This is a genomic window from Mesorhizobium sp. M0678 (assembly GCF_040320505.1).
Classification (GTDB): Bacteria; Pseudomonadota; Alphaproteobacteria; order Rhizobiales; family Rhizobiaceae; genus Mesorhizobium.
Map to the genome: position 1 here is coordinate 53,880 of NZ_JAMYPT010000009.1, position 54,776 is coordinate 108,655.

At 63.1% G+C, this 54,776-nt stretch carries 56 protein-coding genes (2 of these 56 cut by a window edge); 29 read left to right on the top strand and 27 right to left on the bottom strand.

What is annotated here, in order from left to right; genetic code table 11:
* From NKI29_RS17780 to NKI29_RS17805, 6 genes are all read left to right on the top strand, one after another.
* Positions 1–217, top strand: the 3' portion of a protein-coding gene (locus NKI29_RS17780) for an ABC transporter ATP-binding protein (RefSeq protein WP_352458208.1). The gene continues 545 nt to the left of window position 1, outside the view; only the last 217 of its 762 coding nucleotides appear in the window; its start codon lies beyond the left edge, outside the window; it ends in the stop codon at positions 215–217.
* 161 nt (positions 218–378) lie between these two features.
* Positions 379–1,014 (top strand): BA14K family protein, encoded by a 636-nt coding sequence (locus NKI29_RS17785; protein WP_352569134.1) that lies wholly within the window; start codon positions 379–381, stop codon positions 1,012–1,014.
* Positions 1,015–1,142: 128 nt separating this feature from the next.
* The gene (locus tag NKI29_RS17790) at positions 1,143–1,472 is read left to right on the top strand and encodes a DUF2934 domain-containing protein (protein WP_352569133.1); all 330 of its coding nucleotides are present in this window, start codon (positions 1,143–1,145) and stop codon (positions 1,470–1,472) included.
* A gap of 3 nt (positions 1,473–1,475) precedes the next feature.
* The gene (locus tag NKI29_RS17795; protein ID WP_023677295.1) at positions 1,476–1,625 is read left to right on the top strand and encodes a hypothetical protein; all 150 of its coding nucleotides are present in this window, start codon (positions 1,476–1,478) and stop codon (positions 1,623–1,625) included.
* Between the two features lie 214 nt (positions 1,626–1,839).
* Positions 1,840–2,100, top strand: coding sequence for a hypothetical protein (locus NKI29_RS17800; RefSeq protein ID WP_352569131.1), 261 nt, complete (start codon positions 1,840–1,842; stop codon positions 2,098–2,100).
* A 3-nt stretch (positions 2,101–2,103) separates the two neighbouring features.
* Positions 2,104–2,364 carry a hypothetical protein gene (locus NKI29_RS17805; RefSeq protein ID WP_023677293.1) on the top strand — a complete coding sequence of 87 codons (261 nt, stop codon included), beginning with the start codon at positions 2,104–2,106 and terminating at the stop codon, positions 2,362–2,364.
* Here NKI29_RS17805 and NKI29_RS17810 read toward each other — a convergent pair.
* From NKI29_RS17810 to NKI29_RS17840, 7 genes are all read right to left on the bottom strand, one after another.
* Positions 2,361–3,065 carry an SOS response-associated peptidase gene (locus NKI29_RS17810; protein WP_352569130.1) on the bottom strand — a complete coding sequence of 235 codons (705 nt, stop codon included), beginning with the start codon at positions 3,063–3,065 and terminating at the stop codon, positions 2,361–2,363. The two genes, NKI29_RS17805 and NKI29_RS17810, sit on opposite strands and share 4 nt — an antisense overlap.
* A gap of 113 nt (positions 3,066–3,178) precedes the next feature.
* Complete coding sequence (locus NKI29_RS17815) at positions 3,179–3,394, bottom strand: hypothetical protein (protein WP_023677289.1); 216 nt, start codon at positions 3,392–3,394, stop codon at positions 3,179–3,181.
* A 1,085-nt stretch (positions 3,395–4,479) separates the two neighbouring features.
* The gene (locus tag NKI29_RS17820) at positions 4,480–6,264 is read right to left on the bottom strand and encodes an ABC transporter ATP-binding protein (RefSeq protein ID WP_352569129.1); all 1,785 of its coding nucleotides are present in this window, start codon (positions 6,262–6,264) and stop codon (positions 4,480–4,482) included.
* Positions 6,265–6,273: 9 nt separating this feature from the next.
* The gene (locus tag NKI29_RS17825) at positions 6,274–7,302 is read right to left on the bottom strand and encodes a glycosyltransferase family 2 protein (RefSeq protein WP_502896709.1); all 1,029 of its coding nucleotides are present in this window, start codon (positions 7,300–7,302) and stop codon (positions 6,274–6,276) included.
* A gap of 6 nt (positions 7,303–7,308) precedes the next feature.
* Positions 7,309–8,412, bottom strand: a complete 1,104-nt coding sequence (locus NKI29_RS17830; protein WP_352569128.1) for a glycosyltransferase family 2 protein — start codon at positions 8,410–8,412, stop codon at positions 7,309–7,311.
* Between the two features lie 2 nt (positions 8,413–8,414).
* A complete protein-coding gene (locus NKI29_RS17835; RefSeq protein WP_352569127.1) occupies positions 8,415–9,611 on the bottom strand; it encodes an acyltransferase family protein in 1,197 nt (398 codons plus the stop codon).
* A 433-nt stretch (positions 9,612–10,044) separates the two neighbouring features.
* Positions 10,045–11,451, bottom strand: coding sequence for a DHA2 family efflux MFS transporter permease subunit (locus NKI29_RS17840; protein WP_352569126.1), 1,407 nt, complete (start codon positions 11,449–11,451; stop codon positions 10,045–10,047).
* 203 nt (positions 11,452–11,654) lie between these two features.
* Between NKI29_RS17840 and NKI29_RS17845 the strand changes: the two genes are divergently transcribed.
* Entirely contained in the window at positions 11,655–12,557 is a 903-nt protein-coding gene (locus tag NKI29_RS17845) for a sigma-70 family RNA polymerase sigma factor (protein ID WP_352569125.1), read from the top strand.
* A gap of 93 nt (positions 12,558–12,650) precedes the next feature.
* Here NKI29_RS17845 and NKI29_RS17850 read toward each other — a convergent pair whose 3' ends face one another.
* Complete coding sequence (locus NKI29_RS17850) at positions 12,651–13,853, bottom strand: MFS transporter (RefSeq protein ID WP_352569124.1); 1,203 nt, start codon at positions 13,851–13,853, stop codon at positions 12,651–12,653.
* 216 nt (positions 13,854–14,069) lie between these two features.
* Between NKI29_RS17850 and NKI29_RS17855 the strand changes: the two genes are divergently transcribed.
* On the top strand, positions 14,070–14,498 hold the full coding sequence (locus NKI29_RS17855) for a VOC family protein (protein WP_023677279.1): 429 nt from the start codon (positions 14,070–14,072) through the stop codon (positions 14,496–14,498).
* A gap of 80 nt (positions 14,499–14,578) precedes the next feature.
* On the opposite strand, the gene NKI29_RS17860 is transcribed toward NKI29_RS17855, so the two are convergent.
* On the bottom strand, positions 14,579–15,472 hold the full coding sequence (locus NKI29_RS17860; RefSeq protein WP_352569123.1) for a LysR family transcriptional regulator: 894 nt from the start codon (positions 15,470–15,472) through the stop codon (positions 14,579–14,581).
* 97 nt (positions 15,473–15,569) lie between these two features.
* Between NKI29_RS17860 and NKI29_RS17865 the strand changes: the two genes are divergently transcribed.
* Together NKI29_RS17865 and NKI29_RS17870 are read left to right on the top strand one after the other, a co-directional pair.
* On the top strand, positions 15,570–16,319 hold the full coding sequence (locus NKI29_RS17865; RefSeq protein ID WP_352569121.1) for an SDR family NAD(P)-dependent oxidoreductase: 750 nt from the start codon (positions 15,570–15,572) through the stop codon (positions 16,317–16,319).
* A gap of 152 nt (positions 16,320–16,471) precedes the next feature.
* The gene (locus NKI29_RS17870; protein ID WP_352569120.1) at positions 16,472–16,855 is read left to right on the top strand and encodes a YybH family protein; all 384 of its coding nucleotides are present in this window, start codon (positions 16,472–16,474) and stop codon (positions 16,853–16,855) included.
* A gap of 106 nt (positions 16,856–16,961) precedes the next feature.
* Here NKI29_RS17870 and NKI29_RS17875 read toward each other — a convergent pair whose 3' ends face one another.
* Positions 16,962–17,423 carry an Lrp/AsnC family transcriptional regulator gene (locus NKI29_RS17875; protein WP_352569119.1) on the bottom strand — a complete coding sequence of 154 codons (462 nt, stop codon included), beginning with the start codon at positions 17,421–17,423 and terminating at the stop codon, positions 16,962–16,964.
* 158 nt (positions 17,424–17,581) lie between these two features.
* Here NKI29_RS17875 and NKI29_RS17880 point away from each other — a divergent pair, with 158 nt between their 5' ends.
* Complete coding sequence (locus NKI29_RS17880) at positions 17,582–18,589, top strand: ornithine cyclodeaminase family protein (RefSeq protein WP_352569118.1); 1,008 nt, start codon at positions 17,582–17,584, stop codon at positions 18,587–18,589.
* A gap of 80 nt (positions 18,590–18,669) precedes the next feature.
* On the opposite strand, the gene NKI29_RS17885 is transcribed toward NKI29_RS17880, so the two are convergent.
* Together NKI29_RS17885 and NKI29_RS17890 are read right to left on the bottom strand one after the other, a co-directional pair.
* Positions 18,670–19,602 (bottom strand): dimethylarginine dimethylaminohydrolase family protein, encoded by a 933-nt coding sequence (locus NKI29_RS17885; RefSeq protein ID WP_352455436.1) that lies wholly within the window; start codon positions 19,600–19,602, stop codon positions 18,670–18,672.
* Between the two features lie 33 nt (positions 19,603–19,635).
* The gene (locus NKI29_RS17890; protein WP_352796924.1) at positions 19,636–21,225 is read right to left on the bottom strand and encodes a zinc-binding metallopeptidase family protein; all 1,590 of its coding nucleotides are present in this window, start codon (positions 21,223–21,225) and stop codon (positions 19,636–19,638) included.
* Between the two features lie 75 nt (positions 21,226–21,300).
* On the opposite strand from NKI29_RS17890, the gene NKI29_RS17895 reads away from it, so the two are divergent.
* From NKI29_RS17895 to NKI29_RS17920, 6 genes are all read left to right on the top strand, one after another.
* A complete protein-coding gene (locus NKI29_RS17895) occupies positions 21,301–22,188 on the top strand; it encodes a LysR substrate-binding domain-containing protein (protein WP_023677271.1) in 888 nt (295 codons plus the stop codon).
* 252 nt (positions 22,189–22,440) lie between these two features.
* The gene (locus NKI29_RS17900; protein ID WP_352796812.1) at positions 22,441–23,535 is read left to right on the top strand and encodes an ABC transporter ATP-binding protein; all 1,095 of its coding nucleotides are present in this window, start codon (positions 22,441–22,443) and stop codon (positions 23,533–23,535) included.
* A 65-nt stretch (positions 23,536–23,600) separates the two neighbouring features.
* Positions 23,601–24,716, top strand: a complete 1,116-nt coding sequence (locus tag NKI29_RS17905) for an ABC transporter substrate-binding protein (protein ID WP_352569116.1) — start codon at positions 23,601–23,603, stop codon at positions 24,714–24,716.
* Positions 24,717–24,733: 17 nt separating this feature from the next.
* Positions 24,734–25,567 carry an ABC transporter permease gene (locus tag NKI29_RS17910; RefSeq protein WP_031194462.1) on the top strand — a complete coding sequence of 278 codons (834 nt, stop codon included), beginning with the start codon at positions 24,734–24,736 and terminating at the stop codon, positions 25,565–25,567.
* Positions 25,568–25,571: 4 nt separating this feature from the next.
* Positions 25,572–26,378, top strand: a complete 807-nt coding sequence (locus tag NKI29_RS17915; protein ID WP_352569115.1) for an ABC transporter permease — start codon at positions 25,572–25,574, stop codon at positions 26,376–26,378.
* Positions 26,379–26,467: 89 nt separating this feature from the next.
* Complete coding sequence (locus tag NKI29_RS17920; protein ID WP_031211945.1) at positions 26,468–26,755, top strand: DUF982 domain-containing protein; 288 nt, start codon at positions 26,468–26,470, stop codon at positions 26,753–26,755.
* Positions 26,756–26,797: 42 nt separating this feature from the next.
* Here NKI29_RS17920 and NKI29_RS17925 read toward each other — a convergent pair whose 3' ends face one another.
* The 4 genes from NKI29_RS17925 to NKI29_RS17940 all read right to left on the bottom strand — a co-directional run bounded on the left by NKI29_RS17925 (position 26,798) and on the right by NKI29_RS17940 (position 30,420).
* A complete protein-coding gene (locus NKI29_RS17925) occupies positions 26,798–27,106 on the bottom strand; it encodes a HigA family addiction module antitoxin (protein ID WP_023677265.1) in 309 nt (102 codons plus the stop codon).
* A gap of 25 nt (positions 27,107–27,131) precedes the next feature.
* Positions 27,132–27,410, bottom strand: coding sequence for a type II toxin-antitoxin system RelE/ParE family toxin (locus NKI29_RS17930; RefSeq protein WP_023677264.1), 279 nt, complete (start codon positions 27,408–27,410; stop codon positions 27,132–27,134).
* Between the two features lie 152 nt (positions 27,411–27,562).
* Positions 27,563–28,621 carry a glycosyltransferase family 2 protein gene (locus tag NKI29_RS17935; RefSeq protein WP_352796814.1) on the bottom strand — a complete coding sequence of 353 codons (1,059 nt, stop codon included), beginning with the start codon at positions 28,619–28,621 and terminating at the stop codon, positions 27,563–27,565.
* A gap of 467 nt (positions 28,622–29,088) precedes the next feature.
* Positions 29,089–30,420, bottom strand: coding sequence for a dicarboxylate/amino acid:cation symporter (locus tag NKI29_RS17940; protein ID WP_352796816.1), 1,332 nt, complete (start codon positions 30,418–30,420; stop codon positions 29,089–29,091).
* A gap of 238 nt (positions 30,421–30,658) precedes the next feature.
* On the opposite strand from NKI29_RS17940, the gene NKI29_RS17945 reads away from it, so the two are divergent.
* Both NKI29_RS17945 and NKI29_RS17950 read left to right on the top strand, forming a co-directional pair.
* Entirely contained in the window at positions 30,659–32,518 is a 1,860-nt protein-coding gene (locus tag NKI29_RS17945; protein WP_352796818.1) for a sensor histidine kinase, read from the top strand.
* Between the two features lie 6 nt (positions 32,519–32,524).
* Positions 32,525–33,880: a sigma-54-dependent transcriptional regulator gene (locus NKI29_RS17950; protein ID WP_352784376.1), complete on the top strand. Its 1,356-nt coding sequence runs from the start codon at positions 32,525–32,527 to the stop codon at positions 33,878–33,880.
* A gap of 30 nt (positions 33,881–33,910) precedes the next feature.
* On the opposite strand, the gene NKI29_RS17955 is transcribed toward NKI29_RS17950, so the two are convergent.
* Positions 33,911–34,654, bottom strand: coding sequence for a 2OG-Fe(II) oxygenase (locus tag NKI29_RS17955; RefSeq protein WP_352796821.1), 744 nt, complete (start codon positions 34,652–34,654; stop codon positions 33,911–33,913).
* 235 nt (positions 34,655–34,889) lie between these two features.
* Here NKI29_RS17955 and NKI29_RS17960 point away from each other — a divergent pair, with 235 nt between their 5' ends.
* From NKI29_RS17960 to NKI29_RS17995, 8 genes are all read left to right on the top strand, one after another.
* Complete coding sequence (locus NKI29_RS17960; RefSeq protein WP_352784370.1) at positions 34,890–36,881, top strand: tetratricopeptide repeat protein; 1,992 nt, start codon at positions 34,890–34,892, stop codon at positions 36,879–36,881.
* 208 nt (positions 36,882–37,089) lie between these two features.
* Positions 37,090–37,941, top strand: coding sequence for an acyltransferase family protein (locus NKI29_RS17965; protein ID WP_352796824.1), 852 nt, complete (start codon positions 37,090–37,092; stop codon positions 37,939–37,941).
* Positions 37,942–38,325: 384 nt separating this feature from the next.
* Positions 38,326–38,829, top strand: coding sequence for an Lrp/AsnC family transcriptional regulator (locus tag NKI29_RS17970; protein WP_023677254.1), 504 nt, complete (start codon positions 38,326–38,328; stop codon positions 38,827–38,829).
* On the top strand, positions 38,826–39,989 hold the full coding sequence (locus tag NKI29_RS17975; RefSeq protein WP_352796829.1) for a saccharopine dehydrogenase family protein: 1,164 nt from the start codon (positions 38,826–38,828) through the stop codon (positions 39,987–39,989). The genes NKI29_RS17970 and NKI29_RS17975 overlap by 4 nt, the downstream gene beginning before the upstream one ends.
* A gap of 109 nt (positions 39,990–40,098) precedes the next feature.
* Positions 40,099–40,887, top strand: a complete 789-nt coding sequence (locus NKI29_RS17980; protein WP_352796831.1) for an ABC transporter substrate-binding protein — start codon at positions 40,099–40,101, stop codon at positions 40,885–40,887.
* Between the two features lie 215 nt (positions 40,888–41,102).
* Positions 41,103–41,774, top strand: a complete 672-nt coding sequence (locus NKI29_RS17985; RefSeq protein ID WP_352796834.1) for an amino acid ABC transporter permease — start codon at positions 41,103–41,105, stop codon at positions 41,772–41,774.
* Positions 41,771–42,445, top strand: a complete 675-nt coding sequence (locus tag NKI29_RS17990) for an amino acid ABC transporter permease (protein WP_352796837.1) — start codon at positions 41,771–41,773, stop codon at positions 42,443–42,445. The genes NKI29_RS17985 and NKI29_RS17990 overlap by 4 nt, the downstream gene beginning before the upstream one ends.
* A 29-nt stretch (positions 42,446–42,474) precedes the next feature.
* Entirely contained in the window at positions 42,475–43,203 is a 729-nt protein-coding gene (locus tag NKI29_RS17995) for an amino acid ABC transporter ATP-binding protein (RefSeq protein WP_352796840.1), read from the top strand.
* A gap of 638 nt (positions 43,204–43,841) precedes the next feature.
* On the opposite strand, the gene NKI29_RS18000 is transcribed toward NKI29_RS17995, so the two are convergent.
* From NKI29_RS18000 to NKI29_RS18010, 3 genes are all read right to left on the bottom strand, one after another.
* Positions 43,842–44,294: a nuclear transport factor 2 family protein gene (locus NKI29_RS18000; RefSeq protein ID WP_352755610.1), complete on the bottom strand. Its 453-nt coding sequence runs from the start codon at positions 44,292–44,294 to the stop codon at positions 43,842–43,844.
* A 14-nt stretch (positions 44,295–44,308) separates the two neighbouring features.
* A complete protein-coding gene (locus NKI29_RS18005; RefSeq protein WP_352569100.1) occupies positions 44,309–44,995 on the bottom strand; it encodes a hypothetical protein in 687 nt (228 codons plus the stop codon).
* Positions 44,996–45,104: 109 nt separating this feature from the next.
* The gene (locus NKI29_RS18010) at positions 45,105–46,391 is read right to left on the bottom strand and encodes a LuxR C-terminal-related transcriptional regulator (RefSeq protein WP_352796843.1); all 1,287 of its coding nucleotides are present in this window, start codon (positions 46,389–46,391) and stop codon (positions 45,105–45,107) included.
* On the opposite strand from NKI29_RS18010, the gene NKI29_RS18015 reads away from it, so the two are divergent.
* Positions 46,380–46,682 (top strand): hypothetical protein, encoded by a 303-nt coding sequence (locus tag NKI29_RS18015; RefSeq protein WP_352755611.1) that lies wholly within the window; start codon positions 46,380–46,382, stop codon positions 46,680–46,682. The two genes, NKI29_RS18010 and NKI29_RS18015, sit on opposite strands and share 12 nt — an antisense overlap.
* 432 nt (positions 46,683–47,114) lie before the next feature.
* Here the strand turns inward: NKI29_RS18015 and NKI29_RS18020 are convergent, their stop codons facing one another.
* The 6 genes from NKI29_RS18020 to NKI29_RS18045 form a co-directional block, all read right to left on the bottom strand.
* Positions 47,115–47,642, bottom strand: coding sequence for a c-type cytochrome (locus NKI29_RS18020; protein WP_502896710.1), 528 nt, complete (start codon positions 47,640–47,642; stop codon positions 47,115–47,117).
* Between the two features lie 478 nt (positions 47,643–48,120).
* On the bottom strand, positions 48,121–48,396 hold the full coding sequence (locus NKI29_RS18025; RefSeq protein WP_352569098.1) for a GFA family protein: 276 nt from the start codon (positions 48,394–48,396) through the stop codon (positions 48,121–48,123).
* A gap of 32 nt (positions 48,397–48,428) precedes the next feature.
* Complete coding sequence (locus NKI29_RS18030) at positions 48,429–49,481, bottom strand: Gfo/Idh/MocA family protein (RefSeq protein WP_352569097.1); 1,053 nt, start codon at positions 49,479–49,481, stop codon at positions 48,429–48,431.
* A gap of 53 nt (positions 49,482–49,534) precedes the next feature.
* Positions 49,535–50,320 carry a ThuA domain-containing protein gene (locus tag NKI29_RS18035; RefSeq protein WP_352569096.1) on the bottom strand — a complete coding sequence of 262 codons (786 nt, stop codon included), beginning with the start codon at positions 50,318–50,320 and terminating at the stop codon, positions 49,535–49,537.
* A gap of 363 nt (positions 50,321–50,683) precedes the next feature.
* Positions 50,684–52,210: a DUF2778 domain-containing protein gene (locus tag NKI29_RS18040; RefSeq protein WP_352569095.1), complete on the bottom strand. Its 1,527-nt coding sequence runs from the start codon at positions 52,208–52,210 to the stop codon at positions 50,684–50,686.
* Between the two features lie 569 nt (positions 52,211–52,779).
* Complete coding sequence (locus NKI29_RS18045) at positions 52,780–53,592, bottom strand: class I SAM-dependent methyltransferase (protein ID WP_352569094.1); 813 nt, start codon at positions 53,590–53,592, stop codon at positions 52,780–52,782.
* Positions 53,593–53,783: 191 nt separating this feature from the next.
* On the opposite strand from NKI29_RS18045, the gene NKI29_RS18050 reads away from it, so the two are divergent.
* Positions 53,784–54,206, top strand: coding sequence for a cupin domain-containing protein (locus NKI29_RS18050; protein WP_031211929.1), 423 nt, complete (start codon positions 53,784–53,786; stop codon positions 54,204–54,206).
* A 284-nt stretch (positions 54,207–54,490) separates the two neighbouring features.
* Here NKI29_RS18050 and NKI29_RS18055 read toward each other — a convergent pair whose 3' ends face one another.
* On the bottom strand, positions 54,491–54,776 hold the end of the coding sequence (locus NKI29_RS18055) for a cation efflux transmembrane domain-containing protein (protein WP_352569092.1). The gene runs 311 nt beyond the window's last position; 286 of the gene's 597 nt are visible here — the last part of the coding sequence; its start codon lies beyond the right edge, outside the window; it ends in the stop codon at positions 54,491–54,493.

The following is a 54,776-nucleotide window of genomic DNA, read 5'->3' on the forward strand; positions in this document are numbered from 1 at the left end:
GGCGCGCATCTGGAGCGAGGAGAACGTCACCATGGTGATGGTGACACACGACCTCGAGGAAGCGATCTACCTTGCCGACCGGGTGCTGATCCTGCCCAAGGAGAAAGGCGGCGCGGCGCGGCTGATCGACATCGACCTGCCCCGCCCGCGCGAGCGCAGCGAAAGCCGTTTCGTACGCTACCGCGAGGAACTGCTGCGCGAATTCGGCCTGCACTGAAAGCCGCCTAAGAGGCCTTGGTTCCTCGCTCCGCGAAGCGGGGAGAGGTGTCACGGCGAAGCCGAGACGGAGAGGCTCTTTGAGTGCCCCTGCCCCGCGCTTTCCTGGAACCGGATTCCCCGCCCCCGCATTTCCTTAACCGGGAGGCGAAGGAGCGCGGCATGAAAGCTTTGTTCGCAATCTTTGGCGGCTTCGTGCTGACGCTTGCCGTATTCGCCAGCGGCCTCGCCTTCGCCACCTGGCTTCTAATAGCCAAGCCGGTACGGCCGGCCGCCCCGGTCTCCAGCGTCGCCGAACTGTGGGCCAAGGACCCGCGACCGGTGAACCCGGCCGCGCAGCGCCTCGAGCGCCTCCCGGCCCGCCCGGTCCCCGTTCGCACCTCGGAAGTTGATCGCACCGCGAAACCCGCCGACACCGCAGCAGCTTCGACACCCGACACCACCGGCTCCATCAAGCCGGTGGTGAAAGAGCAGCAGACGCTACCCGCCGCCCATGTCGAATGGTGCGCCAGCCGCTACCGCTCCTACCGGCCGGACGACAACCGCTACACGTCCTACAGCGGACAACAGCGCCCCTGCATCTCGCCCTATCTCGACACCGGCGCCGCCGATGACGGCAGCTATTTCGAGGCGAGCGATAGGTCGTCAGTGGAGGGCTACCCGCCATCGGACGAAACCGGCGCCGCCGAGCTCTCATCCGATCACGTCCAATACTGCTTCAGCCGCTACCGGTCATATCGACCGGAGGACAACAGCTATCAGCCATATTCCGGGGGGCCGCGCAGGCAGTGCGAGTAGGCAGGCCGGGGGGTGGCTGGCGGCCGCAGTGCATGGCGCCTTGTGCGACCCCACCCAACGATCACGCAGATTTCTTGGATCGTTCGGGTTGGCGCGGCGTTCATCCGATACCCAAAGGAGAAATCAACATGGGCGACGACCGGGAAGACAAGATTCGTGAGCGCGCATACCAGATCTGGGAACGCGAAGGCGGGATCCATGGCGATCCCGAGCGGCACTGGCACCAGGCCGAGGCCGAGATCGACAGGGAGGCAGCCCTGCCACTGACGGCAGGCGATGCCCTGCCGGAAACCCGCGAGGTCGCGAGCTCCGACGTTTTGACGGTGGAGGCCCTGGCGGTGCGCACCGGCATATCGGGCGAACAGGCGCAGGAGCTGATCGACAGGCCGGGAAACGACAGGGCGGCTATCGAACAAGCCGCGCGCAACCTTAAGGGGAAGCAGCGGCTCGGGGAGTGACAGATGATCAGAAAACTCAAAGACGGAAAATACCGCCTCTATTCGCGCAAGAAGGACGAAAAGACCGGCAAGCGCCGCAATCTCGGCACCTTCGATACCCGCGAGGCCGCCGAAAAGCACGAACGCGAGGTGCAGTATTTCAAGAGGCATTGAGGGGAGTGCTGTCGCTTCCCAGGCAGCCGCGCCGGAGGGCGGCCTCCTGGCGGCTGTCCAGCGTCACGATGTGGTCCTTGGCGGTGCCTCCAGCGTTCCTGTTGAAATTGAACAAAACGGGAACAAAAATGTCAAGAGCGAATTGACTCTGCGAGGAATGCCTTCCTATTTGTCAGTAGGCGGGGCGGTTGCTCACAAATCGAGGAGAGCCGCAATGGGCAGACGAAAAAGCCGGTTTGACAGGCTGTCGGCGAGGGATGCGGAGGCGATCATCAGGGACGCTTTGAGCCTGCGCAAGACGGTGCTGTCGTCGCAGCTGCATCTGAAGGCGCATGGCGAGCTGTTCTGGCAGCTTTGCGGGCTTCTCGAGAAATTGCACGGGGTGCTGGCCAGCGTCGCGGAGAAGGAGCCTGATTACCGGATGGCGGAGCTTGGCCTGCTTCCGCTGCCCGAGGATTACTCGACCCGGAAATGAGCCATGGCCGGGCCGATGGACAGCGTTGGGCGTGCCGCCAAGGCCAACATGCTGCTCATCGTGGAGTGCGGCCATTGCTACCATGTCGGACGGTTCAGGGCGAATGACGTGGCCCAGGTGGTGGGCTGGAACAAGCCGCTGGAAGCGATCAGGTTCAGGTGCAAGCGATGCAGCCGCAAGGACACGACGGTGAAGACGCAGTTCATCGACCAGGATCATCCGCCAAAGGGCTACATCTGGGTGCTGCAGAAGTTCAAGCGCTAAAATAATGAGCCTTGCACCGGCGCCTGTTGCGGAAACTTGATCTGCGTCGCCGGCTTGTCGACGATCACCAGCGCATCATCGGGCGCCGTGCGCTGCAGATGCCTTGCCTTGGACCATGGCGCCGTCAGCCAGGTCTCGGTTTCTTCCGGCGTGGCCAGGATCACCGGCATTGCCTTTTCGTGGATCGGCGCGACCAGCGCGTTGGGCTGGGTCGTCATGAAGCCATAGACCTGGTGATCGGCAGGGCGGTCCTTGACCTTGCGAAGGCCATGCCAGCGCGTCCACAGGCCGGCAAAGAAGAATAGCGGGCGGTCCTCGCCGAGTGCAAACCAGTAGTTGCGCTGAATGCCGGTCTCGGGGTCCTTGTCGCCGGGCGTCGGGCTGGGCTCGGCGAAGCTGGTGACGGGCACCACGCAGCGGTTCTCGATGCCGAGATATTGCTGCCAGTGGCCGTATTGCGGATTGCGGATATTAGTGGTGCCGTAGTCGGCCTTGCCCTTGACCCGCTCCAGTGGCGTCGGCATGCCCCACAGCAGATTGGCCAATTCGCGTTCGCCGTCCGGCGCGTTGCGCACCACCGGGCCGGGCTGGTTGGGATAGATGTCGATGGAGGGTTCGAGATTGCCGAGGATGTCGCGCAAGGCGCGGGTCCACTGGCGGATAGCCTCCTGGCTGGTCGTGATGTTGTAGAGATTGCACATTTTCAGGCCGTTCCCGGATGCTCAGGCATCTTGTTGGAAACGGCCTGGAATTTCCAGCGCTGTCCGTTGGGTTGCTGACACGGCAGGCCGTGTCAGCAATGGCTTTGTGAGACCTACCGCGCCGATTGTCTCATAGCTTGTGCGGCTACCGCCGCGAGAAAAGCCCTCGCCGCGGCATCGCAGGCCGCTCGAGACGGGCCTTTGGCGAAAAGAAGAAGCTCGGCGGCTCGAATGTTGAGCCCGTGCTTCCTTGCGAATGTGGCTAGATCGTAAGGCTTGTTGTCGTAAGGTTCGTCGTAGTCGATCGTCAGATCGTAGTTTTCTTTCATTTTCTTCCTCCCGTTAGCGATCTCCCCCCTCCTGTCGCTAACGCAAAATTAACGTCGATGGCGGCGGGCGAGTCCACCAATCAGAGATTGTGTAAAAAACGTACGAGCTCGCATGCTCGCCCTCGCAACGGGCCTGCGAGCAATCGCCGCCGACCGGACCGGTCGAAAGAGCCGATTATGATGGCAATGTTGGAAAGGCTGCCACGGCCTGGTGCTACGAGGTGTCCGCGACGCCTAGCGTGCCTAAATGGCCGGCATTTTCATCTTCCAGGCCCCGGTCCGCAGCCGGCCTCTTTGGGTCCGGCTAAAGGATAAATCCGGCTAATAACACCGTAAGGAGCAGCGACAGCGGAACGGCCGCAAGACACCAGATCTCCAACGTGTTGTTTTGCAGCGGGTCCATCATCAGCCTCACTTTTTGGTTTGTCATTGTGACACTAACGGTTGGTCGGAGGTAGCGGTTCCAAGCGACGCCGTTCATAGAGCGCTGCGTGTGCTGCATATTAGCAACAGCTTGACGACCGCTGAGCCCGTACCGCTTGGACAACTTCACTGGCGCCGGTGGATGCGTATTCCGCAGGAATGCAAGCGCCCCTCGGCATCAGTCGTGCGGGGATCGATCGCCGCCCATCATCAGCGCCGAGCCGGTCATGCCCCGGAACCCAATGGCTGCATCTATCTCCGGCCGAAGTTTCGCTACCACCGAGCCGATCCGATGTTCACTCCAGCCAGCGATGCGCGTTTACAGGGACCTAAGTCTGACCTGCCTGCGCAATGGTCTTGTGTACGGCCGGCGTCGGGAACAACTGCGCCCGTCTTCAGTTGATGGCGTCACCTCCTCGAGGAGACATCGGCGCAGAATCAGTCCCTTCATGCGCTGATTAGGGTCCGCCGCCATTGCTGGATTTGGCAGGCGGACCCTTGGTTCTGTACGCTCCAGATGAAAAGCGGGTAAGCTCGGGATCACTCATCATCCCAGAAATCCCGTAGAGACGTATGGCGGAGGTCTTCCTTGCCCCTGAGATGCTTGACCTGGCTTGACATCCGAGACGACCTCCCAGCGCGCGCACGCAGCGGGGTCGCCCTCAGCCTTCCAGCGCCTCGTGCTGGTAAAGCTCGTCCATGCTGAGCGTCGCAAGCGCGGCGAACGGCGCCTGCTTTTTCACGCGGCCGTGGCTCAGGATCACGACGTCGTCGCAGAACGAAATGGTGCTGCGATGATGGCTGATGACGATGGTGGTGCGGCGGCCGGCGCGCGACTTCAGCGTCTCGACGATTGCCGCCTCCGACAGGCCGTCCACCGCATTGGTGGCTTCGTCCAGGATGAGGATATCGGGATCGCGCACCAGCGCTCTGGCCAGCGCGATCCGCTGTCGCTGTCCCGCTGAAAGATTGACGCCGCGGTAGCCGACGACCGTCCGGTAGCCTTGCGGCAGTTGCTCGATGAAGTCATGGGCTTCGGCCAGCCTTGCGGCGCGCTCGGCGTCGTCGGCCGAGGCCGCGTCCTGGCCGTAGATGATGTTGTCGAAAATCGTGCCGTCGACCAGCTCCAGCTCCTGGCTGGCGAGCGCGATGTGCTTTCGCCATTGGCTGGGGTCGATGCGGTCCAGAGGCGATCCATCAACGAGGATCCTGCCGCTATCCGGTTCGACGAAGCGGCACAAAAGATTGACGATCGTAGTCTTGCCGGCGCCCGAGCGGCCGATCAGCGCGGTCGAGCGGCCGCTGCGGATGTCGAAGCTCGCCGCATGCAGCACCACCGCGCGCTGTTCCGAACCAGAATAGGTAAAGGTGACGTCCTCGAATTTGATGCCTTGGCTGAGCCCAGGGAACGCTGCGCTGCCTTGCGGCGGCGCGGGCTTGCCGGATGGGTCCAGCATCCACGTCACCTCTTCAAGCGATCCGCTCAGGCCCTGCAGCTGGCTCCAGGCCATTTGCAGCGACCGCATATAGGGCTGCAGCCTGTAGAGCAGGATGACGAAGGCGACGATCAGCGGGAAGGAAACATTGGCGAACCAGGCGCCGATCACCACCGCCAGGAACAGCATGGCGTGCAGAACCTCGGTCAGCGGCGGCAAAGCTCCCTGACGCGTCAAAAGCACGAACGCCGCCCGGCGCACCGCATCCGATGCCTGGTCGAATGCCGCCTTCTCGCGTTGCTCCTGGCCGAAGATGCGGATCAGCCGCCCGGCATGCACCAGATGCAGCATCTGCGATGCGAGCTGGCTGTTGCGGGAGGCGACGCTGCGGCTCGGCGCCTTCAGATTGGCCGACAGCACGGCGTGCGCGACCTGGACCAGCGCCAGGCCCAGCGTCACCAGCAGCGTCATCTGCCACGACAGGAGCAGCAGGAAGGTCAGGAGGATGATTGCGGCCGATGCGTTGACGATTGCCCCCAGCGTGATCTGGATGGCATCCGAGGCCCGCCAGGATTCGTTGGAGATGATGTTGAGCAGCCGTCCCGGGCTTTGCTGCAGGAAGAACGGATAGCCTACCCTAAGCAGCTGCTCCGACAGCGCGCTGCGGATCGAATGACTGGCCTTGCCATAGATGAAGGTGGTCAGCAGCGTATTGGCGTAGGCGAACAGGTTCTTCAGCACGATCGAGCCGAGGATGGCGACCGATATGACGATCAGCCGGTCGCGCTCGCTCAGGCTCGATCCGACATGCTGGAAGACGGCGGAGAAGCCGGCCATGCCGGTCTGCCCTTGCCCCATGATTAGTTTCAGCAACGGAATGATCAGGCCGATGCCGAAGCCTTCAAGCGCGGCGCTGAGCAGCCCGAGCACCACCACGGCAGGAAGCAGGCGCAACTGCTTTCTTCCGAGCGCGCGGCGCAGCATCGGCAGGCTGGGCGGCATCAATCGCATGGTGGCGGATCACCTCGCCTCGGCATTTGCCTGTTGCTCCTGTCGCATCTGCGCCGGCTGCGGCGATTTCGCCAGCAAAAGCACCGCGAATTTGGCTGCGCCGAGCAAATTCATGCCGACGATCGGCCAGTGCGACAGCTTGAGTTCACGGTCGAACAGAGGGCCTTTCACCAGTTCGCGCAAGGCCGCCCTCATCGACCAGTAGCAATGCCGAAGCAGCCACGGCGCGTGGCGGATATGTTTCAGGCAAAGCCCGCCATTGCCCATGCTGTAGTCGCGGTGCAGCTTTTCGATGGCCTTGCGGTCGCGCCGGCCGTGATGGTGATAGATAGTCATGTCGGGCACATATTCGACCGGAATCCCAAGCAGCACCGCCCGCACCAGATAGTCCGTATCCTCGGCGGAGCGCAGCGGGCCGCCGGCGCCGAACCGTTCGTCGAAACGGCCGATGCGGGCGGCAACATCGCGGTGCATCGTCATGTTGCAGCCAAGCACGAAGCCGCCGGGATGGACATCCGGCGTAAGCCGCGCGCGCACCGGCGACCGCTTGATGGTGAACGGCAGGTCGCGAGGATCGCCGATCTCGACGCGGCCACCGCGGATGACCCGTTCGCCGGCCGCATAGTGCCGCTGCAGATCGCGCAGATAATCCTTGTGGACAGCGCAATCATCGTCGACGAAGACCAGCACGCGTCCCCGCGCCCGCTCCAGCCCCGCGTTGCGCGCGGCCGCCAATCCGGGTCGCGGCTCGCAAATGGCCGTGAACGGGATGTCCGACAGTTCGGCGATGCTGGCCAGCCGTTTGGCTGTGCAGTCGGTCGAACCGTTGTCGACAACCACCAGTTCGGCAGAGAAGGCAGCGTAGGCGCGGCACGCGGCCTGGATCGACTTTATGCAAGGCTCGAGCACGTTGACGCGGTCGCGTGTGCAGACAATGAAGCTGACCTCCGGTGCCGGCCCGTGCTGCGGCCGGGGCGACATGGCCGCCGGCACCGTCGAGCGGCCGCGCTGCTGGAGCTGATGCGATTTGACGAACATGCGTTGCTAGCTCAACTCAAGGAAAGGCAAAACCGCCGCGGCCGGCACGGATTGCAGATACCGCGACAAGGCATCCACCTGCCTGGTGACCGACATCGAGGCGAGACTGAAGCGCGGCGCGAAGGCACCGGTGCGAAACACGTACTGCTCGCGCCGCCGGATGAGTTTCCATTTCGCCGTCCGCGTCAGGAATTCGTGCATCAGCAGCGGCTGCCTTTCCCCCGATATCAGCTGGTAGAGGAAATAGAACAGGTTCAGCGTGCCGGCCTGGTAGCTCGGCCTCGTCTCGGCCGGCAGTGCGGAAATCCTTTCTTCCAGCGCAAGGATCCATTCGGCGGCACGGCGAACCGTGTCCATCGACAGGACCTCACCGATGTCGCGGAGGCCTTGCGTCTCTTGTGCGAGCCCTTCGCGCTCGAGGTTCTCGGCGACGATCTTCAAATGGGTCCTGCGCATTTCGCGCTTGTGCCTGTTGGTCACGCTGTCGTCATGGATACGATAGGCGATCAGGCTTTCGGGGATCATGGCCGCCGGGTAGCGGTCGGTCAGCCGCCTGAACAGGTCGAAATCCTCGGCATGCTTGTAGCTTTCGTCATAAAATAGAACGCTCTCTTCGATGACCTTCCTGTTGTAGACGACCGTGGAATGCATGAAGATCGTGAAGAACATTGACAGTATTCGCAGGATGTTGTCCTGGAATATCGGATCGGGCGAACCCCTGACGATGCGGTCGCCGAGCAAGGTATCGAAGCCTGCGCCGCACAGCGCGAGGTCAGGTTGTTGACTAAACAGCGCGACCTGACGCGACAGGCGCCGGGGATAGGCGATGTCGTCGGCGTCCATCCGGGCGACCAGATCGCCGCGGGCCACGGCCAGGCCTTCGTTCAAAGTTGCAATCAGGCCACGGTTTTCGCGTGAGATGATCGAGATGCGATTGTCGGCCTGGCGGTATTTCTGCAGGATCTGCAGCGAGTTGTCGGTCGAGCCGTCATCGATGGCGATGACCTCCAGACGCTCGTAATCTTGCCGCAGGATGCTGCCCAGCGCAGCGGCGAGATAAGGTCCGGCATTGTAGATCGGCAGCACGACGGACACCAAGGGAGCAGCCATGATCAGCTCCGATCGGTTCGCTGCAGCTTGCGCGGCAAGGGTGACGTGCCACCATCAAGCGGCCTGCCCGGATATGCTCCCGCCGCGAGCCATCCGGCATTGCCCACGTCGATGCCTGCCGGGATGGCGCCGCGGCCCTTTCGAGCAACATAGGGGAAGTGGCGTTTGAGGCTGTTGAGCGGCTTCTCGAAAAGCAGCCACGAGACCGAGGCCAGCATGAGCGTCGCCGTTCCCGCGACCAGGAACCGTCCCGGCCCTTGTTCCGAGACGTTGAGCGGGATCCAGGGCTGCGACTTGACGACCAGAGCCAGCACTATGGGATGGTAGAGATAGACGCCGTAGCTGATGCGGCCAAGGCCAAGCAGCGGCGGCAGTTCGAGAAGTTTTCCGACGCGACCGCCAATGCCCGCTGAACAGCTTGCAACGATGACCACCAGAGGCGCGACAGGCAGGATCTGCAACAGCAGCCAGAGGCCCCATTCCTGCACCGGATTTGCCGGCGCCGGCGCAAACCACTGCAGAACGAAAAACGCCACCGCGAGCCCCGGCCAGGCAGCTCGAAGCCATTGCGGCAAGCCGGCTGTTCTTGACCGGTAAGCGGCAAGCAGCGCGCCTGACGCCAATGCATCCATCGACGCCGGCGGCAGCAGGTCGCGCGCCAAACCGGGCGTTCCCGCGATCGGCCAATAAAACCGGTAGGCCAGCGACAGCACGATCACGCCGATGCAGATCGCTTCGAGGCGCTGGCGCGGCGCCAGCAGGACGATCAGCGGCCAGGCGATATAGAACTGCTCCTCGATGCTCAGGCTCCAGAAATGGCAGAGCAGCCAGGGCGTCCATTCATTCTGCGCCGCGTACCAGAAATTCGACAGATAGAGGGCATGCCAGGCCAGCGATCCTCTGGACTGCTCCAGGTCCATCAGCCAGACGAAACCCAGCACGGCGAAATAGGGCGGGAATATTCGCAGCGCCCGCCTGATATAGAAGGATTTCAGCGCCGGTCCGGTTTCGAATTCGGCGGCCGAGCGGGCTTCGAGCAGCAGGCGGGTGATCAGAAAGCCGCTCAGCACGAAGAACAGGCGCACGCCGATATGGCCCCAGAACGAGGACCCTCCAGCCGCGAAGAAGTGGGCGTACAGCACCATCGTCACGGCGATGGCCCTCAGCGCGTCCAATTGGGTGTCGCGCGCATTTCCCATTAGCGGCATACGCCGGCGGGACAGCGAAACTGCCAATCGGTCAATATAGCGGCTTCGTTCACGGCGCATTCCAATCGGAAGCGCCCCCCTTGCGCAGAATAGGACCACCATTGTGCAACGCAACACAAAAAGTTGACACATTTGAAACAGGAACGTGAGGCGCGACTAATAAAAGCCAAAAAACAGCAGGAACAGCCTGAATTGTCCATTCTTGACGATTTTCTCGCACTGCCTTGGCCCGCCGATATCGGCGACAGGGTGCTGCGATGCAGCATGTTCGCCGCCATCACGGGCGCAAGATCTGGGTCTGGACACAGATGCTCCCGCCACAGGACCGGCCGGCAACCGACGCTCGACGACCTTTTTGCTGCGCTGGCGCGGCTGCTGTTAGCGCGACAACAGTGGGAACAAGCGCAAGCTTCCCGCCTTCGAGTTACGCCTCCTTGCTGGCATTCGCGAGCGCCACTGCGCGACGCTCCGGGAGCCCCAATCCGACGAGCGCGCCGGCGAGCGAGAGCAGAGCGGAGACGTCGATTGCCGAGATGAAGCCATCGCTGAACGCGTCGGCGGATGCGAAGCTTCCGGTGCCGGCGAACACCGCACCGGCGATGGCGATCCCGGATACGCCGCCGAGGAAGCGGAATGTGTTGAACGTGCCGGCAGCCTTGCCGACCTCCGGCCGGGCGACCGCATTGAGAACCGCATTCTGCGCGGCAGGCATTGCCATCGACACGCCGGCACCGGTAATGATCAGCGGGGCGACTAGCTGAACGTAGGGCAGATCAGGTGCGGCGATCTGCGCCAGCCAGGCCATTCCAGCCGCTTGCAGGATCAGTCCGGCCACGACAAGCCAGCGCTCGCCGACGCGGTTGATCAGGCTGCCGGAGATCGGTGCGACCACGAAAAGCGTCGCGGTCCAAGGCAGCAATCCCATGCCGGCGCCGAACGGCTCACGGCTCTGGGCAAACTGCAGAAACTGCGGCAACAGGAACACGAGCCCGTACATGGCGGCGCAGAGCAGGAAGTTCGCCCCTACGCCCGAGGAGAATGCGCGCGCCTGAAAGAACCGCAAAGGCAGCATGGGCTCAAGGGTACGCAGCTGCCAAAGGACGAATGCGATGGCCAGAAGCAGCCCGGCCGTCAGCGCCGACAGCACTTCAGCGCTGCTCCAGCCCACAATGTTGCCGCGCATCAGACCCCAGACCACTCCAAATGCCGCCGCAGTTACCAGGACGACGCCGAGGACATCGATTGCCGTGCCCGGCCCGTAACTCTCCGGAATCCGACGCATCACCAGCGGGATGAGAACGATGCCGACCGGAACATTGAGCCAGAATATCCAGTGCCAGGAGAGGCCTTCGGAAATCGCACCGCCCGCCATCGGGCCGATGATCAGGGCCAGGCCGGTGATGCTGCTGAAGATACCCAGCGCCTTGCCTCGCTCCTCCGGGGGAAAAGCGACGCTCAGCAGCGCCATCGCCAGCGGCATGACCATTGCGGCACCTGCGCCCTGGACCGCACGCGCCGCAATCAGCAATCCGGCATTGCCAGCGAGCGCGCAGGCAACCGACGCTGCGACGAACAACGCCAATCCGGCAACGAGCGTACGGCGGCGGCCGAACCGGTCACCGAGCGCAGCCCCGGTCATGAGCAGGACGGCAAAACTCAAATTATAGGCGTTCATCGTCCATTGCAGCGTCTCCAGCGAGGCATCGAGCTCGACCCGCATCGTGCTCAATGCCGTCGCCACAACCATCGCATCGAGAACGACCATCAAGGAGCCTATCGACGTGAGGGCGAGAACCCAGACCTTCGTTGATCCCGCACTTTGCTTGCTCATGACTATGGCGCCTCCGGCTTGAACAGAGGGCCCGCCAGGTCGCGGGCCCACGATCCAGAGACGCGGAAGCACCACCAAAGGATTCCAGCCAAAGAAAGTTTTTTCGACCGAATCCTTTTGCCATCGTCGAGCGTCTATAGGACGCTGCGCCCGATGGCGGGCGCCTCTGCCTGGGAGATACGCATGAAATCGACCCTTGTGCGATGACCGGATCCGCAACCGGCACCCCAGAAGGACGGGAGCCATTTGACCGGCTGCTCGGCGAATTGCGGCCGAAACTGCACCGCTATTGTGCCCGCATGACCGGTTCGGTGATCGATGCCGAGGATGTCGTCCAGGAAGCTACGGTCAAGGCGCTCGAGGCGTTCCCCGGGACCGGGCCGATAGCCAATGTCGAGGGCTGGCTGTTTCGCATCGCGCACAATGCCGCGCTCGACCACCTACGCCGTCGTGCCAGGTTGGATGCCGCGCATGTCGTTGAGGATATCGATATGATCCCTGACCCCGGTATGTCGGCCGAGGGTCGACACACTGCAGCCGCAAGCCTGCAGACTTTCATGCGCCTGCCCGCGGCGCAGCGTAGCAGCGTCATCCTCATGGATGTGCTCGGCTATACGATCGAAGAGATCGGCAACATTATCGACAGCAGCGTTCCGGCGGTGAAAGCCGCACTGCATCGCGGCCGTTTGCGCCTGCGCCAGGTCGCCGGCGAGCCTCACGATCGGCCTGTGCCGGTGTTGGCCGAGGCCGAACGGGCGCGTCTGGCAGCCTATGTAGAGCGGTTCAACGCCCGCGACTTCGATGCGATCCGCGACATGCTGGCCGAGGACGTCCGGCTTGACCTCGTCAACCGGCTCCGGGCGAGTGGCCGCACGAAAGTGGGCCGGTACTTCCATAATTACGCGGGTATCCACGATTGGCGGCTGCTTCCAGGCCTGGTGGATCGGCAGCCAGCCATTCTGGTGATCGATCCGGACGACTCGGCCAGAGGGCTAAAATATTTCATCCTGCTGGAATGGGCCGGCGACAGACTGGCGAGAATTCGCGATTTCCGCTATGCGCGCTACACGCTTGATGGCGCCGAGGTGGTGCCTCTGCTTGCATAGCAATTCGCGTTTCATAATGCCGAACACTGCCAGCTATTTTTGGATCGCGGCCGCTTGCCATCCAAGCGGCCGCCCTTTTCCGCCGATCCTGCTTTAAGCCGGTTGCAACTCCCTGCGCGGCAGCGGCGGGAAGGCGATCGCAATCGCCATCGCGCCAAGCCCGACAAGGGCCGAGCCGATGAACAGCCAGGAATAGCTGGCATAGGCATCGAACACCATGCCGCCGGCGAGCGGGCCGAAAGCCATGCCGAGGCTGGACAGCATGGTTACGGCACCGAACACCGTGCCGAGGATGCGCTGGCCGAAATATTCCCGCGCCAGCACCGCATAGAGCGGCATGACGCCGCCATAGGTGGCGCCGAAGATGACGGCGAGCGTGTAGAATTGACCAAGCTCGCTGACCGCCAGATAGGCGGCGATGACCACGGCCTGTATGGCCAGCCCGGTGATCAGCACCGGCTTGACGCCCAACCGATCGGCAAGCACGCCGTAAAGCAGCCGGCCACCCAGCCCTGCCAGGCCCTCGATACTGTAGATGCTGACCGCCGCCATCGGCGCTATGCCGCACAGCATCGCATAGCTCACCATGTGGAAGATCGGCCCGGAATGCGCCGCGCAGCAGGCAAAGAAGGTCAGTCCCAACACGATGAATTGCGGCGAGCGCAGCGCCTGCGGAACCGTCATGCCGGCACCCTCGGCGGCAACGCTTGGGGTAGCGCTGTCGGCAGCGGGTTGGGGCGGCTGGCGCACCAGAAGCGCGGCCGGCAGTAGCAGCACCCACGCGGTTATGCCGATGTCGAACATCGCGGTGCGCCAGTCGTAGGCCGAAATCAGCCAGCGGGCGAACGGCGAGATGGTCATTGGCGCCACGCCCATGCCGGCCGAGACCAGCGAGACGGCGAGGCTGCGGTTCGTGTCGAACCAGGCGGAGGTCAGCGCGATCATCGGCGCGAAGAAGGCGCTTGCCGCGAGGCCGACGAGCACGCCGTAGGCCAACTGGAAAACGAGCAGCGAACCGGTGCGGCTGGCCAGGACCAGCGCCAGGCCGAGCAGCACGGCGCCGGTCATGACGACGATGCGGGCGCCGAAGCGGTCGTAAATGGCGCCCCAGGCGAAGCCGCCGAGACCCATTACCAGGAAGTTCAGCGTCATCGCACTCGATATGCCGGCGCGCGACCATTGTGTGTCGAGCGCCATCGGTTCGAGGAAGATCGCCAGCGAGAACATCGCCCCGAGGGCAACACAGGTCATCAGTGCGCCAGCCGCGACGATAACCCAACGATAGGGAAGGCTCATTTCACTTTTCTCCCATGTCGGAAGCGTTGATACGGCACGACCTTTTCGAGCTTCGCCGAGCCGCTTGCGTCCGAAGGACGTTGGAGATGTCTTGAATCCGACAATCCGGTTGCATTTTTTATCCAGTCGGCGCGATGGCGCCATTCCACGGCTTTCTGGATTGACCGCGCACCATTCGAAGCTAGATTTCCAATCGGCGATCAGGAGCTGTCAAGCATGGCAAATCAGGAACTTCATCGCGGCCGTCTCATCGACCACCTCCAGCTGGTGGTCAGGGATCTCAAGGCCAGCCGCCGTTTCTACGAGGCGGTTCTCAACGTGCTCGGCATCCCGATCGGTGGCGCCGGCAATGATTATTTCTGGGCCGACGAGCTGTTCATCTCCAGCCCCGACAGCCCGGCGGCCCTGGGAAAGCTGACCGGCCGCCACCACCTGGCCTTCCAGGCAAAGGACCGTGCGATGGTCGATGCCTTCTACAGGGCCGGGCTTGAGGCCGGCGGCACCGACAATGGTGCGCCGGGCGAACGATCCTACCATCCCGGCTATTACGCCGCCTTCCTGCTCGACCCCGACGGCAACAACATCGAGGCCGTCCACCACGGCCCGGCCAGCCGCAGCGCCGATTCAGTGAAGATCACCTTCTAGCTTCCGGTAAAGGTGGTTCGCACCGGCCGGCACGGTTGGTCTCTGCCAAACCTGGGTGCTTGCGTCAGACCGCGTCTGCCCTATCGCGTCAGTGCCGCCATTTGGCCCACCAGGAAATTGACGAACAGTCGCGCCCGGACCGGCAGCTGTCGCCCGTAGGCATGGACGATGTGCACCGGCATGGTTGGCATCGCCACCTCGGGCAGGATGCGGACCAGGCGACCCGTGTCGAGATCGTTCTGCACGGCAAACCGCATCAGATGCGCGATGCCGGCGCCGGCAAGTGCCGCATTGCGGATGGCGCCGCCGTCGTCGGTGTCTAACCGCCCATCCGGCACGATCATCGTACCGTCGGCAAACGTGACCGGATAAGGCCGGCCAGCCATCTGGTGGCGGACGAATTCATGGTCCCGTAAATCCTCGACCGATGCCGGACGGCCGCGCCGCTCGACATAGGCTGGTGAGGCCACCAGCATGATCGGCAGATTGGCGATCTTGCGCGCGACGAGCCCAGTGTCTGAGAGCGGCCCCATGCGCACCGCAACGTCATAGCCTTCGCGGATCAGGTCGGCGTGGCGGTCGGTGACGCTGAGCTCGACCTTCACTTCGCCATGCTGCGCAAGGAACGCTTGCGCCCATGCCGCGATCAGGCCGCGACCGAGTTCGACCGGCGCTGTAACGCGCAGCAGGCCGCGCGCCGTATCGGCCATCTGGACGATGTCTTCGGCATCGTCCAGCGCCCTTAGCAGTGGCGCCACGCGCTCGTAGTAGGCGAGGCCTTCGCTGGTGAGCCCGAGCCGACGCGTCGAGCGCTGGATCAGCCTGACGCCGAGCCGGCGCTCGAGCCGCGCCACGCTTTTCGACACCGCCGACGGGCTGGAGCCGACCAGCCGGCTGGCGGCATGGAACGAGCCGGCATCGACCGTGCGGACGAAGGCGACGAGACCGGCGGTCTTTTCGAGGATGGTGGTCATTCCGGAATTCCAGGCACGAAAGAACGGATTGTGGGCACCATAATACGCGTTTCGATCATGATTAAATACCGCTCATCGTCAACAAAGGAGAGATTTGATGAGCAAGCTGAACGGCAAGGTCGCCATCGTCACCGGCGCCTCCAAGGGTATCGGCGCCGCCATCGCCAAGAGTCTTGCCACGGCCGGCGCCGCAGTGGTCGTCAACTACGCCTCGTCACGGGAAGGCGCCGACCGCGTCGTCGCCGAGATCGAGGACCGTGGCGGCCGCGCCGTCGCCGTCCAGGGCGACGTGTCGCAAGCGGCTGATGTGCGCCGCCTGTTCGAGGCGGCGAAATTGGAGTTTGGCGGGCTCGACATACTGGTCAACAATGCCGGAGTCTTCGCATTCGAGCCGCTGGAAGCGATTACCGAGGCCGAGTTTCACCGCGAGTTCGACACCAATGTGTTGGGCATCATTCTGACCACGCAAGCAGCAGTGAACCATTTTGGCGCGGGCGGCGGCAGCATCATCAACATAAGCTCGGTCGCCAGCCGCAATCCGCAGCCGAACTCGCTCGTCTACGCCGCGACCAAAGGTGCGGTGGACACGATCACGCTGTCGATGTCGCGGGAGCTCGGCGCACGCAACATCCGCGTCAACGCCATCGCGCCCGGCGGCATCGATACCGAGGGCCTCGCGCGCATCGGCATCATCGGCAGCGAATTCGAGAAGCAGATTATAGCCATGACGCCGCTCGGTCGCTTCGGCCTGCCCGACGACGTCGCCCGCGTCGCGGTGTTCCTCGCCTCCGACGAAGCGTCCTGGCTGACCGGCGAGCGCATCACCGCCTCCGGTGGCTGGCGATAGGCATGGAGGGCGCGAACCTGCCGGCTCGCGGACCGTGCTACCCGCGGCGCGACGCACTGCAATCGATGACGAGAGCGATCTAAGCCCTATGTAGCAGCGAGGGAGGAGCGCCGTGCGCCATCGATGACGGCGAGATGCCAGGGAGGTAACGGATGACGGGCGACGAAAAAGCAATCCGAAAGCTGGTCGAGACGTGGATGGATGCGAGCAAGCGTGGAGACATCGCGACCGTCCTCAGCTTGATGACGGACGATGCGATCTTCATGGTTCCCGGCCGGGAACCCTTCGACAAGGAGATCTTCGCGGCAGCCGCGCTGGAGACGGCCGGCGTTCATATCGACGGCACGAGCGATATCGTGGAACTACAGCTTCTCGGCAATTGGGCTTTCATCCGCAGCCGCATCAATATGACCGCGACCCCGCCGAATGGCGAGCCGGTCCATCGATCGGGATATGCGCTGACGCTCCTGCGCAAGGAGGCGGATGGTGAGTGGCGGCTCGCGCGCGACGCAAACCTGCTGACCCAGCAAAGCTAGAGCCGGTCTCCGGCATCGCTGCACCCGAAGGCGCGCCAGGGGGAGCGATTAGATGGCGAAGATGCGATGCAGGTCGCCCTGAACAGCGTTCCCCTCCTCTACCCGATCACACCGGCAAAAGGGCGTTCGGCTTGACATCGGCGATGGAGGCGAAGGTGTGCGTTTCGCGCACGCCGGGCAGCGGCAGGATGACCCGCTGCAGGAAATCCTGGAACACCGCCATATCGGCGATCCGCGCCTTGACCAGATAATCGAAACCGCCAACCACCATATGGCACTCCAGAACCTCCGGAGCTTTCGCCACGGCTTCGGCAAAGCGGTCAAAGACGTGCGGCGCCGTGTGGTCAAGCCGGACCTCGATGAACACCAGCGTTCCCCGGCCGATCTTGCGCGGATCGAGCACGGCCCTGACCGCGGTGATAAAGCCGTCGCGGAACAGGCGCTTCACCCGCTGGCTGGTTCCGGTCGGCGACAACCCGACGCGCCCGGCAAGATCAAGCGTCGTCCGACGGCCGTCTTCCTGGAGCAGCCTGAGCAGGCTGCGGTCTATCTGGTCGAGATCCTCCATTCCACAATCCACGCTATCTCAGAGATTTTTGTGCTTATTTCACGCAGAGATGCCAAAAACAACGTATTTCATCACATAAAACGTCGCAATAACCTGCGCTTCCCTCTCTCACCTAAGCAAACGCGGTGAGCCGATTTCGACGACCACAGGAGTGCAGGATGACCAAACAAGCGTTCAGCCCAGCCGGCAGGAGTGCGGCGGAAATCAGCAAGGGAACGACCGAGATCCTGGTGCTGAGCGAAGCCGACGTGATGGCATGCATCGACCTCAGCCAGCTTCTCGATGTTCTGGAAGACGGCTTCAAGGCGCTGTCACAAGGCAAGGTCGTCAATCCACCCCGACCACAACTCGACATCCCCGGGGCCGGCTACAGCCTCGCCATGCCGGCCTGGATGGAGGGCATGAACCTGACCGTCAAGATCGTCAATGTCTTCGAAGGCAACCTGGCAATCGGCCTGCCCAGCCACCTCGCCACCATCAGCCTGTTCGATCCGCTGTCCGGCCTGCCGGTCTGCATCATGGACGGCACCTTCATAACCGCGGTGCGAACCTCCGGCTCCGCCGTGCTGTCGGTGCGCGCGCTTGCGCGCCGGGATGCCAGGATAGCGACAGTGGTCGGCGCCGGCGTGCAGGCCAACCAGCACCTGCATCTGTTGCCGCTGGTGCGCGATTTTGCCGAAATCCGTGTCGCTTCGAAGAGCTTCGACGATGCGGCAGCACTTGCCCGGCTGCATCCGTCGGTGGTGGCGGTCGCCGACCTCGAGACGGCAGTGCGCAGTTCCGACGTGGTGTGCCTGGCGACCCACTCCTACCAGCCGGTGATCGACGCAGGCTGGGTCCAGCCGGGCACGCATGTCTCCTCGGTCGGGGTGGCGCCGCCCGGCGGTGAAATGCCGATCGAGCTCATCGGCAGATCCAGTCTTTTTGTCGAAACCAAGGATGCATTCAAACCGACCCCGGTCGGATCTTGCGAGCTTGCCGGCTTCGACCCGGATTTCGGCACCGAGCTTGGCGCCATGCTGCTCGACCGCGCGCCGGGCCGCGTTTCGGATCAACAGATCACCACCTACAAGGCGATGGGCATTGCGATGGAAGACATGGTCGCCGCCGACCTCGTCTATCGTTGCGCCCGGCGTCTGCGCAAGGGAAAGCTCATCGTGCTGTAGGCGCGTACCGCGCGCCATGCGGGATCGACGGTGCTGACAATGGCGCTTTCGCGCAAGCGGCCGGGCTAAAGGCCGGCCCCTCAGGCCGGCTCGCGCTTCAGCGCCTGCGCCATGCAGTGAATGCCGCCGCCGGTCTTCGAGATCTCGCTCATGTCGATGGCCGCCACCTCGAAGCCGCGCGCCTTGAGCTGACCGATCAGCGTCTGGCTCGAGGTCGGCGCGATTACCCGATCCTTGCCCAGCGACATGAAGTTGCAGCCGAGCGCCATGGTATCCTGGAACGGCACGTCGATGATTTCGTGGCCCTTGCCCTTCAGCCAATCGACGATGCCCGGCTCCGTGCAGGCGAGGCAGACGGCGGTCAGTTTTTCAGCGATCGGCACCACCATCAGGTCGATATGGACATAATATTCGTCGATGAAGGCGATGCGGGTCTCCCAGCCATCCTTGTCGAACCAGGCCTGCACTTGGCGCGCGCCCTCCTCCTGCGTGCGGGCGCCACCGCAGCCGATCAGCACGACGCCGTCCTCGATGACGTTGAAGTCGCCGCCCTCGAACGTGCCCGCGGTGACCATGTCGTAGATCGGGATGCCGAGCTTCTCATAGGTGCGGATCGCCGCGTAGTTCTCGCCGCGCCGCCACCACTGGGCCATGGCGGTGATGATGGCGCCATACGGCGTCATGACGCTGGAATCGCGCGAGTAGACCTGCATCGGCAGTTCCGGCGTCGGCTCGTGCCAGTGGATGTTGACACCGAAATGCTCATAGGCGGCGACCAGATCCTTGTGCTGCGCTTGCGCGATCTGGACGTTGCATGGCGCTTCGCGCAGATGCTTGCGCGACAGCGAGCTGGTCGAGAGATGGCGCAGGAAATTCGGCGAGCCGAGCAGCACGTCGGTCAGAACATCGGTTTCGTTGGCGAAACCCCAGGCGGTCAGCGGCTTGGTGCCGCCGGCCGGGTTGCGGCGCTGCAGCGAAAACGGCTCGGTGACGATGCGGTCATGGACGGTCATGGGGTTTCTCCTCGTGAAGGGCGGCTTGGTTGATCATGCGGCTTGGTTGCTTGGTATCCACCAATCCCGCCCGCGCGGGGTGGTGATGTATTCCGGCCAGCGAAATCCAATCGGCGGATCGTAGTCGCAGAGCGGCGCGATCCAGTTCGAGCCGCCGATGCCGCCGCCGGTGCGGGTGACGAATTCATCCATCGCCGCGTCGCGCGCAGCCTCGTCTTCCAACAGGCGAAGTGCTGCCAGCGCGACCGTCTTTGCGGCGCAGATGACCATCGGGTCGATGGTGGCAGAAATGCCGCCCAGCGCATTCATCGCCCAGGACGGAAACGCGTGGCCGTTCTCGGATCGCAGCGCCGGCCGGGCGACGTAGAATCGTGCCGTCGGTGTATGCCACGACATGTCGGTGTAATCGTCGGAGGTGGAATTGAGCTGCCAAGGCGGCAGGTCGTGGCGCAGTAGCGTCTCGGCCGCCTGTGGTGCAATCAGCCGCTCCAGTTCGTCGATGAATGGTTCCTCGGTCGCCTCGCCCCCGGCATTGACCTGGATTTCGCGGGCGATCGCCTTGGCCGTCTCGTCCCAGCACGGCGGCCCGACCGCCGCCAGCGCGTCGAAGGCAATGCCGGCCATTGCGTGGTTGGCAAGCCCCGGCCGCGACTTCGACACCCAGTGCCGCTCATAGCGGCAGCCGCTCATCCTGGCTGCGGCTTCCGCATTGCGGTCGAGGATGGCGGTGACCTGCTCCGCCATGGCAAGCGTCGGCACGCGGATCATGTACTGGATCTCAGCCAGCCCGGCCGGCAGATTGTCGGCGGTCGCCTGGCCCGCCGTCAGGATCGCCTCGCTGATCGACCAGCCGCCCTGGTGCGGCAGCATGGAATCGCGCAGCGCCTTGGACGCCATATACATCATCATGAGCGCGTCGTTGGCGCCGGGCGCCCTGACTGCCGAATGCGCCTGCGGGATGGGTGCTGCATCGCTTGCGCGAACCCAATTTTCGGGTTCGTCGCACACAAAGCGGTAGATCATCGCATAGGCCGCACCGCAATGCGTGTCCCAGCGCGCCGTGTTGCACAGCGGCAGCATGTAAAAAGGATGGAAGGAGATCATGCCCGCCAGCCCATCGTAATAGCCCTTCGCGGCATGGATCGGCTTCGATCCCCTCACCTTCTCCGCCGGCTCGCCGGTGAAGCGCAGCGTGCCTGATATGCCGTGGCGCTGCATCGCAGCCTTGGTCGCCAGCAGCCCGCCGAGGCTGGCAATGCCGAGGCCGGAATGCGGATCGGTGTGGCCGCCGGCCTGTTCGCCCAGCCCCGGGCGCGGTCGCTTCACCGTCGCCGCATCCTGGCAATTGCCAGGTACCGCGTCGTACTCGGCATACATGCCGATCGTCGGGCCGGTCCCGTTGGTCCAGTGGGCGCAGAAGGCGGTCGGCATGCCGCCCGATCCTTCCTCGACCGAAAACCCTTCGTGCTTCAACTGCTCCACATACCAGGCCGCCGACTGGTATTCGCGCCAGGCGGTCTCGCCGAAATCGAAGATGGTCCGCGTCCACGCCGACAGCGACGGCTGGATGTCGTCCAGACAGGCAAGCGCGGTCGCTTGCGCCGAGGTCACCGGTTTCTCCATGGCGGAAAGAAAGCAGTGAAGCGCCCCGCCAAAAAGTGATATGTTTTCCCGGCTCATGCAAATTCGGTTCACCTCTTGAGAATTCCCTCGACGCAGGCGCTGCGCGCCCTCGACAGTTTTGCCCGCCACGGCAGCGTCTGGCGCGCCGCTGACGAACTGCATCTGACCCGCAGTGCCGTCAGTCATCAGTTGCGCCTGCTCGAACGCGATCTCGGCTTCGATCTGCTCGAACGCATCGGCAAGGGCGTGGCGCTGACGCCACGCGGCCAACGCTATGCCAGCGACGTGCGCAAGGCGCTGACGGTGCTGGGCGACGCGGTGACACGCCATGCCGGCACCGGCATCGGCGGCTCATTCAGTGTCAGTTGTACGCCGGGTTTCGCCTCCCTGTTCCTGTGCACCCATATCGGCGAGTTCCGGCAGATGTACCCCGATGTCGCGCTGCGCATCCTGACGCCGCGCCGTCTCGACGACGTGAGCAATGCCGAGGCCGATGCCTTCATCGCCTTCGGCGTCGGCAATTGGCCGAACCGCGCGGTCGAGCTGTTGTGCGGGATCTCCTTTACGCCGCTGTGCAGCCCGACGCTGCTCAACAAGATCGGCGGCTTCTCCAAGCCGGCCGACGTGCTGCGCGCCAATCTCCTGCATCTCGGCGATACCGAGGACTGGGCGCGCTGGCTGGCGCTGTCCAAGGTCGAGAACCCCGACCCGGAAGGCGGCATCTTCTTTTCCGACATGAACCTGGTCTTTTCGGCGGCGATCGCCGGCCAGGGCATCGCCATGGGCGACGAGCTGACCAGCGGCCGGGCACTGAGCGAAGGCCGGCTGGTCCGCCCCTTCGACATAGCGATCAATTCACCGCGCTCGTATTTTCTGGTTTCCGAGCACGCCAAGGCGGCGCATCCGGTGCTGGAGGCGTTTGGGCGGTGGCTGAGATCGAAGCTGTCGGAGAACCAGCGTTAATCTCCCCCCTCGAGGGGGAGATGGCCGCGAAGCGGCCAGAGGGGGTCGGTCCAACTGGGCTCGGCCTGCTGCTGCAGAGGAGGTTGGCACTTCAAGCGAAGCGACCCCCTCTGTCGCCTTCGGCGACATTTCCCCCTCGAGGGGGGAGATTGGCGCATAGATGAATCAAATTTGCCGATCAGGCGAAAACTATTCGGTTGCGGTGAGCCGCCGCCCTGCCTACGATTTCGCCTACGCTAAGGAAAGGGCAGGATGCAGCAACCCGGCCGGGCCGCAGAGATCAAGGCAATCGGGATCGGCAAGAGCTTCGGCTCGTTCCGTGCGCTGGACGATCTGACGCTCGATATCGGCCGTGGCGAATTCCTCACCTTGCTCGGCCCCTCCGGTTCCGGCAAGACCACCTTCCTGATGATCCTTGCCGGCTTCATTCAGCCGACCGACGGTCGCCTTTACAGCGACGGCGTCGACATCACCGAGCGGCCGGCCGAGCAGCGTGCCGCCGGCATGGTGTTCCAGGGCTATGCGCTGTTCCCGCATATGAGCGTCGAGGCCAACATCGCCTTCCCGCTCAAGGTGCGCAAGAAACCGGCGGCCGAGATCAAACGCCGCGTCGGCGAAATGATCGAGCGCGTCGGGCTCAAGGGCCACGAGAAGAAACTGCCGTCGCAATTGTCCGGCGGCCAGCAGCAACGCGTGGCGCTGGCGCGGGCGCTGGTGTTCGAGCCGGGCGTACTTTTGCTCGATGAGCCGTTTTCGGCACTCGACAAGGGCCTGCGCGGCCAGATGCAGGCCGAGATGAAGCGGTTGCACCAGGAGACTGGCACCACCTTCGTCTTCGTCACCCATGACCAGAGCGAGGCGTTGGCGTTGTCATCTCGCGTCGCCATCTTCAACCATGGCAAATTGCTGCAGGTCGGCGCGCCGGACGAGGTCTACGACCGGCCGGACAACCGCTTCGTCGCCGAGTTCCTGGGCGAGATCAACATGCTGCCGCTGAAGGGCGTGCGCCCGGTCGACAATGGCTCGACGGGCCTCTGCGAAGACCGCGCGATCAGCATGCGCTGCAGGGCCGAGAAGGTCCGTGGCGATGCCATCCTGGCGATCCGGCCGGAATACATGTCGATCGCCCGCGAAGCCGCGGCAGGCGAGAACGGCATTGCCGCGACTGCCGTCGCCTCGACCTATCTCGGCGCTGCGACGCGGCTCGATCTGACGACGCGGCAAGGCGCCAAGGTGACGGTCTCGGTGCCGAACGAGGTCGCCGCCTCTGCCCTCAGCAAGGGCAATTCCGTCTGGCTGACCTGGCCCGCGGAGAAAGGCTTCCTCCTTCCGGATGGAGAGCAATGACGATCGGCGTGGCGAATTCGCCAAGCTGACATTCAGGAAATACCAACGACAAAAGGGGAACTGACATGACAAACCAAACCAAGAAAAATTCCATCGAGGCGCTATCCGCCAGGGCAGTGCGCGGCGAGATCTCGCGCCGGCAGTTCACGCAGCTGGCCGCATTGGTGCTGGCCGGCACGCCGATGCTGCTGCGCTCGACCGGCGCCGTTGCCGCGGCGAAGGAACTGGTGCTGGTCAACTGGGGCGGCGACGCCATCACCGCCTACGATGCGGCTTATGGCCAGGCCTTCACCAAGGAGACCGGCATCACCGTCAAGATGGACGGCTCCGGCCCGACCGAAGGCGCGATCGCGGCGCAGTTCAAGAGCGGCGCGCCGACCTGGGATCTGGTCGACGTCGATCCGTTCTCGGCCATCACGCTCGGCGCCCAAGGCATGCTGGAGCCGATCGACTATGCGGTCGTCGACAAGAAGAAGATGCGGCCGGGATTCGGCTGGGAGTACGCTGCCTCGACCTATTTCTTCTCCTACGTCATCGCCTACGATGCCGAGAAATACGGCAGCCAGGCACCGACCGGCATGGCCGACTTCTTTGACGTGGCAAAATTCCCCGGCAAGCGCTCGCTCTACAAATGGGGCGTGTCGAGCTGGGAAGCGGCACTGCTCGCCGACGGCATCGCGCCGGCCTCGCTCTACCCGCTCGACCTCAAGCGCGCGCATGACAAGATCGCCGCCTTCAAGGAAAACGTCGTCGCCTATTGGGGTGGCGGCGCCGAAAGCCAGAGCGTGCTGCTCAATGGCGAGGCCTCGATGGCGATCGTCTGGTCGACGCGGGCTTCGCTCATCGAGCAGGATTCCGGCGGCAAGATCAAGTTCATCTGGGACCAGGGCCTGATCTCGCCCGGCGCGCTCGCCGTGCTCAAGGGCAATCCCGGCGGCAAGGACGCGGCGATGAAGTTCATCGCCAGCACCCAGGACCCGGAGAAGGAACTCATCATGTTCGACAAGCTCGGCCAGGGTCCGGCCAACCCGGCCACCGATGCGCTGATCCCCGCCGACAAGAGGCGTATCAATCCGGTCGATCCCGAGAACATGAAGAAGCAGATTCCGCTCGACATGGATTGGTACGCCAAGAACTACGGGGCGGCACTCGACGAATACACGAAGATCATCTCCGCCTGACAAGCCGGGATAACCGGATGAGAGCATACCTCTCCGACAGGATGGGCGCGGCGCTGTTGATGGCGCCGCTGCTCCTCTTTCTTGTGCTGGCTTACGCCTGGCCATTCCTTGGCGTGGTTAAATGGAGCTTCACCCTGCCCACGCCGGGGCTGGGGCAGTACAATGCGCTGCTCACGGATCAGTTGGTGCAGTCGGTCTTCATCCGCACGCTGCGTATCGCCGCGATCGTGACGATCGTTTCGGTTGCCGCCGCCTACGCCATCACCGTTGTCTGGGTACGCGGCACGCCGGTGCAGCGCGTCGTGGCCGAGTTCTGCATCCTGGTGCCGTTCTGGATCTCGGTGCTGACGCGCGCCTTCGGCTGGGTGGCGCTTTTGTCCAATCGCGGCCTGATCAACACCTGGCTGCAGGCGGTCGGCTTCATCTCGGAGCCGCTGGCGCTGGTGCGCAACGAGTTCGGCGTTATCGTCGGCATGACGCATTTCCTCATCCCCTTCGCGGTGTTTCCACTGGCCTCTTCGATGCGAAGCCTCGACGACCGTGTGCTGCTGGCGGCGCGCGGCCTCGGCTCCAGCCGCATGCGCACCTTCTGGTCGGTATTCGTGCCGATGACCCGCTCCGGCATCATCGGCTCGGCGCTGATCGTCTTCGTCTTTTCGCTCGGCTTCTTCGTCACGCCGGCGATTCTCGGCGGCGGCCGCAGCGTGATGATCGCCGAGCTGATCTATCTCCGCATCTTCCAGAGCCCAGACTGGGGCCTGGGCGCGGCGATCAGCGTGGTGCTGGTGTTATTCGTCGGCGCGCTGATGGCGCTGCTTTTCCGCTATATCAGGCCGAAGCAGTTGGTGTAGCGCGATGCCGACCTACCGCCCCGGTCCCGTCTCGCTGATCCTCGCCGCCCTGGTCGCGCTATTCCTGCTGTTGCCGCTGCTCGCCGTCATCCCGGTATCGCTGACGCCGAGCCGCATGCTGGCGATGCCGTCGGGCGAACTGTCGCTGCGCCATTACCAGGCGCTGATCGAGGATCCGCGCTGGATCAATTCGATCCTGCTCTCGATCAGGATCGGCATAGTCAGCAGCGCCTTTTCCACGGTGCTGGCACTGTGCTTCAGCCTCGGCGTCTGGATGTTCCAGCCGCGCTTCACCGCCGCTCTCGTCGGCTTCGTGCTGCTGCCAATGGTGGTGCCGCCGGTGGTCTCGGCAATCACGCTCTATTTCCTGCTGACCTCGATCTCGGGGTTCTCGTCGTTCTTCGGCTATGACACCTGGCTGGGTGTCGCCATGGCGCATGCGGTGATGACGGTGCCCTTCGCCACGGTGCTGATCCTGGTGTCGCTTAGCCAGCTCGACCGCCGCATCGACCTCGCAGCCCGCGGCCTCGGCGCGACCGTGTGGGAGCGCGCCACCCGCATCATCATGCCCAACATCAAGTTCGGCATCGTCACCGCAGCACTGCTGTCCTTCGTGCTGTCCTGGGAAGAGATCGGCGTCACCCTGTTCATCACCTCGGTCAACGCCATCACGCTGCCGCGGCTAATGTGGATGGGCCTGCGCGACAACATCGACCCGGCGATCGCAGCGCTCTCGGTGATCCTGATCGTCATCACCGTGCTGGTGCTTGTGGCGCGAAGCGTCGTGGTCAGGCTGCGCGCGGCGCAGTAGACGCCGCCTCACGCCGTGGTGACTGGCGCGAATGAAACCTTGGGCTACGATTTTCGTTATAGATGGTTCAACAGGTCGAAGGCCCCGCCATGAACCAAGGATGGTTTGCCAAGCCGGTTGCGGTTGCGGTCGGCATCGTGGGAGATATCCGCAACATTTCCAACGCACGGCAGGCTGTCGCGTTGCTGGAAGCCCACTGGCGTGACACCGGCAGCGCCAAACACGGGGTGGCACTGCGCACATGCCGCCGCGCCATGAGCGACGACCGCTGGACCGAAGCCGCCAGGAACGCATTCGTCGAGGCCGCGCGGGAGGCGCATGTCCTGGTCGAGCGCGCCGTCGAACCGGAGAACCGGTCCAGGCAGGCAGGACCGTGATCGATTTTTGAGAGCTCGGTGGTTCGGCGGATTTATTGCATCTCAGGCAGCATGCAACCTTGGAACGGCGCTGACGTCGACCTCGCGCTCCGCATGCCAGGCATCATAGGCAGCCTGCATCCTGAGCCAGATCGCGGCGCCGTCGCCGAACATCTTTCCAAGACGGGCAGCGACAGCCGGCGACACCGGCTTCTTTTCGCGGATGATGTCATAAAGCTGCTGGCGCGAGATTCCGAGCAGATTGGCGATTTCCACCTTGGTCTTTCCGGTTGCCGGGATAATGTCGTCGAGCAGCGCCCCAGGGTGGGATGGGCAGCGCTCCATCGGACGCATCGGCTCATACACGCTCATAATCGATTCTCCAATCTAAGCCGTCTCAATGGTACTGTTCGAAATCGACGCGGGCAGCATCATTGGCGTCGAATTCGAATGTGATGCACCACGGCCCGTTGACATGCACCGTGTAGCGGGTCGGGTTAAAGCCCTCCAAAGCGTGGAAGTCGAAGCCGGGCAGGTCCATGTCATCAGGCCTTTCCGAGACTTCCAAGCGGTCAAGACGGACAAGGATGCGCTTATGCATCTTGGCGTCTATCTTTCCGGTCTTTCCGGTTTGAAAGAGGTCCGCCAGCGCCTTGTGCTTGAACGACTTGATCATGCAACATGTAAGCATATTGCTGACGCGGGTCAAGCAGGTGTAAGCAAATGATTTACAGAATGGTCCAGCCAATCGGAGGCAATAGCTACGCCCGCTGGATGCTGAGCCGGGCCAGCCGAATACCTGGCGGACCTATGTCACGGCATTATCCGCTATCCCATGGCGTGGCGAATAGTCTTGGACAGGCGGCTCAAAAATGCCGGCCTCGACGATGCGTCGAGCTTCCACGACAGCACTGCCGTCGCCATTTTCCGCGGCAACAGCCCGACCGACAGGAACCAGGCGGCAAGGATGGCGCGCCGCCGCAAGGATGCGGTCATTTCGAGGCTGGCGACGGCGCCGGCCGCCCCGAGCGCCAGCCGGGAATCATCGGCCACGGGGTGTCGGCCGCTGTCGGCGCAGAGCGACGCCAGCCGCTCTTCCAGGTGGACCGGATCGTGGCGGACAGCATCCGACGGCACGATGGTCAGGCCGATCCCGGAGGCCTGGTCCGACAGCGCCTGCATGCGGCGGAAATCGTGGGTTACCCGCCAGCGTGCCCGTTCGGCGAGCATTTCACCGAAGACAGAATGGTTCGCGCCGTGAATCCGGTAGGCGCCGACGCATTCGTCGATGGACTGGACGTGCCCGTACATCGGCGCCAGCGTTGCCAGATAGCCGTCGGCGCCCTGGCGGAACTCCGGCTCCGGTATCGGCATGATCGATTCGAGCGTTGCGCGGTCAAAGGCCAGCCCGCTGGTCACTGTCGTCTGATAGCGGCCCTTGTGCAGGAGTTTCGGCATGACGTCGCCGCTGTCGAAAGGCAATTCGGGCGGCGGAAAGACATCCTTGATGCGTTGCCCCTCGTCGACGATATGCAGTCTGGACTGGACCTGAGCGGTTGCATCATCCCAGGTTTCGACAATGGTGGAGACGGCGGTTGGATAAAGATAATCGTCGGCGTCGAGGAACAGGACGATCTTGCCCGAGCTCGCCGCAAAGCCGGTGTTGAACGCCGCCGCGTGTCCGCCATTTTGCGCCCGCGGGCATGAGAGGATCTCGTCGCGATAGGATTCCATGATTGTCGTGGAATTGTCCTGCGATGCATCGTCGACGACGATGACTTCGACATCCGCGTAGTCCTGCTCGAGGGCGCTGTCGATGCTGCGTTTGAGGAACCGCGCATAGTTGTAGTTCGGGATGATGATGGATACCGGAATGACAGGCTGCATCGCGTTTGACCTCGCATCTTGCTTTGGTTCGGCAAAGGCCCTCATGGGCCTGCCCCTCTTCAAGTGCCCCTCTTCTGGCGCGACGAGTTCCCCTCAGAAAAGCTTGCGCTTTCCACCAGGAGGTGGGTCACGTTTCGCTTGCGACTTCGCAGTGAGGCCGCCATTGCCTTCGAGGGCTGCCGCCATAGTCAGAACGCGGTCGGCAGCAAAGCTCCGACGGTTCGGCAAGGATGATGTTGCAAACCGAGCCCGACGGAAATGTCTCGCCTCGCGATCAGGTCGGGAGCGAAGCGGACGGTGCCATGAAGGCACGGCGGATACTGGCCTGCAAATGCGGCTGGAACAAGCCCCGCGTCGAAAACAGGGCCACTTCAGGTTGCGTTTCAGGCGGCATACTGCGACCGCCGGCGCTTTTGCCCCGGAGCCGGCGAACCGGCTCCGGGCTTATAGTCATGTGGCCTAGACAGTCAGGCGGCCTGCAAACCCGGCAGCGACAGGTCGACTTCCTCCGGCAAGTCACCGGCCATGGCGGCGGCGAACTTCGTCTGGTCGAGTTCTCCTTCCCAGCGTGCCACCACCACCGTCGCCACCGCATTGCCGATGAAGTTGGTCAGCGCCCGGCATTCCGACATGAAGCGGTCAACGCCGAGGATCAGCGCCATGCCGGCAACCGGCACCGTGGGGACGACTGAAAGCGTTGCCGCCAGGGTGATGAAGCCGGCGCCGGTGATGCCGGCGGCACCCTTGGAGCTCAGCATGGCGACGGCGAGCAGCAGGATCTGGTCGCCGTAGGTGAGCGGCGTGTCGGTCGCCTGCGCGATGAACAGCGCGGCAAGCGTCATATAGATGTTGGTGCCGTCCAGATTGAAGGAGTAGCCGGTCGGGATGACCAGGCCGACCACCGAGCGGTTGCAGCCGGCACGCTCCATCTTGGCCATCAGGCCCGGCAATGCCGCTTCCGAGGACGAGGTGCCGAGCACCAGCAGCAGCTCTTCCTTGATGTAGCGGATCAGCGCCAGGATCGAGAAGCCGTTGTAGCGGGCAACCGCGCCGAGCACCACCAGCACGAACAGCAGCGCGGTAAGATAGAATGTGCCGATCAGCATGGCGAGATTGGCGATCGAGCCGATGCCGTATTTGCCGATCGTGAAGGCCATGGCGCCAAACGCGCCGATCGGTGCGGCCTTCATCAGGATGGCGACGAGGCGGAAGATCGGCGTGGTCAGCGCCTGCAGGAAATCGACAACGGGACGGCCGCGATCGCCGACCAGTGCCAGGGCGACCCCGAACAGCACCGAAAAGAACAGCACCTGCAGGATGTCGCCCTGCGCGAAGGCGCCGGTGATGGTGTCAGGGATGATGTTCATCAGGAAGCCGACGATGGTTGTGTCGTGCGCCTTCTCGGCATAGGCCGCCACCTTGGTGGTATCGAGCGTTGCCGGATTGATGTGCATGCCGGCGCCGGGCTGGACGACATTGGAGACGACCAGGCCGACGACAAGCGCCAGCGTCGAGAACACCAGGAAATAGATCATCGCCTTGCCGGCGACGCGGCCGACCTTCTGCAGGTCGGAAACGCCGGCGATACCGGTCGCCACCGTCAGGAAGATCACCGGCGCGATCACCATCTTCACCAGCTTGATGAAAGCATCGCCGAACGGCTTCATCGCCTCGCCGGCTTCCGGATAGAAATGGCCGAGCAGCACGCCGGCGGCGATCGCCGCCAGCACCTGCACATAAAGATGCCGATATAAGGGAAGTTTGCCGCGCGGCTCGGCGGCAGCGATTGCTGTCTGCATGACGTCCTCCATGGCGCCCCGATCGAAAGCTCGACTCCCCGGGGCAGTTGTTTTGAGACCAGCAGCCTCGCGACTGCTGAATTCGTATCTGCAACAGCCGTGCCAGATACGCAGAAGAGTGCTTCATCGTTGATTTTATTGAGCATTCGCAAACGTCCGCACTGCCGGACGCATGGTCAAGTGCGACTCTCCGCATAGGTCGAATTGTGTTTTGTGCGAGTTCATGCACAAATGGGCGATGCTGCAACGCCCCGCCGGTGCCTTGTCTTCGACGCCCGAGCAACTCGCCAAGCGGGCGCGCCGAGCCTGGCTGCTGTTTGCGGCCGTCGCCCTGCTGATCGTCACCGCAGCGCTCTACGGCGCCGGCCTCTACGGCCGCACCGCCGAGGTCGAGACCCTCGCGGCGCAGGGGCGTACCGACGCCAATCTGAAGGTCGCGCTGCTGCGCGCCGTGCTCGAAAGCCCGCGTGCCCTGCCCCTGCTTTTGTCCGCAGACCAGCAAGTGCGTGACGCGCTGACGCAGAAAAATGCCGCGGCAATCGATGTGCTGAACCGCAAGCTCGAGGGGCTGGTCTCGGGCACCAAGGCGTCGGTACTCTATGTCATCGGCACCGATGGACTGGCGATCGCCTCCAGCAACTGGCGCGAGCCGATCAGCTTCGTCGGCAACGACTACCGTTTCCGCGATTATTTCTCCGGCGCGATGCAGGCCGGAACCGCCGAGTATTTTGCGCTCGGCAATGTCAGCAAGCGTCCCGGCCTCTACATTTCGCGCCGCGTCGGCGATGCCGCCGCACCGCTCGGCGTCGTCGTCGTCAAGATGGAGTTCGACCAGCTCGAAGCCGACTGGCGCGAGGCGAACCGCCCGGCCTATGTCAGCGACGAGAATGGCGTCGTGCTGATCACCAGCGTGCCGTCCTGGCGCTTCATGACAACCGCACCGCTGGCCGCACCTAAGCAAGCCGCGATCCGCGACAGCCAACAGTTCGGCGACGCGCCGCTTGTGCCGTTGCCGATCAAGCACCCGCGGGCGCTCAGCCCGGATGTGTCGATCGTCCACGCGGTGACGCCCGGCGGCAGCGACGCGGAGTATCTCAGCCTTTCCACGACGGTTCCTTCGACCCCCTGGCGGCTCGACTATCTTGTCCCGGTCGAAGCGCCGATCGCCGCCGCCGTCCGCGAAATGCGGCTTCTTGCGCTCGGCGTCGTCGTCCCGCTGCTCGGCCTTGCCGCGTATCTGTTGTGGCGCCGGCAGTCGGCGCAGATGCGGATTGCCGCCGAACAGGCGGCCCGCACCGAACTCGAACGCCGCGTCGTCGAACGGACCGAGGATTTGAGCCGCGCCCGCGACCGGTTGCAGGCCGAGATAATAGGCCACCGCAGCACGGAAGCCAAGCTCCAAATCGTGCAGCAGGATCTGGTCCAGGCCAACCGTCTCGCCATCCTCGGCCAGGTCGCTGCCGGCGTCGCCCATGAGATCAACCAGCCGGTCGCCACCATACGCGCCTATGCCGACAATGCCCGCACCTTCCTCGACCGCAAACAGACCGGGCCGGCCGAGGAAAACCTCGGCGCTATCGCAGCCCTTACCGAACGCATCGGCTCAATCACCGAGGAGTTGAAGGCATTTGCCCGCAAGGGCCGCACCGCCGCCGAGCCTGTCGAATTACGCGGTGTTATCGAAGGCGCCGTCATGCTGTTGAGAAGCCGCTTTGCCGGCCGGCTCGACGCATTGGCCATCGACCTGCCACCGCCGAGCCTCAAGGTCATGGGCAATCGGGTGCGGCTCGAACAGGTGCTGATCAACCTCTTCCAGAACGCGCTCGAAGCACTCGACGGCCGCGACGACGCTCGTGTGCAGGTGTCGGTCGAGGAGACCGCGGACGGCGTGACGGTCGGCGTGTCCGACAACGGACCGGGCATTCCACCCGCGATCCTCAAATCGCTGTTCACGCCGTTCAACACCTCCAAGGAAAAAGGCCTTGGCCTTGGCCTCGTCATCTCGAAGGACATTGTCGCCGATTATGGCGGCCGCATCGAAGTTTCGAGCGACGACAGCGGCACCCGCTTCACCATTCATCTCCAGACAGCAGCGTAAGCCATCATGACGAACGACAATGCCGCGCCGGTGATCCTGATCGACGACGACCGCGATCTCCTCAAGGCCACCGTGCAGACGCTGGAGCTTGCCGGCTTCTCGGTCTCCGCCTTTGCGGTGGCGGCTGAGGCGCTGGCCGGGCTCGACGCCGGTTTTACCGGCGTCGTGGTGTCGGATATCCGCATGCCTCAGATCGACGGCTTGCAGCTTTTCAATCGCATCCTGCGGCTGGATGCCGACATTCCCGTCATCCTCGTCACCGGCCACGGCGACATCGCCATGGCCGTCAAGGCGATCAAGGACGGCGCCTACGACTTCATCACCAAACCCTTCGCCGCCGACCGGCTGGTACAGAGCGTCCGCCGCGCAGCGGAAAAGCGCCGCCTGGTGATGGAGAACCGCGCCTTGCGCGAGGCGGCCGGAGAGGCGCAGGACGGCCTGCCGCTGATCGGCCAGACGCCGGCGATGGACAGGCTGCGCCGCACGCTACGCCAGATCGCCGACACCGACGTCGACGTGCTGGTGACCGGCGAAACCGGCTCCGGCAAGGAGGTGGTGGCAAGCCTTCTGCATCGGTGGAGCCGCCGCGCCAAGGGCAACTTCGTTGCGCTGAATTGCGGCACGCTGCCGGAGACGGTCATCGAGAGCGAGTTGTTCGGCCATGAGGCCGGCGCCTTCACCGGCGCGCAGAAGAAACGGATCGGCCGCATCGAGCACGCCAGCGGCGGCACACTGTTCCTCGACGAGATCGAAAGCATGCCGGTCTCGACACAGGTGCAGATGTTGCGCGTGCTGGAGATGCGCGAGGTCACGCCGCTCGGCACCAACGAGGTGCGGCCGGTCGACCTGCGCGTCGTCGCCGCCGCCAAGGTCGACCTCGGCGATCCGCGCCAGCGCGGCGCTTTCCGCGAGGATCTCTACTACCGGCTCAACGTGGTGACGATCTCGATCCCGCCGCTGCGCGAACGCCGCGACGATGTCGCCCTGCTGTTCTTCTATTTCGCCGAACGCGCCGCCGCCCGCTTCCACCGTCCGATGCCAAATGTTCCGGCTTCGGTGCATCGCCATCTGAGCGGCCATGACTGGCCGGGCAATGTGCGCGAACTGGCGCATTTCGCCGAGCGGTTTGTGCTTGGATTGGAGGAAGGCGCCGAAGCACAACCCCCTGCCCCGACCCAATCGAACGCCGCCATGAAGCTGCCGGAGCGGCTGGAGCGCTACGAGGCCGACATCATCCGCGAAACGCTTGGCCGCAACGAGGGCGACGTCAGGCGCACGATCGAAGCGCTGGGGATTCCGCGCAAGACCTTCTACGACAAACTCCAGCGCCACGGCATCGTGCGCAGCGATTTTTCCCGGTAACCGCCGCCGGGCCTCGACCGGGCGGCTCGGTTACTTGGCGTCGTGGAAGATGATACCGACAGTGTGGCGCATGCCGGAGCGAAGCCGGCTGACGCCGTGCCTGAGATCGACCCGGTAATTACCTCGTGTGCCCTGGACCGGACGATTGTGGACCGCGAAGGCGACCGCATCGCCCTGGCGCAGCGGCACCACCTCGGCGCGGCTCTGCATGCGCGGACGCTGCTCGGTCAGCACGAACTCGCCGCCGGTGAAATCCTTGCCTGGTTCCGACAACAGGATCGTCACCTGCAGCGGGAAGGCAAGATCGCCGTAGAGATCCTGGTGCAGGCAGTTGAAGTCGCCGTTAACGTATTGCAGCAGGAGCGGCGTCGGCCGCGTCTGGCCCTGCTCGTGGCATTGCTCGAGGAACGCGGCGTGTTCGTCGGGATAGCGCTGCGCGATACCCATGCGCTCGTTCCAGTCGTTGGCGACCGCAGCCAGGCGCGGATAGAGCGCGGTGCGCAAGCCGCCGATCAAGTCGGGCAAGGGATAGCGGAAATAGCGGTACTCGCCCTTGCCGAAGCCGTGCCGCGCCATGTGGACATGGCTGCGGAAATGGCTCTCGTCCGAATAAAGTTCGGCAATCTGCCGGCACTCCTGCGGCGTCAGCAGCTTTTCCATCACCGCGCAGCCATAGCCGCTCAGCTCATCGGCCAGCGTCCGCCAATCATATCCGGCAACGCGCAGCTCCGCCGATTTCACCGCCGCTTTCGCGCCTATCGAATGGATGGTCATGGCTTCGCCTCCTGTGGCTTCTCTGTCATTGAGATGGGTGAAACGGCGCGCGCGGACCACCCGTTTCTTGCTGGGTGAGCTCGTTAGCGATTGTCTCGGGGATTTCGTTGAATACAATGCAGCTGGGCTTGCCGCGATGGGGGGCGAATTGATCGGACGGGTTCGACAAAGGGACGGGGCAGTCCGGCAATTCCTCGTTTGCCTCGTCGCGATGCTGGTCTCGGCGCTCCCGGCCTTGTCCGCCAGCAGCGACTGCGTCAGCGACGACGAGGTCGAGGCCAGCACGCGGATCGCCGCCTGTACGCGCATGATCGAGGATCCCACGGAGCCTGTGGCCAACCGCGCCACTGCCTACTACAAGCGCGGCGAGGCACGGGCGTCACAAGGCGAGTACGACCGTGCGATTGCCGATTTGGGCCAGGCGATCGACCTCGATTCGAAATTCGCCGGTGCTTACTATGCCAGAGGCACCACAATGGTCGAAGTGGGCGAAAATGATCGCGCCATCGCCGATTTTGGCCAGGTGATCAGCCTCGACCCGACAAACCCGGAGCCGTACAACAGCCGAGGTGTCGCCTGGGAGCACAAGGGCGACTACGACCGCGCCATTACAGACTATGATCAGGCCATCAGCCTCGATCCGAAGCATTCCGATGCCCACAGCAACCGGGGCAACGCCTGGGCAGACAAGGGCGACTACGATCGTGCCATCGCCGACTACGACCAGGCAATCAGCCTCGATCCGAAAAATGCGGGGGCCTACAACAACCGTGGTGTTGCCTGGAAACAGAAGGGCGAATACGACCGAGCCATCGCCGACTACGAACAGGCGATCAGTCTGGATGCGAAAGACGCCAAAGCCTACAGCAATCGTGGTGCTGTCTGGGTACACAAGGGCGACTATGACCGCGCCATTGCAGACTATGATCGTGCGATCGACCTCGACCCGAAACATGCCGACACGTATGGAGATCGTGGCATCGCTTGGGCACGCAAGGGCGATAATGATCGCGCCCTTGCCGACTACGATCAGGCAATCGGCCTGGGTCTGAAAGACGCCAGCACCTACTACAACAGAGGCCTGGCTTGGTCGCACAAGGGCGACTACGACCGTGCCATCGCCGATTATGACCAAGCGATCGGCCTCAATCCTCAGGACGCTAGTGCTTACAACAATCGAGGCGTTGCCTGGAAACACAAGGGCGATTACGACCGCGCTATCGCGGATTATGACCAAGCGATCGGCCTCGATTCCCAGGATGCCACGGCTTACAACAACCGTGGCATTGCCTGGAAGAAGAAGGGTGACGACGACCACGCTGTCGCCGACTACACCCAGGCAATCAGCCTCGATCCAAAAAACGTTGATGCCTGGTACAACCGAGGCCTCGTCTGGTCTGACAAGGGCGACTATGATGGCGCCATTGCCGACTTCAGCCAGGCAATCACGCTCGATCCTAAAGACCCAACTGCCTACGACAACAGAGGCAATGCCTGGGCACACAAGGGCGACGATGACCGCGCCATTGCCGACTACAGCCAGGCGATCGTGCTCGATCCAGTACATGCCAAGGCGTTCAGGTACCGAGGCCGTATCTGGCACAAGAAGGGCGACGATGACCGCGCCATTGCCGACTACGACAAGGCGATCAGCCTCGATCCGAAAGACGCCCGTGCTTACAATGGCCGGGGCGTTGTCTGGTCGGCAAAGGGCGACTACGCCCGCGCGACCGCCGACTACGATCAGGCAATCAGCCTCGATCCGAAATATGCCTATGCCTATTTTGGCCGCGGCATTCTCTCCTTCTATTCGAGCGCGCTGGCCAAGGCGCAAGCCGATTTCGGACAGGCGGCCACGCTCAAGCCCGACAATGCCTATTTTGCGATCTGGCTGGAGATGACCGAGCGGCGCAACGGTGCGGTGGGCCACTTGCAGGAAGCGACTGAAAAGCTCGATATGACCAAATGGCCGGCGCCGGCGGTTCGCATGCTGCTTGGAGAACTAACGCCGGCCGAGGTATCGGCGGCAGCCGACGACGCCGACCCGGCCAAGAAGCGTGGCAATTTGTGCGAGGCGAACCTGTTCATCGCCGAACTCGATCGGCTGCAACGCCATGACGACGAAGCCTTGCGGCTCTACCGGGTCGCTGCCAGCGATTGCCCTGGGGACTATTACGAATACGTTGCGGCCAAGGCAGCTCTGCACGAGTTGGGCGCGGTTCCGTGAAGACAATTTCCAAGACTTTTTGATGACCCGAGGAGCGAATTGACCGGACCGGTTCGAGAACGGCACAGGTTTTTCTGGCGCACGCTGGCTGGTCTCATCCTCCTGCTTGTCACGGGGCTTCCGGCGCTGGCTGCCAGCAGCGACTGCGTCAGCGATGACGAGGTCGAGGCAAGCACGCGGATCGCCGCCTGCACGCGCATGATCGAGGATGCGACAGAGCAAGGTATACGGTCAGCTATTGTCCAAAGAGTTTTATCGAATACCGTGCCGCCAACGCTGCATTACGCGAGTTGGGTGTTTCGCCGTAACTCTGCCCGACGGATGTTCGTTTGCCGGTCGTGCAGTATCTCTTGAGCAGATCACCAATAGCCTGCTTTTCATACCCTATCTCGATACGGTCACAGGCTATGTCCAACCGGTGCTTGGCGTGGGTTGGACGCTCAATCTGGAAATCCTGTTTTACATTCTGTTCGCGGCGACTTTGGGTTTTGGCAGGTTGATGCAAATGGCCATGATCGGCGTTGTCTTTGCAATCGCCGTAGCTGCACGCATCATCGTCAAACCCGCCGCCGACACTGTGCTGTTTTTCTATACCACGCCAATCCTGTTTGAGTTCCTTGCCGGCATGGCTCTCGGCCACCTGGTCGGCAGGCTGGCGCGCTTGCCTGTCGTCCTGGGTGCCTCGGCACTCGTGTTCGCCATCATGTCCATGCTGGTGATGGTACTTGGCTTCAACTTGCCGCGAACCCTTGCTCAGGGAATCCCGGCGTTGATCCTTGTCGCGGCTTGCATCAGCCTGGAAAGCTACTTCCGGCTTTTTGCTCCTCGCGTGCTGGCAATATTGGGCGATGCTTCCTACTCTCTCTATCTGACGCATCCTATCGTGCTTCTTGCGACCGCTCCTGTCGTTGCAAGCGCCAATCTGTCACCATGGCTTGCAGGCGCGGTTATTGTCACCGCCTGCATTGCCGTCTGCCTGGCCAGCTACAGTTTTATTGAAAAGCCGCTTTTGGCCATATTGCGGATGAGCCGTTCCGCCCATCAGGTGAAGGCACAATGAGTTGCGGCTGCGCCCCCACCAACTTGGTCGGCGTGCTATGGAGGTGCGTTGCACCTCTTGCGCACCCTCGAACACAGCGCGTCCCGAACGGCGCTGTCCCGCCAGCCTCAAACCGGCGGCGCTGAACCTCCAAAGGTATCCTGAACACAAAAAAACCGCCTCGGCGGGCGGGTCGTCGGTGTGAATCAGCACCATACGGAAATTAGTAGCATAGCTGCCGGCACAAAGCAAGAACAAAATGTGGCGACATCGACGAAACTGCCGATAGGCACAGCGGCACGGCGGATGACATGGCTCTTGCCGTTGTTAAAAATCTCTCATAAGGTATTTTCATATCAGAAAGAAAATACGACCGTTTCTTTCCATTTATGAAAGCCTGAGCGTTTGCGGGAACATCTCGATCAGACCGACCGGCGACTGGTCAAGCTGCTGTCGCAAGATGCGCAGCTTGGCGTCAACCGCCTCGCCGAGAAGATGGCGATCTCGGTGCCGACGGTGCGCATGCGGCTGCGCAACCTGCTCGACCGCAACCTGCTCAAGATCGTCGGGCTGCTCAACCTGACCGAACGCCCCGAGCTGATCTCGGCGATCGTCGGCATCAATGCGCAGGGACGCGGCCGCGCCCGGGAACTGGCGCAGCGCATCTCCGAACTGCCTTTCGTGAACTCGGCCGCCGTCGTCACCGGACGCTTCGACATCATCGTCGACGTGACCGTGGCCGGTGATGTCGCCGATCTCTACCGCGTCACCAGCGAGCTGATCCCCGGCGCCGGCGAGCCGGGTGAAGTCGTGCGCAGCGAGACCTTCGTCGTCATGGCGTCCTGCAACAAATGGGTCAGCCTGCCGGAAGGCTGCTGGTCGGACGAGACGCGAAAGGAAATGGCATGAAGATCGCGGTTCTCGGCGGCCTCGGCCTGCAAGGCCGGGCGGCGATCGCCGATCTCGTTGCTAGCGACGGCGTCGAGCAAGTGGTCTGCCTCGACACCGCAACCGACGGCGCTGCGCGGCTTGGCGGCCTGACCGACCTTGCCCGGGTGCGTTTCGTCGTGCCGGAGGGCGCGATCGGCCCAGCATTGGCCTATGTGATGAAGGACGTCGACGCGGTCATCGACCTGTTGCCGCAACCGCTGATGCGCGAGGCGGTGCAGGCGGCGATCGCGACGCGCACGCCGCTGGTCACCACCAATTACGGCAAGGCCATCGCCGACCTCGCGCCCGAGGCCGAAAAGGCCGGCGTTTCGATCGTCACCGAATGCGGGCTCGACCCCGGCATCGACCTTGTGCTCTACGCGCGCGCCGCAAGCCAGTTCGACACCATCACCGCGATCGATTCCTACTGCGGCGGCATTCCCGAGCCTAACGCGGTGGTCGAGCCGCTGTGCTACAAGGTGAGCTGGAATTTCCACATGGTTCTGGCCAGCCAGAACCGCGACAGCGTGCTGGTCGAGGACGGCAAACGGGTCGATGTGCCGGCCGCCCGCCAGCACGACAATCGTTTCATCCATGAGATCGAGGTGGCGGGGCTGGGCAGGCTGGAAGCCTTCCCCAATGGCGACGCGCCGCATTATGCCGGCATGCTCGCCGCCGCCAAGGGGCTGCAGCGCTCCGGCCGCTATTCGCTGCGCTGGCCCGGCTGGTCGGCGTTCTGGGCGCCGCTGAAGCAGCTCGGCTTCCTGTCCGAGGACAAGGTGCCCGGCACCGGCGTTAGCCCACGCGAATTCCTCGGCCGGCTGCTTGGCCCGCAACTGCAATATGGCGCGGACGAAAAGGACCTTTGCGTCATGCGCAACGTCTTTGTCGGCAGCGAAGGCGGCCGCCGCAAGACGGTGACCTCAGAGCTGGTCATCGAGCGCGACCTCGCCTCCGGCCTGTTCGGCATGAGCCTCGGCGTCGGCTATCCCGCCAGCATCGTGGCGCAGATGCTGGCACGGCGCGAGATTGCCGCGCCCGGCCTGCTCAACCCGCTGCTGCATGTGCCGGATGGCCGCTTCCTCGATGAGCTGGCCAGGCGCGGCATCAATGTCGCCGAAACGGTGAGCTGGGATTGAAGATTTTCGAACGGTGGTTGCCGCCGGCAACGGCGCCGCCGCTCAAAAGGCACCCCATGGGGTGAAACAACAAGTGGAACGACAAACGACAACAAGGAGGAATGCCCAAATGAACATTGCCAAGCTTTTCATCGCCGGACTTGCGCTCGCCGGCCTTACCGCTGCCGCCGGCGCGGGAACCCTCGACGAGATCACCAAGCGCGGTGAGTTGCGTGTCGCCGTGCAGACGCAAGGCCCGCCCTTCTCGCTGGTGGGTGCTGCCGGCGAGCGCACCGGTAGTTCGGTCGAACTCGCCGAACTGATGGCCAAGGAAATGGGCGTCAAGATCACCTTCCTCGACTTCGACTGGGACGGCCTGATCCCGGCGCTGCTGTCGGGCAAGGCCGATCTTCTGGTCGCCGACATGACGCCGACATTGGCGCGTGGCATGAAGGTCGCCTTCACCAAGCCTTACATGTACACGGGCAGCACAGTCTTCACCAAGGCTGGGACCGCCTTCAAGTCCACCGAGGACTGCAAGGCCAAGGGCACCAAGATCGCGGTGCTGCTCGGCGCCACCGGCGAGAAGGAAGCCAAGGCCGCCTTCCCCGATGCCGATATCAAGAGCTACAAGGGCGGCGGCCCGCTGCTACTCGACGCCGTCAACAACGGCCAGGCCGATTGCGGCGTCAACGACGTCTCGGCGGTCAAGGGCCAGTCGACGGCCTATCCGGCCGGCAGCTTCATCATCATGCCGGACATGCTGTCGAAGGAGCCGCTGGCCTTCGCCACGCGCTATGACGAGCAGGACCTGCTGGTCTGGATGAACCTGTTCCTCGACCAGGTCAGCCTCGACGGCCGCCTGCAGAAGAACCTCGATTACTGGGTGAATTCCGACGCCTGGAAGAAGGATCACTGAGTAGGGTGAATGGTTAATGGTTAATGGTGAATGGTGAATAGTAAGTATGGAGCAGGGAGTAGGGAGTAGAGATGAGCTACTCGCTACTCGCTACTCGCTACTCGCTACTCGCTACTCGCTACTCGCTACTCGCTTACCCTACCCTACTCACTACTCACACTTCACTATTCACTATTCACCATTCACCATTCACTATTCACATTCACCGCCCCACCATGCTCGAAAACTTCAGCTTCCGCACCATCGTCGAATATCTGCCCCTGTTCGGGCAGGGCCTCGTCACGACCGTGTGGCTGTCTGTCCTCTCCTTTGCCGGCGCGCTCGCCGTCGGCATCGTGCTCGCCGCAATGAACCTGCAGCGCGGCCGGCTGTTTCGCGTCCCGGCGAAGGCCTATATCGACGCGGTGCGCGCCACGCCGCTCCTGGCGCAGCTTTATTTCCTCTATTTCGGCCTGCCGCGGCTCGGCCTCGTCCTGCCCGAGTTCGTCGTCGGCATCCTCGCTTTGTCGCTGAACAGCGGCGCCTACGTCGCCGAGATCATCCGCGCCGGCATCCTGTCGATCCCGCGCGGCCAGGTGGAGGCCGGCGTCGCCTCCGGCATGACCTATGTCCAGCGCATGCGCCTCGTCATCCTGCCGCAGGCGTTCAAGGTGACGATCCCGCCGCTGCTCGGCCAGGCGATCGTGCTGGTCAAGGATTCCGCCCTGTTGTCGCTGATCTCGGTTGCCGAGCTGACGCGCGCCGGACAATTGCTCGCCTCCGACCGCTTCATGCCGGCCGAAGGTTTCATCACCATCGCCGCCTTCTACCTGCTGCTCTATTACGGGCTGAAGGGTCTGGCGACGCTCTCCGGGCGCTGGCTCGGCCTGGCGGGGGCACGGACATGATCTGGCAGCAGCTGCAAAGCATCGTCGGCAGCTATCCCCTCGCGCTGCGCGGCCTCGGCATGACCGTGGTGCTGTCGCTGATCAGCCTGGTGCTGGGCACGCTGCTCGGCTTCGGCCTCGGCATCCTGCGCACCGGCGGCAACCGGCTGATCAGCGGCGCGATCGGCACCTGGGTCGATCTGATCCGCGGCACGCCGTTCCTGGTGCAGATCTTCCTGATCTTCTTCATCCTGCCGGAACTCGGCATCGAGCTCGACGCCTTCACCGCCGGCATCATCGCGCTGACCAACCTGGCCGCCTGCTTCATCTGCGAGATCGTCGTCGCCGGCATCCGCTCGGTGCCGACCGGCCAGGTCGAGGCAGCACTTGCGTCCGGCCTGTCGCGCTGGCAGCGCCTGCGCCAGGTGGTGCTGCCGCAGGCGATGCGCATCGTGCTGCCGCCGCTGGTCGGGCAATATGTGCTGCTGATCAAGGATTCCTCGGTCGTCTCGGCCATCGGCCTCACCGACCTTACCCGCGTCGGCTGGCTGGTGGTGCAGCGTGTGCCGAACGGCCTGCTCGTCTTCTTCCTCGTCGGCCTCGGCTATTTCATCGTTTGCTACCCCCTGATCATGCTGGCCCGCCGGCTGGAGCAGCGCATGGGCGCGGCGCATGGCGAGGTGCAATTGTGATGTCGAACCCTAGCAAAAATGGCACCGGCATGATCGAATTTCGCGGCGTCAACAAATGGTTCGGCCAGCTCAACGTGCTCAGGGACATTACGTTGAGCGTCGAGCCGCGCGAAGTGGTCGTCGTCTGCGGCCCGAGCGGCTCGGGCAAGAGCACCTTGATCCGCTGCATCAACGGCCTGGAGACGATCCGCGACGGCGACCTGACGGTCGACGGCCAGCGGCTCGGCGACCCCGCCACCAACATGACGCGGCTGCGCACCGAGATCGGCTTCGTCTTCCAGTCGTTCAACCTCTACCCGCACAAGACGGCGCTCGAGAACGTCACCCTGGCGCCGATCCATGTCCGCAAGATCCCGCGCGCCGAGGCCGAAATGGCCGGGCGCGAATTGCTCGCCAAGGTCGGCCTCGCCGACAAGGTGAACGCCTATCCGGCGCAGCTCTCAGGCGGCCAGCAGCAGCGCGTGGCGATCGCGCGCTGCCTCGGCATGCGCCCCAAGATCATGCTGTTCGACGAGCCGACCTCGGCGCTCGATCCCGAGATGATCTCGGAAGTGCTCGACGTCATGGTCGCGGTGGCCGAGGAAGGCATGACCATGATGGTGGTGACGCACGAGATGGGCTTTGCCCGCAAGGTCGCCCAGCGGGTGGTATTCATGGATGCCGGCGCCATCGTCGAGAGCGGCACGCCGGACGAGTTCTTCTCGCATCCGAAGACCGACCGCAGCCGCGCCTTCCTGAGCAAGATCCTGCGGCATTAGGGCTAACAACTCAATCAGCTGACTGCCGGCTGCGACCGAGATGAGTGGAAATCGACCTTAGGACTCGTGCACCGTGACCTTGGTCACACCTCTGTCGCCACGCTCAATCTTAATGCGCTCGTCACTCGGGACAGGCGGCGGAGCTACGCTAGCAATCTTTCCGTCCTCTAACCGATCCGCAGTCAAAAGCTCTTCCGCTTTCGCCGTCTTTAGGCGCTCTAATTGATTGATATACAATCCTGACATGCCGGCCTCCCAAACGAAAAAATCGGACAAGAAAATGTTAATAGCCAGCAAGAAGGCGGAAAAAGCAACTTGCGAATTAGAGAAAGCGCATCGCGCTTTCAATATAGCGGCCGAGTCCCTGGCCCTCAATATCAACTAACGGACGTGGTTTACACAGCATGCCGAGAGGTCTGCAGAGGGTTCAACTCGGTCGTTCAGAATGATTGGGTTTTGACCTAAAACGTCAGCCGGCCGTGGCCGGCGTCTTCAGCCAAACGTCGCCAGAGGGTCGGCGCGGACCTCGACCCAGCCGACGGGCTGAAAAGAAGCACAGTTCTGGCTCCATGACGCCGGCAGAGCCGATGGTCCCGCCAGCGCAATTCCTTTCTCTGCCCGTTTCGGACCGACGCTTCTCAGAACGCGAAATCCGCGGACTGAACGACATCGGCTGGGAGCCAGGTTTCATGAACTTGCAAGATCTCGGGCCCCCGGCTGTAGCCGCGATCGCGGACCACCATCGTCGTGACCCGGCCATTGTTCGGTTGATCGGAGTCCTTCGCGTCGCGTTGCCATTCGTGGTAGTTCACGACCGCCAGGTCGGCGCTTTGATGGCTGATCCGGATGTCGCGTATCTTGATACGGAAGGCCGGATTCGATCCGTAGATGCTCTTCATGTAACCTGCGAAGTCTTTTTTCCCGAACGCCCTGCCGCCTGGCATGATGGCGACCAGATCTTCGCTGATCCGGTCGAGCGCGTTCTTCTTGAACATCGCATCGTCGCCACGGCATCGGCCCGTCACCCAGTCGGTGAAGAATTCGTGGACGTCGTGGATCGTCGCTTCGATTTCCTTCGTTTGAAGGGACATTTTTTCCTCCTGTTTTACGATGATGCTGGATCAGGCGCTTTGCGCTGTGGCTTGCCCGACCGGAGGCTCCTTGAGGACAGCCCGTACCACGCGAGCCACAGGCACATGAGAAGCGAGGAAATCAGCCAGATCGGACCTCCGATGCCGATCCCGAGCTGCTCACCGAGTGTCCACCCGGTTGCCGAAAGGATACCGAACGCCGAGCCGACGATCGCGGCCCATCGGGGCAGTATCCCGACGTCATCGCGGGCGTCGTGATACGCGACAAGCGCTGTCGCCAGGGCGAGCGCCCAGAATCCGTTACCCATGCCGCCGGAAAACGCCCACCAGGTCATGAAGGCGCTGGTGTCACCCCGGTCGGCCGCGACCGCGACCACCGATGCCTCGGCGACTGCGGTGGAGAACGTGGTCAGGGCGCCGAGAGCCATCACCATCCAGGCAGAACTCAGCATCGGCGAATGCCGGACCCGGGGGTTGAGCGCCAGGTTCAGGAACGAAGCGCCGGCGATCAGGAACAGCGCCGCTGCCGCCGTCCAATGGACCGTAGCCCATCGCCCATGGCCCTCGGCGATATTCTGCATCTGAACAGACAAATCCGCGTCCGGTGGCCCGTGAAAGACGAGCGCAGCCGCCAGCAGCAGCGTTCCGGTGGCGAGCCAGACACCGCCCGGCCCGCTCATGTTGTTATTATTCGTTTGCATCGGGAAAACCTCCTGTGGCCTTTACCACGCCATGAGGTTTAGACCCGCGCCACGGTTGCCCGCTTCGGCGTAAGTACCCACGCAACGAGAAATTTTGGCTTGGGTAGGATTACCCAGATACGACCATGCCGATCAGGCCGTGCTCGACCGCATAGGCCGTGGCTGCCGCGCGCGTGCGCACGTTCAGCCGCGTCAGGATATCGCTAACGTGATGGTCTACCGTCCGCTGGCTCAGACCGAGCTCGCCGGCAATTTCCGGGTTGGTCAGGCCTGACGCGATCAGGCGCAGAATCTGCGTCTGTCTGGGGGTGAGAACTTCGCCGCCTGTCGCCGTCATGGTGACCCGCAGCTTGCCGGCAACGGCTTCGTCGGGGCGCGCGCCGAGCTCGCGGAAAAGTCTTATCGCTTCGTCCAGTTCGGTCTGCGCCGCTTCAGTATCGCCGGTTGCGAGACAGGCCCGCGCTGTCAGCACCCGCATCCGGGCAAGATGATAGGGCGCCCGAAGGTCCCAGAGGATCGCTACCGCGCGCCGGATATGGGCCAATGCCTCCGCGGCTCGACCAGCATGGATCAGCACCCGCGCGGTAGCCTCGGCGGCTGCGGCGCGGACTGCATCCGCGGAATATTGGCGCGCGCAGTCGTGCAGTGTTTCGCACAGCTCCCAAGCGTCATCGGCCGAACCGACGGCGAGAGTGATTTCCACCGCAGCCGGCAAGAGGCGGAGTTTGCCCGGCAGGTCGTCGACGGACTGCAGTGCGCGGCGGATCGCCGAAAGGGCCGGCTGCTCGTGCCCCTGCTGCAATCGCATAAGCGCCAGCCCCGGCTGCGGATCGAACCCGAGCCTGCTCGCCGCGCGATAGGCGGCATCGGCCTCGTTCCATTGGCCGCGGAGTCGAAATACCTCGCCCTTCTGGTAGAATGCCGGACCGGCGTGGTGTTTCGAGGGCCCCTGCTGAAGGCGGATGCTGGCGACACCGGCCTCGCGGCCGGCCTCGTCCCAGTGGCCGTCGAGGATCAGAATTTCGGCCCGGTGGATCAGGCATCTGCCGGTGAAGGCAACGATGTCGGGCTGTCCCGCGCACCATCCGACCAGCGCCGAGGTCCATTCCCTCGCCCGGCCCGTGGCATGAAATTTCTGACAGATCTCGATCACGCTGCAGTAGACCAGCCCGGTAACGATCGGTGAGAGCCGGCCCGAGGTGACCGAAACCATCGCCTCGTCCAGCAGTTCGAAGCCGCGCACATAGTCGCCGCGCAGGATCAATATCCGGCCCTGAAGGTGGCGCGCGATAGCCAAGAGGTCCGGATCTTCGCAGCGCTGTCCGATCTCCGCGGCACGTGTTGCGTGCGCGAATGCTTCGTCCGGCCTGTCGGCGGCGAGACGTTGTTCGACCATTGGGAGCTGAAGGTAACCCTGTTCTGCACATTCCTGCGTATGATCCTCGACCAGCCGGTTGGCGCGGGTCAGCCATCCGCTGCCTTGGGCGAATTCTCCGCGAAACATCAGGGTGAGCCCGATCCAGAAGCCGCAACGCGCCGCGGATCGTTCGCGTCCGTTCCGGAGATGCTCTTCGAAGGCCCTCTCGTAGTCCCGAACGAATTCCTCCTCGCGCCCAAGCATGTAGGCGGCTTCCCCGAGGCGCTGGAGCTCGGCGCCGTCAAGTTCACTGCAGCGGTCTCTGTCTGACAGTTCGCGGTGAAGCCTGGACCAATCGCCGCGATTGGCTAGCTCCGCATACGGATCCGATGCAACTGCACCGTCTTCCGGCGACTTGTCGGGTGATCGGTCGGAGGGCGCGGGCATAGTCTCAGAATAGCACATATCTTGCCGAGGAGGTGGCGCCAGATTACCGATGTGACAGAAGTTGGTTTCGGGCTCAATCGAGCCGTTCATCGCGTCCGCCGCCGAGGACCGGGAAGGGTGGAATGCTGCCATTCGTCTCGTCGACGGGAACGAGTAGGTAGCGCCAATATCGCGACATTCATGGCGCTTCTCAAAGCTCCCCTCGCGCAACGGCTCGATCGACCCATTTCTGCCGTTCCGGCATCGGCCTCACCATCTCCAAGGCGGACATTCACCCATTATTCGGCGAAAAATCTCATTCCGATCAAAGCCGCCCTACTTCGTTGCAGCGGCTGCGGTTTCCCCCGGCGGCATAATCCGCATCATGAAGGTCGACACCGCTTCCCCGGATTTGAACGGGCCGGGAACCTGGTGGCTGACCGGCTTCACACTTTGGAGGAATGCCGCGATCGCCATGGCGTCATCCGCGGTGAGATGCGCAAAATCGCGCCAAGGCATGATCGGCGCCAGGATGCGGCCGTCCGGCCGTTCGCCGGTCTGGATCGCGGTGACGATCTGCTCCGGGGTCCAGCTTCCGATACCGGTCTCCTTGTCAGGCGTGATATTACGGCCGACAAAGACACCAAGGCCAGGAATCTCGAAGCCCACATCTGAACCGCCAAGGAAGTGCGACATGTCGGGCTTCCCGAAGAAGTAACCGGATGTGTGACAGTCGCTGCAGCCGGCAATCGTAACCAGATATTCGCCGCGTGCGATCTGTGTGTCATCGGCCATGGCCGCGTAAGATGGCAGGGCAACAATCGACGCTGTCAAGAATGCAAGATGAACTGGTGTCCGAAACATTGCTTCCTCCCTGTGGTCTGTTCGTGGTTTGTCCGTCGACCTCCCGCGCCGTCAACCGGTCGCAATTCCCCGATTTTAACCGCGTCGGGGACGCTAAATTCTAGCATGGCCAGCACGTATTAACTATCAGCGATCAATTGGACCGTCGGCACTTGTCGTGCCCCGTTGAGCGCAAGTGTGATGGAGCGTGCTCAGCCGACGCACAATGCCTTGTTTTGGCGCGATCGAGCCACGCACGGTGATGGATCGACTTCGTCGCCTGAAATGCCTTGTACGGTCGGACCGGGTCGAACTCGGTCGTTCAGAATGATTGGGTTTTGACCTAAAACGTCAGCCGGCTGTGGCCGGCGGCTTCAGCCGAACGTCGCCAAAGGTTCGGTTCGGACCTCGACCCACTGGCAGCGCCGGTTCTCGTGGTAGAAGGACAGGAAGGGCGGCGGGAACGCAGGGTCCGCGAAAGCGCCCACCGGGATGGCGGTCAGACCGGGCTGAGTGTCGATCCGGTAATGGACGGTGGTGCCGCAATCGGGCAGAAGCTGTAGATGACGCGGCCGCCCTCGTCGCCAATGCGCGTGAACTCCGCAGAGCGGCCCTGGACAGAAACGTCACCGTCCAAAAACCGCGCGTTGAAGCTGAACGCGCTGCCGGTGCGTCGCTTGCAGGCCAAGCAATGGCAGAGCGAGACGCGTACCGGCTCGCCCGAGCAGGTGGCTGACAGCTGACCGCAGGAACATTCGGCGCGCCGCGTGATCATGGCTGGCTCCTCTCACGATTCCCTGAACGATATCACTGCGTATCGGTGCTCAATTCGGCCCGCTTCTCATCCGACACGACTGCGAGGTCGAGCACCTTCTGCAATTCGGCCGCATGGCGGAATGACGGTTCGGCCTGGACGCCGTTGCGGACCGCATCGACGAAGCGCTGGTAGTTGGTCGGTACCGTTCCGGCGTCCAGAACTTGCCATTTGGCGTTCTCGACATCCTCGCCGATGCAGGCCTTCAGCTCCGAGCCGGTCAGATTGTGCACGACTTCGATGCCGCCCTTGTCGCCGTAGATGCGCAGGCGGAGTTCGTTCAGATGGCCGGTTGCCCAGCGGCTGGCATGGACGACGCCGAAGGCGCCATTGCTGAAATCGAGCGCCATGGTGAAACTGTCGTTGGCGTCGAGCTCGTATTCGCCGATCCGGTTGCCGGGCGCCTTGTCGAAGGATCTCAGGCGGCAGAACACATGGTCGATGTCGAGCGCCGCGCCATAGCTGGCGAAATCGAGAATGTGGATGCCGACGTCGCCCAGCACGCCATTTGAGCCGTGGCCGCGCGACAGCCGCCACAGCCATTTCGGATCGGTGCGCCAGTCGCCCCAGAATTTGGATATCAGCCAGCTCTGCAGATAGGACGCCTCGACATGCCTGACCGTGCCGATCTCGCCGGCCAGCACCATGGCGCGCGCCCTCTGCAGCGGCGCGACGTTGCGATAGGTCAGGTTGACCATGTTGATGATGCCGGCCCGCTCGGCGGCATCGGCCATCTCACTGGCCTTCTCGAAGTTTTCGGCCAGCGGTTTCTCGCACAGCACCGGCTTGCCCGCCGCGATCAGCATCATGGTGGTCGGATGGTGGATGCGATCGGGCGTCACGTTCGCCACCGCGTCGAACTTGCCCCACGCCAGCGCCTCGTCCAGCGACGCGAACCGGTTGGGGATACCGTAGATGTCCGAAAATTTGTCGACACGCGTACGGTCGAGATCGACGGCGCCGATCAGTTCGACGCCCTCGATCTTGCCGAACTGCCTGGCGTGCTCCTCCGCCATCCAACCGGTGCCGAGTATCAAGAGGCGCATGATTCTTATCCTTAGGACAGGGCTTTATCTTCTTGTTCGATCATGGATTTGGTCTAGCGAAAGCCGGCTTCGCCCGCGGAATGAAGTTTTCCGCCGCGCTCGACGATCGGCTCGAGCGCCTTTTCCACCGGCACGTTCGGCGCATCGAGGATGGCCGGATTGGAGCCTTGCGGGTTGTGCGCCCATCTCACCGCATTGCGCAGCACCTTGTGGACGTTGGCGTCGTGATAGGTCGGATAGGTCTCGTGGCCGGGCCTGAAATAGAAGATGTTACCGGCGCCGCGGCGATAGGTCAGCCCCGACCGGAACACTTCGCCGCCCTGGAACCACGAGATGAAGACGGTCTCCAGCGGCTCCGGCACGGCGAACTGCTCGCCATACATCTCCTCGTTCTCGAGCTCGAAATACTCGCCGATCCCGGCAGCAATAGGGTGGTTGGGGCTGGTCACCCAAAGCCGTTCGCGCTCGCCCGCCTCGCGCCATTTCAGCGTGCAGGGCGTGCCCATCAGCTTCTTGAAGATTTTCGAGAAATGGCCGGAATGGAGAACGATCAGCCCCATGCCTTCCCAGACGCGGCGCGCCACGCGCTCGACCACTTCGTCGGCGACGGCGCCATGGTCCTTGTGCCCCCACCACAGCAAGACATCGGTCTCGGCCAGACGGTCGGCCGGCAGCCCATGCTCCTTCTGCTCCAGCGTCGCCCACGACACCGAAATCTCCGGGTCGAGCTTCAGTGCATTGGCGATCGTCGCATGCATGCCCTCGGGATAGATGCCCGCGACCACCTCGTTGGTCCGCTCATGAATATTCTCGCCCCAGACGACAGCGTGTATTGTCATGATGTCCTCGCGATTGTTTGAAGCTGGAGCCGCCCTTACGGGTCAGTCATAATATCCTCGGCCGGGAATGAAAACCTTCGAGATTGGCCAAACCTCCCCAGCTTCGTCATCCCAGGGCGGAGCAGGCGCGAAGCGACGTCGCGAAGACCCTGGGATCCATGCCGTGACCTCTCCGCGCTGCAACGGGCGGGACTTTTTGATGCGGGAAGGACAGGAGGTGAAAGGGATCGCTACAGAACGGCTTTCAATCTGCGTCGTTGCATTCTTCGGCTGACGTAACGGCATGGATCCCAGGGTCTGCGCTCCGCTTCGCGTTCGCTCCGCCCTGGGATGACGAAGCCATGAAGGGCTGCCGCGAGCAATCTACGCCCCTCGCCCCTCTTGGGCGACGCGTGTCAGCGGCTTCGACAGGCGCGGCACGACGACAAGGCGCTTGATCTTGCCTTTCTTGTAGGCGGCGAGGAAGCGGGCATAGTCCTTGAAGACGACGCAGCCATTCGATTCGGCGCGGCCGCCGCGCAGCATGTAGGTGTGGGCGAGCAGGCCGTCGCGGCCATATTTGTTGCTGCCGCTGGCCGGCGTCAGACGGATCGCCTCGACACCGTGGAAGCGCGATTCGCGCATCGTCAGATTGTAGGTGTCCGGCGGCGTCGGGCCGACATTCTTCTTGTGGACGTAGCGTGGCTGGTCGACCATCGCGCCCAGTCCCGAATGTGCCTCCAGCCGCGAGCCGTCGGGCATGTAGACGGTCTTGGCCGAGATGTCGTAGACGGCGACGCCGCTGCCCAGGTTAGGCGTGGTGAACAGGTTCCTGAAGGCTCCGCCGAGACCGCCGGAAGACATGTCGGGCTTGGCATAGGCCAGCATATCGCCGCCCTGCGTCTTCGACCGTTTGCCCGGCTTGCCCGACACGGCCGGCACTGCCGCTTGTGACGAATTGCGAGGCGACAGGCTGCCGGGCGTCTCGACCGGCGGGGCGTCGGCCGTCTGCACCTTGCTCGCCTTGGCGGTCCTGGAGGCCTGCGCCTTGGGCGGCTCCGTTTTCAATGCCTGATCCTTTTGCGCCTGGGCCTTTGGCGCCTGGTCTTTTGGCGCCTGATCTCTTGACGCTTGAGCCCGCGGCGCCTCGGCCGGCTTATCGATGTCCGCCCGCGGACGCAGCGTCGGCAGCGGAATGCTGTCGGACATGTCGTCCTGCGGCGGCAGCGAGGCTAGCTGGACCTCAGGTTCTTGCAGCTCTTGTGAGGCTGCGGGCTCGCTTGCCGCGATGGCGGCCGGGAGCACATCGATCATCTGCTCCGGCAATGTATTCGCCAGCGCCAGCGCCAGGCGCGACGAGCGTTCGATCTCCGCCACCGCCGGCCCGAAGCGCACCGACGCCGGGCCGTTCGGGTCGGGTATGCGTACCGGCTCGGCGAACCGGGCGTCGGCCGGCAGGCTTGCGAGCATGACGGGTGAGCCGGCACGGGCAAAGGCGGCGGCAAGCTTTTGCGGCGACAGCCCTGCTTTGGCCACCACGTCGTCGAAGCTCGATTGCCGCGATGCATCGGCGACAAGCGGCACGGTATTGCGCTTGAGACGCGCCGATTTTCCCTGGTGGACGAAGTTCGACGCCGACCGCAGGCAGTTGGCATCGCACCCGTGCTGCAGCAGCTTGGCCGACAGCGCCGCGTTTGCTGCGGCCCACGTCGGGGCCTGCGCCTTTGCAAGGCTGCGGCGAGGATCGGCGAGTGCGATGGTGCGCGGCGCGAGCAGGCTTTGCGGGAGACCGTTGGAAGCGGCGGTGAGCGAAGTTCCCATCGAATAAAGGCCGGCCAAGGTCGCCACCGACCATAAAGCAATGGCTGCGCCGACGGCCGGAACCGCGACCCAGCGCAGGCCGGGCCTCATCGAAGTCAATCCAGTTGCAGGACTGTCACCCCGGGTTTTCGCACTTACAAACGCCATTCAACCACTCTCAATCGGCCGATGCCGGCTAGCGGATTTCGCAGCCGTGACATTCACAGTTCGCCTGGTGCCCCCAGCACGCTTCGCGTCTGTTGCCGATTGATTCAAAAGATGGACAAAGTTGGTTAACCAATCCCTCTACCGACCGCCGATTGGGCGACGGTCACACCGAAAAACGCCCTCCAAAACCTGCATAGTTGGCAAAACTGCCCTCCAATGATGACTTTGCTGCCCGTTTTTGTCGGCCGAGTCAAGAAAGCGAAATGACTAGACCTTGCTGGGCGGAGTCGGCCATGGCTGCGAAAGTGAAGCCGGGCCGACCGGAATCTTGCGGCCGGCAGCCGCCGCCATCAAGCCCCGGCGATCGGTCAGACCGGCGATTATCGACCTGGCACTTGTCGACCTGCCACTCGGGCGAATGAACGTTAATGTCTGAGAATTCGGGATAGCGGCAAGATGTTTGCCGCACAGCAGCTGAATGTCGCCAAGTGCCGGAGCGGGATATCCAACACCTAGGCCACAGCCACCACTATGTGAGCCTGGATTTTGGCAGCAACCTCGCCGCTGCCATGCCTGTCTGCAATCGCGGCTGCGGCGTAGTCGGTTGCAGCGTCCAGTTTTCCCGCCTCTCTGGCCTCGATTTCATTGCGAAGGAGAGTGCCCTGGCAATAAGCAACGGCCGGAAGACGCGGCGAGGAGGCACGGCTTTGTTCGGCCCTCGTCTCGATCACCACACCGGAAAAACCTGCGTCCTCCAGCTCGCTACGGATCAGTGCCGTATCGTGGTAGCCATGCGGCGTGCGTGCCAGAAAGCGCGGCGGATCGTTCGGAAAAATCCTTGCGAGAGCGTTCGTCACATCGTCGGCAAACACGTTCTCCTCGATGCGATCCCATACGCTGAATAGAAAATGTCCTCCGGGCTTCAGGACTCGCCGGGCTTCGCGGTAGGCAGATGAGCGGTTGGGAAAGAACATCGCGCCGAACTGACAACAAACGAGATCGAAGGCCGCATTTTCAAACGGTAGCGCCAGAGCATCCGCCTGACGCCATTTGATGCGATCGTCGGGAGCTTGCCGCGAAGCGGCGTAGTCGAGCATCGGCTGGTTGAGGTCGGTTACGACATAGCTTGCATCGGCGGACAGTTTTGGCGCCAATGCGCGGGTGACAACCCCGGTGCCCGCGGCGGTTTCCAAAACGGCGCTTGGCGACAAGGACGCTGCCCGTCGTGCAAGATCTGCGGCGAACGGCTCGAAAATCAACGGCACCATATAGCGGTCGTAGTTTTCCGGAATTGAGCCGGCGAATACCTTGTCCGTTTCCAACATTGCTATCCCCCGCCGTCCGTTTGATGGCTCGTCAGCATAGCATGGAATTGTTTGCTATTCGGTCGCATTCGACCGGGAGGCGGTTCGCTCCCGGAAGCTCCGAAACGCCGTGCTGCAATTATCTGCATATGTGTTAATATATTGTGGTCATGCGCATTGGTGCGTGGCCAAACATAAAATGGGAGGATGCGATGAAAACCATAAATCGCAGGTCTGCAATCGCGCTCGGCGTGACGGCGGCAGCGGTAACGCCTTTGTTCACGCTGGCGGCTGCTGCAAAGGTCAAGAAATACGGCCCGAAGGAAGGCAAGGAGATAGCCCCCGGCGTCAGATTGGTCGAGGTCGGCACCGGCAATTCCGATATCCCCGCTTACAAGAGCATCTCAATTGTCGATATAGTCTTTCAGCCCGGAGCAGCCGCCCCTCAAATGGTGATGGACAACGACATGGTCTGCACCATTGCTGCCGGTGAATTCACGATCAAGAAGGCGGACAAGGAATTCAAGCTCAAGGAAGGTGACGTGTACACCTGCTCCAAGGGCAAGACCGACGAGGCAGCCAACACCAGCAAGGTGGTCGGCATCCACCGCATCGCCGTCTTGATACCTGCCTAGGGCATGCCGCCGAAAATCGGGCCCGCGTCCTCCATCAGGGACGCGGGCCTTTTGATGACGTGCGTGGCCTTGAGCGGTTCATCGTTTCACCGCTTCGACCCGGTCGACTTCGTCCAAGTGTGGTGAGGCTCATGCTGTTCATGGTTTTCCTCCGATTTTACTTATGAGCGGTTCTCCCTCCGCCCGCTTTGAAAGGGTGCGATTATATTAGAGATCGCGCAGGTTTCCGGCTGACTGCTGCATTGGCGGAGTGGCAATCGGCAGCGCGCTGAGCGTTTTGGAGTTCACGAAATGGCCCGGTGCTCTTCCCGAGCTGCCCCCCAGACCTCGCGCGCCGCGTCTGCATTCAGTGCCGCGATTCCCAGGCCGACGATCAGATCCGGCCACGCCGAGCGCCACAGGAAGGCCGTCACCAATCCGGCCAGTATGATCGCAACATTGGCGACCGCATCGTTGCGGGCCGAGAGGAATGCCGCCCTGGTAAGACTGCCGCTGTGATGGCGGTAGCGCGCCAACATGTAGGCGCATGACAGATTGACCGCGAGAGCGCCCAACCCCGCCAGCGTCAGA

What these genes read in the sequence shown, in the direction of transcription:
- NKI29_RS17785 (WP_352569134.1), top strand. Translation starts at nt 379, where the DNA reads ATGAAAGCTTTGTTCGCAATCTTTGGCGGCTTCGTGCTGACGCTTGCC.
- NKI29_RS17790 (WP_352569133.1), top strand. Translation starts at nt 1,143, where the DNA reads ATGGGCGACGACCGGGAAGACAAGATTCGTGAGCGCGCATACCAGATC.
- NKI29_RS17795 (WP_023677295.1), top strand. Translation starts at nt 1,476, where the DNA reads ATGATCAGAAAACTCAAAGACGGAAAATACCGCCTCTATTCGCGCAAG.
- NKI29_RS17800 (WP_352569131.1), top strand. Translation starts at nt 1,840, where the DNA reads ATGGGCAGACGAAAAAGCCGGTTTGACAGGCTGTCGGCGAGGGATGCG.
- NKI29_RS17805 (WP_023677293.1), top strand. Translation starts at nt 2,104, where the DNA reads ATGGCCGGGCCGATGGACAGCGTTGGGCGTGCCGCCAAGGCCAACATG.
- NKI29_RS17810 (WP_352569130.1), bottom strand. Translation starts at nt 3,065, where the DNA reads ATGTGCAATCTCTACAACATCACGACCAGCCAGGAGGCTATCCGCCAG.
- NKI29_RS17815 (WP_023677289.1), bottom strand. Translation starts at nt 3,394, where the DNA reads ATGAAAGAAAACTACGATCTGACGATCGACTACGACGAACCTTACGAC.
- NKI29_RS17820 (WP_352569129.1), bottom strand. Translation starts at nt 6,264, where the DNA reads ATGCGATTGATGCCGCCCAGCCTGCCGATGCTGCGCCGCGCGCTCGGA.
- NKI29_RS17825 (WP_502896709.1), bottom strand. Translation starts at nt 7,302, where the DNA reads ATGTTCGTCAAATCGCATCAGCTCCAGCAGCGCGGCCGCTCGACGGTG.
- NKI29_RS17830 (WP_352569128.1), bottom strand. Translation starts at nt 8,412, where the DNA reads ATGGCTGCTCCCTTGGTGTCCGTCGTGCTGCCGATCTACAATGCCGGA.
- NKI29_RS17835 (WP_352569127.1), bottom strand. Translation starts at nt 9,611, where the DNA reads ATGGGAAATGCGCGCGACACCCAATTGGACGCGCTGAGGGCCATCGCC.
- NKI29_RS17840 (WP_352569126.1), bottom strand. Translation starts at nt 11,451, where the DNA reads ATGAGCAAGCAAAGTGCGGGATCAACGAAGGTCTGGGTTCTCGCCCTC.
- NKI29_RS17845 (WP_352569125.1), top strand. Translation starts at nt 11,655, where the DNA reads ATGACCGGATCCGCAACCGGCACCCCAGAAGGACGGGAGCCATTTGAC.
- NKI29_RS17850 (WP_352569124.1), bottom strand. Translation starts at nt 13,853, where the DNA reads ATGAGCCTTCCCTATCGTTGGGTTATCGTCGCGGCTGGCGCACTGATG.
- NKI29_RS17855 (WP_023677279.1), top strand. Translation starts at nt 14,070, where the DNA reads ATGGCAAATCAGGAACTTCATCGCGGCCGTCTCATCGACCACCTCCAG.
- NKI29_RS17860 (WP_352569123.1), bottom strand. Translation starts at nt 15,472, where the DNA reads ATGACCACCATCCTCGAAAAGACCGCCGGTCTCGTCGCCTTCGTCCGC.
- NKI29_RS17865 (WP_352569121.1), top strand. Translation starts at nt 15,570, where the DNA reads ATGAGCAAGCTGAACGGCAAGGTCGCCATCGTCACCGGCGCCTCCAAG.
- NKI29_RS17870 (WP_352569120.1), top strand. Translation starts at nt 16,472, where the DNA reads ATGACGGGCGACGAAAAAGCAATCCGAAAGCTGGTCGAGACGTGGATG.
- NKI29_RS17875 (WP_352569119.1), bottom strand. Translation starts at nt 17,423, where the DNA reads ATGGAGGATCTCGACCAGATAGACCGCAGCCTGCTCAGGCTGCTCCAG.
- NKI29_RS17880 (WP_352569118.1), top strand. Translation starts at nt 17,582, where the DNA reads ATGACCAAACAAGCGTTCAGCCCAGCCGGCAGGAGTGCGGCGGAAATC.
- NKI29_RS17885 (WP_352455436.1), bottom strand. Translation starts at nt 19,602, where the DNA reads ATGACCGTCCATGACCGCATCGTCACCGAGCCGTTTTCGCTGCAGCGC.
- NKI29_RS17890 (WP_352796924.1), bottom strand. Translation starts at nt 21,225, where the DNA reads ATGGAGAAACCGGTGACCTCGGCGCAAGCGACCGCGCTTGCCTGTCTG.
- NKI29_RS17900 (WP_352796812.1), top strand. Translation starts at nt 22,441, where the DNA reads ATGCAGCAACCCGGCCGGGCCGCAGAGATCAAGGCAATCGGGATCGGC.
- NKI29_RS17905 (WP_352569116.1), top strand. Translation starts at nt 23,601, where the DNA reads ATGACAAACCAAACCAAGAAAAATTCCATCGAGGCGCTATCCGCCAGG.
- NKI29_RS17910 (WP_031194462.1), top strand. Translation starts at nt 24,734, where the DNA reads ATGAGAGCATACCTCTCCGACAGGATGGGCGCGGCGCTGTTGATGGCG.
- NKI29_RS17915 (WP_352569115.1), top strand. Translation starts at nt 25,572, where the DNA reads ATGCCGACCTACCGCCCCGGTCCCGTCTCGCTGATCCTCGCCGCCCTG.
- NKI29_RS17920 (WP_031211945.1), top strand. Translation starts at nt 26,468, where the DNA reads ATGAACCAAGGATGGTTTGCCAAGCCGGTTGCGGTTGCGGTCGGCATC.
- NKI29_RS17925 (WP_023677265.1), bottom strand. Translation starts at nt 27,106, where the DNA reads ATGAGCGTGTATGAGCCGATGCGTCCGATGGAGCGCTGCCCATCCCAC.
- NKI29_RS17930 (WP_023677264.1), bottom strand. Translation starts at nt 27,410, where the DNA reads ATGATCAAGTCGTTCAAGCACAAGGCGCTGGCGGACCTCTTTCAAACC.
- NKI29_RS17935 (WP_352796814.1), bottom strand. Translation starts at nt 28,621, where the DNA reads ATGCAGCCTGTCATTCCGGTATCCATCATCATCCCGAACTACAACTAT.
- NKI29_RS17940 (WP_352796816.1), bottom strand. Translation starts at nt 30,420, where the DNA reads ATGCAGACAGCAATCGCTGCCGCCGAGCCGCGCGGCAAACTTCCCTTA.
- NKI29_RS17945 (WP_352796818.1), top strand. Translation starts at nt 30,659, where the DNA reads ATGCTGCAACGCCCCGCCGGTGCCTTGTCTTCGACGCCCGAGCAACTC.
- NKI29_RS17950 (WP_352784376.1), top strand. Translation starts at nt 32,525, where the DNA reads ATGACGAACGACAATGCCGCGCCGGTGATCCTGATCGACGACGACCGC.
- NKI29_RS17955 (WP_352796821.1), bottom strand. Translation starts at nt 34,654, where the DNA reads ATGACCATCCATTCGATAGGCGCGAAAGCGGCGGTGAAATCGGCGGAG.
- NKI29_RS17965 (WP_352796824.1), top strand. Translation starts at nt 37,090, where the DNA reads ATGCGACAGAGCAAGGTATACGGTCAGCTATTGTCCAAAGAGTTTTAT.
- NKI29_RS17975 (WP_352796829.1), top strand. Translation starts at nt 38,826, where the DNA reads ATGAAGATCGCGGTTCTCGGCGGCCTCGGCCTGCAAGGCCGGGCGGCG.
- NKI29_RS17980 (WP_352796831.1), top strand. Translation starts at nt 40,099, where the DNA reads ATGAACATTGCCAAGCTTTTCATCGCCGGACTTGCGCTCGCCGGCCTT.
- NKI29_RS17985 (WP_352796834.1), top strand. Translation starts at nt 41,103, where the DNA reads ATGCTCGAAAACTTCAGCTTCCGCACCATCGTCGAATATCTGCCCCTG.
- NKI29_RS17990 (WP_352796837.1), top strand. Translation starts at nt 41,771, where the DNA reads ATGATCTGGCAGCAGCTGCAAAGCATCGTCGGCAGCTATCCCCTCGCG.
- NKI29_RS17995 (WP_352796840.1), top strand. Translation starts at nt 42,475, where the DNA reads ATGATCGAATTTCGCGGCGTCAACAAATGGTTCGGCCAGCTCAACGTG.
- NKI29_RS18000 (WP_352755610.1), bottom strand. Translation starts at nt 44,294, where the DNA reads ATGTCCCTTCAAACGAAGGAAATCGAAGCGACGATCCACGACGTCCAC.
- NKI29_RS18005 (WP_352569100.1), bottom strand. Translation starts at nt 44,995, where the DNA reads ATGCAAACGAATAATAACAACATGAGCGGGCCGGGCGGTGTCTGGCTC.
- NKI29_RS18010 (WP_352796843.1), bottom strand. Translation starts at nt 46,391, where the DNA reads ATGGTCGAACAACGTCTCGCCGCCGACAGGCCGGACGAAGCATTCGCG.
- NKI29_RS18020 (WP_502896710.1), bottom strand. Translation starts at nt 47,642, where the DNA reads ATGTTTCGGACACCAGTTCATCTTGCATTCTTGACAGCGTCGATTGTT.
- NKI29_RS18025 (WP_352569098.1), bottom strand. Translation starts at nt 48,396, where the DNA reads ATGATCACGCGGCGCGCCGAATGTTCCTGCGGTCAGCTGTCAGCCACC.
- NKI29_RS18030 (WP_352569097.1), bottom strand. Translation starts at nt 49,481, where the DNA reads ATGCGCCTCTTGATACTCGGCACCGGTTGGATGGCGGAGGAGCACGCC.
- NKI29_RS18035 (WP_352569096.1), bottom strand. Translation starts at nt 50,320, where the DNA reads ATGACAATACACGCTGTCGTCTGGGGCGAGAATATTCATGAGCGGACC.
- NKI29_RS18040 (WP_352569095.1), bottom strand. Translation starts at nt 52,210, where the DNA reads ATGAGGCCCGGCCTGCGCTGGGTCGCGGTTCCGGCCGTCGGCGCAGCC.
- NKI29_RS18045 (WP_352569094.1), bottom strand. Translation starts at nt 53,592, where the DNA reads ATGTTGGAAACGGACAAGGTATTCGCCGGCTCAATTCCGGAAAACTAC.
- NKI29_RS18050 (WP_031211929.1), top strand. Translation starts at nt 53,784, where the DNA reads ATGAAAACCATAAATCGCAGGTCTGCAATCGCGCTCGGCGTGACGGCG.